63 protein-coding genes and 3 pseudogenes (2 of these 66 cut by a window edge) are annotated in these 56882 nt (G+C 44.5%); 10 read left to right on the top strand and 56 right to left on the bottom strand.

Annotated features, from left to right (window positions below):
* Positions 1-736 carry the 5' portion of an amidase domain-containing protein gene (locus QGT46_RS05855; protein ID WP_270431759.1) on the bottom strand. Its footprint begins 470 nt before the window's first position, so 736 of the gene's 1206 nt are visible here — the first part of the coding sequence; it begins with the start codon at positions 734-736; its stop codon lies off the left edge, out of view.
* 230 nt (positions 737-966) lie between these two features.
* On the bottom strand, positions 967-1461 hold the full coding sequence (locus tag QGT46_RS05860) for a YqeG family HAD IIIA-type phosphatase (RefSeq protein WP_024727808.1): 495 nt from the start codon (positions 1459-1461) through the stop codon (positions 967-969).
* 146 nt (positions 1462-1607) lie between these two features.
* Here QGT46_RS05860 and QGT46_RS05865 point away from each other — a divergent pair, with 146 nt between their 5' ends.
* Positions 1608-3149: a nitrite/sulfite reductase gene (locus QGT46_RS05865; protein ID WP_270431761.1), complete on the top strand. Its 1542-nt coding sequence runs from the start codon at positions 1608-1610 to the stop codon at positions 3147-3149.
* Positions 3150-3242: 93 nt separating this feature from the next.
* On the opposite strand, the gene QGT46_RS05870 is transcribed toward QGT46_RS05865, so the two are convergent.
* From QGT46_RS05870 to QGT46_RS05905, 8 genes are all read right to left on the bottom strand, one after another.
* Entirely contained in the window at positions 3243-4232 is a 990-nt protein-coding gene (locus QGT46_RS05870) for an ABC transporter substrate-binding protein (RefSeq protein WP_301589954.1), read from the bottom strand.
* 102 nt (positions 4233-4334) lie between these two features.
* Positions 4335-4760: a hypothetical protein gene (locus QGT46_RS05875; protein WP_235824551.1), complete on the bottom strand. Its 426-nt coding sequence runs from the start codon at positions 4758-4760 to the stop codon at positions 4335-4337.
* A 68-nt stretch (positions 4761-4828) separates the two neighbouring features.
* On the bottom strand, positions 4829-5836 hold the full coding sequence (locus tag QGT46_RS05880; protein ID WP_301589957.1) for a TRAP transporter substrate-binding protein: 1008 nt from the start codon (positions 5834-5836) through the stop codon (positions 4829-4831).
* A gap of 13 nt (positions 5837-5849) precedes the next feature.
* Entirely contained in the window at positions 5850-7139 is a 1290-nt protein-coding gene (locus QGT46_RS05885) for a TRAP transporter large permease (RefSeq protein WP_148459771.1), read from the bottom strand.
* Between the two features lie 2 nt (positions 7140-7141).
* A complete protein-coding gene (locus QGT46_RS05890; RefSeq protein ID WP_034549458.1) occupies positions 7142-7627 on the bottom strand; it encodes a TRAP transporter small permease in 486 nt (161 codons plus the stop codon).
* A 324-nt stretch (positions 7628-7951) separates the two neighbouring features.
* Positions 7952-8719: a type I 3-dehydroquinate dehydratase gene (gene aroD / locus QGT46_RS05895; RefSeq protein WP_024727815.1), complete on the bottom strand. Its 768-nt coding sequence runs from the start codon at positions 8717-8719 to the stop codon at positions 7952-7954.
* A 13-nt stretch (positions 8720-8732) separates the two neighbouring features.
* The gene (locus tag QGT46_RS05900) at positions 8733-9905 is read right to left on the bottom strand and encodes an MFS transporter (RefSeq protein WP_024727816.1); all 1173 of its coding nucleotides are present in this window, start codon (positions 9903-9905) and stop codon (positions 8733-8735) included.
* Positions 9906-9936: 31 nt separating this feature from the next.
* The gene (locus QGT46_RS05905) at positions 9937-10812 is read right to left on the bottom strand and encodes a shikimate dehydrogenase (protein ID WP_006567234.1); all 876 of its coding nucleotides are present in this window, start codon (positions 10810-10812) and stop codon (positions 9937-9939) included.
* A 205-nt stretch (positions 10813-11017) separates the two neighbouring features.
* Between QGT46_RS05905 and QGT46_RS05910 the strand changes: the two genes are divergently transcribed.
* Positions 11018-11908 carry a LysR family transcriptional regulator gene (locus QGT46_RS05910; RefSeq protein WP_024727817.1) on the top strand — a complete coding sequence of 297 codons (891 nt, stop codon included), beginning with the start codon at positions 11018-11020 and terminating at the stop codon, positions 11906-11908.
* A 126-nt stretch (positions 11909-12034) separates the two neighbouring features.
* Positions 12035-14032 carry an NAD(P)/FAD-dependent oxidoreductase gene (locus tag QGT46_RS05915; protein ID WP_024727818.1) on the top strand — a complete coding sequence of 666 codons (1998 nt, stop codon included), beginning with the start codon at positions 12035-12037 and terminating at the stop codon, positions 14030-14032.
* Positions 14033-14067: 35 nt separating this feature from the next.
* Here QGT46_RS05915 and QGT46_RS05920 read toward each other — a convergent pair whose 3' ends face one another.
* The 9 genes from QGT46_RS05920 to QGT46_RS05960 form a co-directional block, all read right to left on the bottom strand.
* On the bottom strand, positions 14068-14247 hold the full coding sequence (locus QGT46_RS05920) for a hypothetical protein (RefSeq protein WP_024727819.1): 180 nt from the start codon (positions 14245-14247) through the stop codon (positions 14068-14070).
* A gap of 147 nt (positions 14248-14394) precedes the next feature.
* Positions 14395-15018, bottom strand: coding sequence for an RNA polymerase sporulation sigma factor SigK (gene sigK / locus QGT46_RS05925; RefSeq protein WP_024727820.1), 624 nt, complete (start codon positions 15016-15018; stop codon positions 14395-14397).
* A 385-nt stretch (positions 15019-15403) separates the two neighbouring features.
* A complete protein-coding gene (locus tag QGT46_RS05930) occupies positions 15404-16162 on the bottom strand; it encodes a M15 family metallopeptidase (protein WP_301589964.1) in 759 nt (252 codons plus the stop codon).
* A gap of 95 nt (positions 16163-16257) precedes the next feature.
* A complete protein-coding gene (locus tag QGT46_RS05935) occupies positions 16258-17001 on the bottom strand; it encodes a hypothetical protein (protein WP_024727822.1) in 744 nt (247 codons plus the stop codon).
* Positions 16991-18409 (bottom strand): sensor histidine kinase, encoded by a 1419-nt coding sequence (locus QGT46_RS05940; RefSeq protein WP_148459774.1) that lies wholly within the window; start codon positions 18407-18409, stop codon positions 16991-16993. Before QGT46_RS05940 ends, QGT46_RS05935 begins: the two co-directional genes overlap by 11 nt.
* A 2-nt stretch (positions 18410-18411) precedes the next feature.
* A complete protein-coding gene (locus QGT46_RS05945) occupies positions 18412-19065 on the bottom strand; it encodes a response regulator transcription factor (RefSeq protein WP_148459775.1) in 654 nt (217 codons plus the stop codon).
* A gap of 85 nt (positions 19066-19150) precedes the next feature.
* On the bottom strand, positions 19151-19759 hold the full coding sequence (locus QGT46_RS05950; RefSeq protein ID WP_148459776.1) for an NUDIX hydrolase: 609 nt from the start codon (positions 19757-19759) through the stop codon (positions 19151-19153).
* Positions 19760-19852: 93 nt separating this feature from the next.
* The gene (locus tag QGT46_RS05955; protein ID WP_148459777.1) at positions 19853-20617 is read right to left on the bottom strand and encodes a nucleoside phosphorylase; all 765 of its coding nucleotides are present in this window, start codon (positions 20615-20617) and stop codon (positions 19853-19855) included.
* A 6-nt stretch (positions 20618-20623) separates the two neighbouring features.
* Positions 20624-21208 (bottom strand): TetR/AcrR family transcriptional regulator, encoded by a 585-nt coding sequence (locus QGT46_RS05960; protein ID WP_024727826.1) that lies wholly within the window; start codon positions 21206-21208, stop codon positions 20624-20626.
* A 338-nt stretch (positions 21209-21546) separates the two neighbouring features.
* On the opposite strand from QGT46_RS05960, the gene QGT46_RS05965 reads away from it, so the two are divergent.
* Together QGT46_RS05965 and QGT46_RS05970 are read left to right on the top strand one after the other, a co-directional pair.
* Positions 21547-21894, top strand: a complete 348-nt coding sequence (locus tag QGT46_RS05965; RefSeq protein WP_024727827.1) for a phasin family protein — start codon at positions 21547-21549, stop codon at positions 21892-21894.
* Positions 21884-23464, top strand: coding sequence for an ABC1 kinase family protein (locus QGT46_RS05970; RefSeq protein WP_148459778.1), 1581 nt, complete (start codon positions 21884-21886; stop codon positions 23462-23464). The genes QGT46_RS05965 and QGT46_RS05970 overlap by 11 nt, the downstream gene beginning before the upstream one ends.
* Positions 23465-23484: 20 nt before the next feature.
* Here the strand turns inward: QGT46_RS05970 and QGT46_RS05975 are convergent, their stop codons facing one another.
* The 10 genes from QGT46_RS05975 to mtaB form a co-directional block, all read right to left on the bottom strand.
* A complete protein-coding gene (locus tag QGT46_RS05975; RefSeq protein WP_148459779.1) occupies positions 23485-24123 on the bottom strand; it encodes a GyrI-like domain-containing protein in 639 nt (212 codons plus the stop codon).
* A gap of 113 nt (positions 24124-24236) precedes the next feature.
* The gene (locus QGT46_RS05980) at positions 24237-25463 is read right to left on the bottom strand and encodes a peptidase U32 family protein (RefSeq protein WP_148459780.1); all 1227 of its coding nucleotides are present in this window, start codon (positions 25461-25463) and stop codon (positions 24237-24239) included.
* A 1-nt stretch (position 25464) separates the two neighbouring features.
* Positions 25465-26112 (bottom strand): O-methyltransferase, encoded by a 648-nt coding sequence (locus tag QGT46_RS05985; protein ID WP_024727829.1) that lies wholly within the window; start codon positions 26110-26112, stop codon positions 25465-25467.
* On the bottom strand, positions 26109-26510 hold the full coding sequence (locus tag QGT46_RS05990; RefSeq protein WP_024727830.1) for a hypothetical protein: 402 nt from the start codon (positions 26508-26510) through the stop codon (positions 26109-26111). The genes QGT46_RS05985 and QGT46_RS05990 overlap by 4 nt, the downstream gene beginning before the upstream one ends.
* Before the next feature lie 33 nt (positions 26511-26543).
* Positions 26544-28478, bottom strand: coding sequence for a ribonuclease J (locus QGT46_RS05995; RefSeq protein ID WP_024727831.1), 1935 nt, complete (start codon positions 28476-28478; stop codon positions 26544-26546).
* An 18-nt stretch (positions 28479-28496) separates the two neighbouring features.
* Positions 28497-28946 carry a Fur family transcriptional regulator gene (locus tag QGT46_RS06000; RefSeq protein ID WP_148459781.1) on the bottom strand — a complete coding sequence of 150 codons (450 nt, stop codon included), beginning with the start codon at positions 28944-28946 and terminating at the stop codon, positions 28497-28499.
* Between the two features lie 26 nt (positions 28947-28972).
* Positions 28973-29239, bottom strand: coding sequence for a DUF1292 domain-containing protein (locus QGT46_RS06005; protein ID WP_024727833.1), 267 nt, complete (start codon positions 29237-29239; stop codon positions 28973-28975).
* A 16-nt stretch (positions 29240-29255) separates the two neighbouring features.
* Positions 29256-29672: a Holliday junction resolvase RuvX gene (gene ruvX / locus QGT46_RS06010; protein WP_024727834.1), complete on the bottom strand. Its 417-nt coding sequence runs from the start codon at positions 29670-29672 to the stop codon at positions 29256-29258.
* A gap of 5 nt (positions 29673-29677) precedes the next feature.
* On the bottom strand, positions 29678-29932 hold the full coding sequence (locus QGT46_RS06015; RefSeq protein ID WP_024727835.1) for an IreB family regulatory phosphoprotein: 255 nt from the start codon (positions 29930-29932) through the stop codon (positions 29678-29680).
* 68 nt (positions 29933-30000) lie between these two features.
* Complete coding sequence (gene mtaB / locus QGT46_RS06020; RefSeq protein ID WP_024727836.1) at positions 30001-31320, bottom strand: tRNA (N(6)-L-threonylcarbamoyladenosine(37)-C(2))-methylthiotransferase MtaB; 1320 nt, start codon at positions 31318-31320, stop codon at positions 30001-30003.
* Positions 31321-31397: 77 nt separating this feature from the next.
* Between mtaB and QGT46_RS06025 the strand changes: the two genes are divergently transcribed.
* Positions 31398-31640 carry a hypothetical protein gene (locus QGT46_RS06025; RefSeq protein WP_024727837.1) on the top strand — a complete coding sequence of 81 codons (243 nt, stop codon included), beginning with the start codon at positions 31398-31400 and terminating at the stop codon, positions 31638-31640.
* A gap of 8 nt (positions 31641-31648) precedes the next feature.
* On the opposite strand, the gene thiI is transcribed toward QGT46_RS06025, so the two are convergent.
* The 7 genes from thiI to QGT46_RS06060 all read right to left on the bottom strand — a co-directional run bounded on the left by thiI (position 31649) and on the right by QGT46_RS06060 (position 37592).
* A complete protein-coding gene (gene thiI, locus QGT46_RS06030) occupies positions 31649-32827 on the bottom strand; it encodes a tRNA uracil 4-sulfurtransferase ThiI (RefSeq protein WP_148459782.1) in 1179 nt (392 codons plus the stop codon).
* Between the two features lie 12 nt (positions 32828-32839).
* Positions 32840-33982 carry a cysteine desulfurase family protein gene (locus QGT46_RS06035; protein ID WP_148459783.1) on the bottom strand — a complete coding sequence of 381 codons (1143 nt, stop codon included), beginning with the start codon at positions 33980-33982 and terminating at the stop codon, positions 32840-32842.
* 1 nt (position 33983) lies between these two features.
* Positions 33984-34724, bottom strand: a complete 741-nt coding sequence (locus tag QGT46_RS06040; protein ID WP_148459784.1) for a 16S rRNA (uracil(1498)-N(3))-methyltransferase — start codon at positions 34722-34724, stop codon at positions 33984-33986.
* Entirely contained in the window at positions 34724-35689 is a 966-nt protein-coding gene (gene prmA / locus QGT46_RS06045; protein ID WP_024727841.1) for a 50S ribosomal protein L11 methyltransferase, read from the bottom strand. Before prmA ends, QGT46_RS06040 begins: the two co-directional genes overlap by 1 nt.
* A 69-nt stretch (positions 35690-35758) precedes the next feature.
* Entirely contained in the window at positions 35759-36409 is a 651-nt protein-coding gene (locus QGT46_RS06050) for an HAD family hydrolase (protein WP_148459785.1), read from the bottom strand.
* 10 nt (positions 36410-36419) lie between these two features.
* A complete protein-coding gene (locus QGT46_RS06055) occupies positions 36420-36776 on the bottom strand; it encodes a TrkA C-terminal domain-containing protein (protein WP_301590020.1) in 357 nt (118 codons plus the stop codon).
* A 6-nt stretch (positions 36777-36782) separates the two neighbouring features.
* Positions 36783-37592: a cation:proton antiporter gene (locus QGT46_RS06060; RefSeq protein ID WP_301589985.1), complete on the bottom strand. Its 810-nt coding sequence runs from the start codon at positions 37590-37592 to the stop codon at positions 36783-36785.
* Between the two features lie 554 nt (positions 37593-38146).
* Between QGT46_RS06060 and QGT46_RS17480 the strand changes: the two genes are divergently transcribed.
* Positions 38147-38326 (top strand): DUF3990 domain-containing protein, encoded by a 180-nt coding sequence (locus QGT46_RS17480; protein WP_420360574.1) that lies wholly within the window; start codon positions 38147-38149, stop codon positions 38324-38326.
* Positions 38319-38795 carry a hypothetical protein gene (locus tag QGT46_RS06070; protein ID WP_148459786.1) on the top strand — a complete coding sequence of 159 codons (477 nt, stop codon included), beginning with the start codon at positions 38319-38321 and terminating at the stop codon, positions 38793-38795. The genes QGT46_RS17480 and QGT46_RS06070 overlap by 8 nt, the downstream gene beginning before the upstream one ends.
* Here QGT46_RS06070 and QGT46_RS06075 read toward each other — a convergent pair.
* The 6 genes and pseudogenes from QGT46_RS06075 to QGT46_RS17485 all read right to left on the bottom strand — a co-directional run.
* Entirely contained in the window at positions 38768-39637 is an 870-nt protein-coding gene (locus QGT46_RS06075; RefSeq protein ID WP_270431789.1) for an AraC family transcriptional regulator, read from the bottom strand. The two genes, QGT46_RS06070 and QGT46_RS06075, sit on opposite strands and share 28 nt — an antisense overlap.
* Before the next feature lie 76 nt (positions 39638-39713).
* Complete coding sequence (locus QGT46_RS06080) at positions 39714-39968, bottom strand: histidine phosphatase family protein (RefSeq protein WP_268876105.1); 255 nt, start codon at positions 39966-39968, stop codon at positions 39714-39716.
* A complete protein-coding gene (locus QGT46_RS06085) occupies positions 39943-40404 on the bottom strand; it encodes a histidine phosphatase family protein (RefSeq protein WP_301589988.1) in 462 nt (153 codons plus the stop codon). The genes QGT46_RS06080 and QGT46_RS06085 overlap by 26 nt, the downstream gene beginning before the upstream one ends.
* 67 nt (positions 40405-40471) lie before the next feature.
* Positions 40472-41115, bottom strand: a pseudogene (locus QGT46_RS17240) (sulfite reductase subunit C); the annotation flags it as partial.
* A gap of 1 nt (position 41116) precedes the next feature.
* Positions 41117-41230 (bottom strand): annotated as a pseudogene (locus QGT46_RS17245) (anaerobic sulfite reductase subunit AsrB); the annotation flags it as partial.
* A gap of 34 nt (positions 41231-41264) precedes the next feature.
* A pseudogene (locus QGT46_RS17485) lies at positions 41265-41749 on the bottom strand (4Fe-4S dicluster domain-containing protein); the annotation flags it as partial.
* A 214-nt stretch (positions 41750-41963) separates the two neighbouring features.
* Between QGT46_RS17485 and QGT46_RS06105 the strand changes: the two are divergent.
* Positions 41964-42782 (top strand): Cof-type HAD-IIB family hydrolase, encoded by an 819-nt coding sequence (locus tag QGT46_RS06105; protein WP_148459788.1) that lies wholly within the window; start codon positions 41964-41966, stop codon positions 42780-42782.
* Between the two features lie 105 nt (positions 42783-42887).
* Here QGT46_RS06105 and dnaJ read toward each other — a convergent pair whose 3' ends face one another.
* The 8 genes from dnaJ to QGT46_RS06145 all read right to left on the bottom strand — a co-directional run bounded on the left by dnaJ (position 42888) and on the right by QGT46_RS06145 (position 51445).
* Positions 42888-44036 (bottom strand): molecular chaperone DnaJ, encoded by a 1149-nt coding sequence (gene dnaJ / locus QGT46_RS06110; protein ID WP_024727849.1) that lies wholly within the window; start codon positions 44034-44036, stop codon positions 42888-42890.
* A 22-nt stretch (positions 44037-44058) separates the two neighbouring features.
* Positions 44059-45918 (bottom strand): molecular chaperone DnaK, encoded by a 1860-nt coding sequence (dnaK, locus tag QGT46_RS06115; protein ID WP_024727850.1) that lies wholly within the window; start codon positions 45916-45918, stop codon positions 44059-44061.
* 73 nt (positions 45919-45991) lie between these two features.
* Positions 45992-46567 (bottom strand): nucleotide exchange factor GrpE, encoded by a 576-nt coding sequence (grpE, locus tag QGT46_RS06120; protein WP_024727851.1) that lies wholly within the window; start codon positions 46565-46567, stop codon positions 45992-45994.
* Between the two features lie 15 nt (positions 46568-46582).
* Positions 46583-47611 carry a heat-inducible transcriptional repressor HrcA gene (gene hrcA, locus QGT46_RS06125; protein ID WP_024727852.1) on the bottom strand — a complete coding sequence of 343 codons (1029 nt, stop codon included), beginning with the start codon at positions 47609-47611 and terminating at the stop codon, positions 46583-46585.
* 184 nt (positions 47612-47795) lie between these two features.
* Positions 47796-49529, bottom strand: coding sequence for a molecular chaperone DnaK (dnaK, locus tag QGT46_RS06130; protein ID WP_024727853.1), 1734 nt, complete (start codon positions 49527-49529; stop codon positions 47796-47798).
* 25 nt (positions 49530-49554) lie between these two features.
* Positions 49555-50172: a J domain-containing protein gene (locus tag QGT46_RS06135; RefSeq protein ID WP_301589993.1), complete on the bottom strand. Its 618-nt coding sequence runs from the start codon at positions 50170-50172 to the stop codon at positions 49555-49557.
* Position 50173: 1 nt separating this feature from the next.
* A complete protein-coding gene (locus QGT46_RS06140) occupies positions 50174-51010 on the bottom strand; it encodes a DUF5685 family protein (protein WP_024727854.1) in 837 nt (278 codons plus the stop codon).
* A 12-nt stretch (positions 51011-51022) separates the two neighbouring features.
* Complete coding sequence (locus QGT46_RS06145; protein ID WP_330655760.1) at positions 51023-51445, bottom strand: hypothetical protein; 423 nt, start codon at positions 51443-51445, stop codon at positions 51023-51025.
* Positions 51446-51591: 146 nt separating this feature from the next.
* Here QGT46_RS06145 and QGT46_RS06150 point away from each other — a divergent pair, with 146 nt between their 5' ends.
* Positions 51592-51882: a hypothetical protein gene (locus tag QGT46_RS06150; RefSeq protein WP_270431801.1), complete on the top strand. Its 291-nt coding sequence runs from the start codon at positions 51592-51594 to the stop codon at positions 51880-51882.
* Positions 51883-51931: 49 nt separating this feature from the next.
* Here the strand turns inward: QGT46_RS06150 and QGT46_RS06155 are convergent, their stop codons facing one another.
* The 6 genes from QGT46_RS06155 to QGT46_RS06180 form a co-directional block, all read right to left on the bottom strand.
* Complete coding sequence (locus QGT46_RS06155) at positions 51932-52249, bottom strand: TfoX/Sxy family protein (RefSeq protein WP_301589997.1); 318 nt, start codon at positions 52247-52249, stop codon at positions 51932-51934.
* 76 nt (positions 52250-52325) lie between these two features.
* Positions 52326-53558 carry a tyrosine--tRNA ligase gene (gene tyrS, locus QGT46_RS06160; protein WP_148459791.1) on the bottom strand — a complete coding sequence of 411 codons (1233 nt, stop codon included), beginning with the start codon at positions 53556-53558 and terminating at the stop codon, positions 52326-52328.
* 62 nt (positions 53559-53620) lie between these two features.
* The gene (locus QGT46_RS06165) at positions 53621-55069 is read right to left on the bottom strand and encodes an aminoacyl-histidine dipeptidase (RefSeq protein WP_148459792.1); all 1449 of its coding nucleotides are present in this window, start codon (positions 55067-55069) and stop codon (positions 53621-53623) included.
* Positions 55070-55071: 2 nt separating this feature from the next.
* A complete protein-coding gene (locus QGT46_RS06170; RefSeq protein WP_148459793.1) occupies positions 55072-56436 on the bottom strand; it encodes a PFL family protein in 1365 nt (454 codons plus the stop codon).
* A 12-nt stretch (positions 56437-56448) separates the two neighbouring features.
* Positions 56449-56721, bottom strand: a complete 273-nt coding sequence (locus QGT46_RS06175) for an ACT domain-containing protein (RefSeq protein WP_006567296.1) — start codon at positions 56719-56721, stop codon at positions 56449-56451.
* Between the two features lie 26 nt (positions 56722-56747).
* Positions 56748-56882, bottom strand: partial view of an MBL fold metallo-hydrolase gene (locus tag QGT46_RS06180; protein ID WP_024727861.1) — the 3' end only. It continues 645 nt past the right edge of the window; only the last 135 of its 780 coding nucleotides appear in the window; its start codon lies off the right edge, out of view — the gene reads right to left on this strand; it ends in the stop codon at positions 56748-56750.

Genomic DNA, 56882 nt, shown 5'->3' on the forward strand with positions numbered 1-56882 from the left:
AAAATGGATAATTTGGATTAGGCTTTAAAGCGTACTTTAATGCATATGCTTTAGCCTTATTTCTATCATAACTACTAAATTTATATTTTTTCTTTGCTGCACTAGTATCAGTCATTTCATAACTTTGAATGTTATTAGATTGTTCCTGCTCTAATTTATTAACATAAGATTTGGCAACCTTAATTATATCTTTTTGCTTTTTCTCTAGAGCGGCTTTATCGGTTTGCTTATCTTTCATCGTTTTGAGTGCTTGTTTAAAGTCTCCTTCTACATTATCATTCTGTATAAACCACTCTCCATTTATTTTTTCTAAATAAATCAAATGTTCATGTAGTTCCTCTGATTCTGTGTCCTTTGAACAATTATAATGGATTTTAATATCTTCAGTTAATGATACTTTTGCCTTGCTTTCATTAATTAAAATCTTATTATAAGTAAGTTCAGAATTAAATTTTTCAAAACACAGATCTGAATTCTGAACCTTACGATACTTTATTAAAGTATCTAAATCAAAATACTCTAAATTTTCATCAGAATTAAAATATGATTTTAATTTGGAATCCATCTTTAAATGGGCTAAAGCTTTATTCTTATCCATAAAAAAATTATTCAAGACTTTTTTAATTTGAACATTATCAGTTGATTCTTTTTCAACAAATTCATTGGCAAATGTATTCTGCAAAGCAAATAGAATAAAGCCTAAAACTATACAACATATGCTTATTATTTTTTTCATACCTCTTCCTCCTTCTTTACTAATCTGATAGTTATATACTAAATAATAATCCGTAGAACCATCTATGTCAACAGTTATGACTACTTATACCATAATGTTATTAATTCCTAATATAATTTTAATATTTGCTTGATATAAACATTTTCTTTATTACAAAAACAAAAAATAGTATGCTGATTCCACTACAATCAGCATACTATCCTCGATAAAAATCATGTAATAATTTTTACTCAACTTTTCTTATAAAAATGCAGAACGATCCTCTCAAGATACCGTTTCAATACGATTTGTATCTCCTCTTTTGGATTCATGGGCTTTACAAGGATACTGTAAACATTGGCCCTATTGGCCCCGTAGACATCCGTAAACAGCTGGTCTCCCACAAACAGTGTATTAGACCGGTCTGTTCCCATCAGCTTCATGCCCTTCTCATAACTTCCCACCATAGGCTTGTTCGCTTTATAAATATAGTAGGTTCCTTCCACTGCTTCGCAGAACTTTTTCACTCTGGGTTCCTTGTTATTGGACATAAAACAAAAATCAAAGCCGATGTCTTTCAGTTCCCTGAAAAAACGGACTGCCCGGTCATCTGCGGGTGCATTGTGAGGCACCAGGGTATTATCTACATCAAATAAAATCCCCCGGTATCCTCTGTCATAATATGCTTTAAAGTCAATGGAATAAGTACTGTCCATATATTCATTCGGGTAAAATTTCTCAAACATCTTCTGTGTATCCATCCTTTATTTTTCTTTTGTCCTATTCTAGCATATAACTGAAAAAAAGCCAAACTTCCCTGAATGTGGACGTGCATTTTAAGAAATGCTATAATAAAATAAGAAAACTGTTAAATATGGCAAAGGAGAATAACATGGATCAGGAATTAAAAAAAGAATTTCAGGCTGACCTGGCCGAATTTCATTTAATGACCAGAAAGTTTTATCAAAAAGAAATCAGCGTTAAAGAATATAAAGGTTTTTCAGGAGGATTTGGAAGCTACGCACAGAGGGGCGGCGGTTCCAGTATGCTGAGACTTCGGTTTACCGGGGGAGAAATCACGAAAGATAAACTCCAGTTTATTGCGGACAGTGTTGAAAAATATAAGATAGACAAACTCCATCTGACCACCTGTCAAACCGTACAGGTACACAATCTAAATGATGTTACCGTATCTTCCCTCATCGAGGAAGCGTTTGAGCATGATATTATCACCAGAGGCGGCGGCGGTGATTTTCCCAGAAATGTCATGGTTTCTCCTCTCTCCGGAGTAGAAAAAGAAGAATACTTTGACGTGCTTCCATATGCCAGAGAGGCCGCCGATTATCTTCTGACTTTCATCAAACGGGTGAAAATGCCCAGAAAGCTGAAAGTCTGTTTCTCTAATTCTCCAAAGAATATAACACACGCCACTTTCCGTGATCTTGGATTTGTTGCCCGCAAGGATCACACCTTCGACGTTTACAGCGCCGGCGGCCTTGGCAACAACCCTAAAATGGGCGTACTCGTAGACGAAGGGACAGACCCATCAAAAGTACTGTACTATATCAAAGCTATGATTCTGACATTTATACAGCACGGCAACTATGAAAACCGCGGGAAAGCCAGAACACGGTATATGCAGGATACTTTGGGCCAGGAAGGCTACCGGGCTGCTTTTCTTGAAAACCTCAGCAAGGCAATGGCTGAAGATTCTCTTGACCTCAATGTACAGGAAGTTCCTGTGACAAAAGAAGGCTGCGGCTTCCTTGAGGAAAACTTCCGGATTACCGCACAGAAACAGGACGGTCTTTACAGTGTTTTATATCATCCGTTTGGAGGGAATATCCCGCCGGAGCTGATCGCACCGATCAATGAAGCTGTACAGAAGATGGACCAGGTGGTCCTGAGAATCTCCCCAGACGAAAGCCTTTATTTCATCAACTGTAACAAAGAGGAAGCCCTGGAACTCCTGGAACTTACCAAAGACAGTGCATCCAACCTGTTTGAGACATCTGTCGCCTGTATTGGCAGCGGGATCTGTCAGATAGGTCTCAGAGACTCTCAAAAGCTCTATAAAGCTGTCATGGATAAGATCCGCCCCTTAGATTTTTCGAACGGTGTGCTCCCGCAGATCCATATTTCCGGCTGTCCATCCTCCTGTGGAACTCACCAGATTGGGACACTTGGCTTCCGCGGAGCCACAAAGGTTATTGATAAAAAACCTCTTGCAGCCTTCCAGCTGTATATCGGCGGAGAGGAAACACAGGGCAATGCACAGTTCGGGGAGGACGCCGGAACCATTCTGGAAACAGATATTCCGGACTTCTTAATAGAAATTGGACAGGCAGTACAGAAAGAACACAAATTATATTCCGACTGGATAAAAGAAAATCCAGATGCTCTAAAAGCTATCATCCAAAAATATACAAAATAAAAAAACACCCCATTGGCATCAATGTTTTTAACATTTTCCAATGGGGTGCTTTTTTATTTTTATCTTCTCTTAATTGTATTCCCTTATAATTATTTATTTGCTCTCTTCCACTGCCGAATGAAAAGTATCAGGATATACAATCGACAGAATATACTCATAGGCTTCGCTCCACCGGCTGTTTGGCTTATACTGATACAGTTCTTTCGGAAGAATAACAAGGTGCTTCTGCTTCACAGCCTTCAAATCCTCCCATCCGGATTCCTTTTCCAAAGTATTATGAAGCTTCTTCAGGGCAAGCTTTCTGTCTCCCATGGTTGTGACAAAAATATAATCAGGATCGCTCTTTGATATCGCCTCCAGTGAAGGAGTCTTATTTTCCGCAAGATTTTTATTGTTCGCAGCTGCATTCTCTACTCCGATGTCCTGCAGGATATTGCAGACTACATTTTCCTCTGTCTTTACCTTGATGTCTGCAGAATAAGCTCTGAGCACCAGTGCAGTCGTTTTCCTGCCTTTTGGTACTTGCTTCAGCAGGTAATCCGCTTCCTCCCTTGCTTTCTCTCCATACTCCTCATAATTATCCTCTTCTCCGGTTACTTCCGTCATTTGTTTTAAAACGTTCAGGTAATCGTCCAGAGTATTCATCCTGACAATATAATATGGAATTTTTTCTTTCTTTAAAGTCTCAGCTGTATCCATCTGCTCCTCAATGTTTCCTGAAATCAGAACCAAATCCGGCTTCAGGGAAAGAACAGCATCCAGATCCGGATATTTGACAGAACCAACATTTTTAATCTTTTTTTTGTTAAGATTTTCGTGAACTACCTCTTCTTCCAGCACATCTGCAGTAGCTCCGCATAATTCTCCTCCGGAGAGCAGCCATACATCCGACAGGGAAGCCGATAACGCTACTACTTTTTCCGGTTCTTTTTTTATCTCTACTTTTCGCCCGGTGGAATCTTTTATCACTGTATATGACTCTTCTTTTATCTGTTTTTTGTCCTTGTCATGGTTTCCCCTGCACGAGGCCAGAAACAAGACACACAGCAGAAGTAATACAGTCGCTCCGCACTTTTTATTCATAATCTGGTATATATTCCCCCTCACCAGTATTTGCCAATGATCTTGCTGACAATATTTTCTTTTATTATATAGTATAACTCCAGCAGGTGCAAGTTTATTGCCTTAAAGCGCTTCTCTTTCAGGTGGCATTCCGCGGTCCCCACGGTCTCCCAGTCCGCTGAAATGCCACAGCGTCAAATTTTTTGGCTCCTTTGTCTCCAGATATCTGTCTTTCAGAGCTTCGATCAATAGTAACGGATCTACAATGCCTCCTCCGGCTCCGCAAACTGCCAGAGTATCTCCGTCATCTATTAATTCTACAGCTACCAGAAGGTAATATTCCATAACGAACATTACAGCGAGAAAGATCTGGAATGTGGCTGTACAGGTGCGACCGATAACAATCAGTGCAATTCCTTTCACTGCAAATTTAGATGCCTTGGAAACTCCCACAAAACCTTTTATTTTTTCTCCGCTTTCTGTCTTTACTCTCGGCTGCGGTGCAAAGTTCAGCTGCGGGTGAAAGTTCATCCAAATATTGTGTATCACTCAGAACCTTTCCTGTAAAATAAAGAACAGGCTCTTTTATTGCTTTCCAATAAAAGAGCCTGCTGATCTTACTTCTGATTCAAATATGCATTAAAAATATCTTTTGATACATTTTCCTTAATGCTTTTATATATGTCGGAAGCCGCTTTCCTTACGTCCTCCTGAGTTTTCTTATCCAGCGTCACAATCTTCGTACCACTGTCTTTTATGACCTTCATCCGTTCCTCGATCCGTTCATCCGAAGCTTTCCTTGCATATTCCTTTGCCGTCTCTGCCGCCTCCTCAATAATCTTCTGCTGATCTTTCGGAAGGTCTTTATAAAATTCATCACTTACAATCAGAGAAATATAATGGGGCAGATGATTTGTTTCTACCACGTAATCCTGCTGTTCATAAAGTTTGCTTGATACAATGACCTCATATGGGTTTTCCTGTGCGTCTATCGTCTTCTGCTGCAGGCCGATGTATACCTCACTGAACGTCATCGGCGTCGGATTTGCTTTCAGTGCCTTCCAGAAATCCATATGGTAGCTGTTTTCCATGGTACGGATTTTCTGTCCTTTAAAGTCATCAATCGACTTCACCTCTTTGTTGGTAGACATGACACGAAATCCCTGGTCCGCATAACCCAGCAGCTTAAATCCGCCTTTTTCATAGACCTTTTCCATCTTCTTATAAAATACAGGATTGTCTACGGCAGCTCTTGCCTCTTCAATCGTAGTAAAGGCACTTGGCAAATCAAAGACAGCGGTATCCGGCATAAAAGTAACCTGAGGTGCCGTATTTTGCACAACAAAAGGAATATCACCGTCAGAACAGCTCTCCAGCAGTTCCCTGTCTCCCCCCAGCGTACTGTTTGGATATACCTCAATCTTCATTTTCCCTTTACTCAATCTGTTTACTTCATCTGCAAACTTCTGAGAATATAGCTGCGTCACGGTATCTTCCGGGCTGGAAGTTCCAAGAGGCCACGCATACCGCTGCACACCGTCATCACTTTTCTTCTTGCATCCGCTAAGAGCCAAGACAGAGACGACACATAAAGCTGCAATACCAAATCTTATCAATCTTTTCATCTGTATCCCCCTCCTATAACAGCGCCAGGCTGATCTGCGGTATAAATGTAATAAGTAACAAAGCCACAAGGAAACAAAGGATCAGCGGCATTGCCTTCTTTGTGATATCCACTACCGGGATCTGAGTCAGGGATGAAGCCACGAACAAATTGACTCCGATGGGCGGAGTTACAAAACCGATCGCCAGATTGACCACCATCATCACACCGAAATGAATTGGATTCATTCCAACGCCCACTGCAATCGGCATCAGAATCGGTGTCAGAATCAAAATAGCCGGTGTCGTATCCATAACCATACCCACAAGCAGTAAGAAGACGTTGATTACCAGCAGAATGACAATTCCATTGTGGAATGTTCCGAGAATCCACTCGCTGACTGTCTGAGGAACCTGCATCAGCGTCAGGACTCTTGAAAATGCCACGGATGCTGCCAGTATAAATAAAATAGGCGCATAGGTATGGATTCCCTCGATCATAACTCCCCATAAGTCTTTTACATGGATACTCTTGTAGACAAATAAGCTTACGAATACAGAATAAAAAACAGAAATCACCGCTGCTTCTGTAGGGGAAGCCACACCAGTATAAATACAGCCAAGGATAATGACCGGACTGAGCAGTGCAAAAAAACTGTCTTTCAGCACAGTAAGCAGGCCTTTGTCACGAAGTGCCTGTACTTCTTTCCGGATCTTTTCTTTATCCTCACCATGTTTCCTGCAGTAAAAAACAGCATATACCATCAGCAGCAGACCGATAGAAATCCCGGGAAGAATCCCGGCGATAAACAGATCACTGACAGACTGTCCGGATGCCATTCCGTACATAATAAAAGGAATACTTGGAGGGATAATGACACCCAATCCTCCTGAAACCGTAACGATTGCTGTCGCAAATTTTTTATCATAACCGAGCTTAATTAAAATCGGGATCGTCATACTGCCCACTGCTGCCACCGTCGCCGGTGCTGAACCTGAAATTGCTCCATAAAAAAGACACGTAACGATAACTGCACATGGCATTCCCGCTGTAAATTTTCCAATAAAATATACAAATACATCAAAAATCTTTTTTGAAATTCCGCCCTTTGCCATCACCATGCCTGATAAAACAAACATCGGCACCGCCAGCAGCGGAAAACTGTCGATTCCTCCCAGCATGGAACGGATGACAAACTGGCCGCTTGCCGTAAAAGAAGAGTCAAAGATTCCCGGAAGTACCGACACAATACCGAGTCCAATGGAAATCGGTATCGCGATGATCAAACACAAAAAGAAAATAATAAATACTGATAACGCTGACATACCTACACCTCCTGATCCTTTCCAACTGCGATTTTAAACTCAATCAGCCATCTCTGTAAAATACGAATTGTCACCAGCAGAAAACTTACCAGCGGTGCTGCCTGTATGTAGTACATTGGTATATGGCATGCAGGGCTAACTTGTCCGCTTTCAAATGCACTTTTTAAATACAGGATAGAGTATGGGATCAGATACAGGAACAATGCAAGTTCAATGGTATGGTTCACCACTTTAAAGATGGCCCTTCCCCTTTTAGGAAACATTGCCACAAACTGCTCAATTTTAATGGAGATACACTTTTTTGTGCAGTAGCTGACACTGATAAAGCCTGACCAGATAAACAGGTATCTTGTGATCTCCTCCGACCAGGAAAGGGATGCTCCCAGAACATAACGCGCCAAAACCTGTATGCCCATGATCAGGACCATCCCCATCAGGAAAACTCCCATTAAAAACTCTTCTAAATTTTCATCTAACCACTTTAGCATCTTAATACCTCTCTTTTGTAAGCGGAGATCTGCTGTCCCCAGCATGATTCTATCTATTTGAACATGATTCCCCGCTGTAATTATTACAGCATCCAAAAGTTAATTTTTTAACAACCAATCCACTATATTATACATGGTAATAATTCATTCCACAAATAGATTTTTCAAATAGAATTAATAATTTTTATCTATCAATATTGCAGATTTTCTCAGAGTTCAATGATCCTGCCGCCTCAAATCATCTATGGTCCGCAGAAGTAAAAAGCAGATAACCTGGGGTCAGATTATCTGCTTTTATCTTACTGTCATTTTGATTTTATAATTCTACAGTCCCTGATTTGCGTGGAGGAACTGAAGCATATCATTTAATTCATTGACTGCTGCCTGACCCGGAGCAGACGCTTTTTTCGCTGCGCCGAATGTAAGCGCCGAACCGAACACTTCTCCGCAGAGACGGCTGATCAGTCCCGTTCCTGCCATAGACATAGTGATGATCGGACGGTCTGCATGATCTGTATACATTTCCTCCGTCGCTGCAAGGAGTGTAAGTACATCTCTCCTGCAGGTCGGCATGACAGCGATTTTAGGAATATCAGCTCCTAATTCCTGCATTTTCACGAGTCTGCTGACAATTTCTTCTTTTGAAGGAGTTTTGTCAAAATCATGGTTGGAAGCCACGACCTTTACGCCGCATTCATGCGCAGCCGCCACGATATCTTTTACGATATCATCTCCCGTAAATACCTCCACATCTACAAGATCTACATATCCGCTTCTCGCTGCATTTTTATTCAGTTCTGCATACGGACCTGGCTCAATGGCTTTTTCTCCGCCCTCTTTGGATGTACGAAAGGTAAAGAGAATCGGTGTATCTGAAAGAGCTTCTCTCAAATCTTTTAACACATCTTCTACTTTGGCAAAATCGAAGACTCCCTCAAACCAGTCCACGCGCCATTCCACAACATCTACCGGGATCTCCCGGAAAGACTTTGCCTCGGCGATGATCTCTTCCTTTGTCACGCCCACAATCGGCACACAAATCTTAGGAACACCTGTTCCAATCTCTACATTTTTAACTTTTACTGGATTCATTTTCTACTCCTTATTAAGCTTTCTCTTCCATTGCCTTGTATCTCACATTGACAAACAGAGCCAATAATACTCCGACAACAGTGATTCCAATGTTCATTAATAAAATGTCTGCTTTATCCATTGTACCAGCCAGAGAAAGGATTGTATAGTTAGATAAGCTGGACGCAATCATAACTATACTCGTGATAGTTCCTTTGATTTTCGGAAACAGATCGTTCGCTGTCGCTGTCACAAGCTGAAGTACAACGGCTCCCGCGGAATATCCGACAACTGCTGATCCGATGTAGCAGATAGAAGGAGTTCTCAGCAGATAAACAAGCGCAATCATAATCGCTGCGATCAGAGGATATACGAATAAGAATCTTACCCCTTTTATCTTATTAACTAAAACAGTTGTAACAACGATAGCTACGAGAGATCCCGTACTGTAGTATGTCTGCATCACAGAAGGATCACCAATCTTTGCATATTCCTTCGCGAAATCCTGAGCACAGTTCAGCCAGAGCTGGAATGTTGCTGTTCCTGTAAATCCGATGATAATCAGCGCAATACTCTCCAATGAGAAGTTTGCATGTTTGATATCCTGGATCAGAGAAGATTTTGCCCCGCCTGCTGTCTCCATCTTCGGAAGAGGTGCGAATAAAACAAGCACGCCGATGATGGCAATGGCAACACCGCATACGTATAATAATACATTTAAGGAAAGGTTTGCTCCAACGATAGCACCGATCATAAACGGCATTAACAGCTGTGAACAGGAGATTGAAAACTTGGTGAGCATCGTTGCCATACTGGATCTTGGAGCCAGAATTTCAACACAAGCCGGGATCACACCGGTATCCAGGAATGAGTTTGCGATTCCTCCTAATACAGCTGCTATGTATGCAACCGTCATATTTGGTGACATAGCAAGGCCTAAGAAAAAGATCGCATAGGAGCCTGCGCCGATGATGGATGCCACTTTTCTTCCCAGCTTATCAGAAAGAGGTCCTGCAAATGGAAGGGCGATCAAACGTCCAAGCCCCAGCGCTGCCGCTACCATTGTTACCAGCCCGATGTCAGAAGCTCCCCACTGCTTTACCAAAGTTTCTTTTACTGCTACCTGGCCTAATACAGAACATCCGATACCATGGATGAAATAATTTAAGTATAAAATAAACGCACTGGGATAATATTTTTTGTTCATAATTGATTCCTCTCAAATTTCCTCTCTAGATTTAGTCGTATTTAATATCCAACACTTCTTTCATGTGGTCGATCGGCATATGTTTTCCGGTCCACAGGTGGAATGCCGCGTCTCCCTGGAACAGCATCATACCAAGACCGTTCATTGTCTTGCAGCCGGCTTCTTTTGCCATCTTTAAAAGTGCAGTCTCTCTCGGTGCATATATAGTGTCGGTGACGATCAGGTCCGGACGCAGGAATGACGCGTCAGGTATCACTGACTGGCCTTCAAGAGGCTTCATTCCAACACCGGTTGCCTGTGCAAACAGATAGCTGTCTGCAATCTCTTCTTTTAATTTATCTTTATCATCAAGATCATAAAGATTTACGATACAGTCTGTGTTTGCACGGATCTTCTCAACGGTTTTCTCTGCATTCTCCCAGAATTTATCTTTGATATTGAAGATTGACATTTCTTTGACACCGTCCAGAGCCGCCTGAATTTCGATCGCCGTTGCAGCTCCGCCTGCTCCTGTGATTGTCATTTTTTTGCCGATCACATCGATGTCATTGTCTTTCAGTGACTGCATGTAGCCGATTCCGTCGGTAATATGTCCTGTCAAAACTCCGTCTTCATTGACGATCGTGTTGACTGCTCCTGCCATCTCTGCTGCCGGTGAAAGCTTATCTAAGTACTTGCCTACAACTGTCTTGTTCGGCATAGACACGTTGGAACCCTTCAGTTTCAGGGCACGCAGTCCTTTTACCGCATCCTCTAATGTGTCATTGTCAACTTCAAACGCCAAGTATGCATAATCAAGTCCTAATGTGGCAAATGCTTCATTGTGCATTGCCGGTGAACTGGAATGTCTGATCGGATATGCCATCAGCCCGATCAATTCTGTATGTCCTGTGATTCTCTCTGCCATGTGTCATTCTCCTTTTCTACTTACCCTGTTGTTTCTTCACCCAAAAGTTAATTTTTTAACAACCTTACAAAAACTATTATACACGGATCTTATTGATACTTCTAATACATCTTTTAATACTTTTTAATAGATTTTTGCTATCATTTATGTTATGCTTCCTTATATAAATAGCCATTGCACTTTCCCAAGAAACGAGGTACTCTCTATGAATTTAAACCAGCTTTCTTATTTTCAAAAAATCGCAACCCTGCAGCATTATCATCAGGCAGCCAGAGAATTGAATGTATCCCAGCCCAGTCTAAGCCGCTCCATCGCCAATTTAGAAGAGGAACTGGGGCTTCCTCTCTTCCGGAAAAATGGAAGAAATATCGAGCTGACTAAGTACGGAAAGATATTTTTAGAGCATGTCAATAAAATACTCGAAGAAGTGAAGATTGCTGAGGATAAAATGAAGGCTCTGGCCAACTCCAAGGGAGGCCACATCGACCTGGCCTACGTGTTTCCACTTGCCAAATCGTATATTCCCCACCTCGTGCGCAGTTTCTTAAATTCGGAAGGTTCCAGCAATATCACCTTTTCCATGACGCAGGAAATCACTAACAAAATGCTCCGTGATCTGAAGTCTGAAAAATATGACGTCATCTTCGGCTCTTACGTATCCAATGAGCCTGAGATCGAATTCGTCCCGGTCATCAATCAGGAGATGGTTGTCATCACGCCGCTGGAGCACCCCTTGAAGCATAAAAAAGAAGTTCTGCTGGAAGATCTTCTGTCCTACCCTGTCATAGGATATGACCGCACTTCCGGCCTGGGCCAGTTTACAACTTCCATCTACCGGCAAAACCGGATGGAACCTGAGATCGCATTTGAAACCTCCGATGAAAATGCCATTGCCGCTCTCGTAGCCGAGAACTTCGGCATCGGCTTCGTGGCCCATGTGGAATCTCTGAGGGAATATGACGTGGAGATCCTTCACTTAAGCAACGTGAAACCTTATCACACTGTCTACATGGCGTACCTGAAGAACAACATTATGATCCCTGCTGTAGAGAAATTTATTGTCTTCGTAAAAAAAACGATAGACAAAAACTATTGATTTCAAAAAAAATATCAATTTGTTAAATAATTATCTTTGCTTTATAATGAACTTATCATTACAGATCACCCAAATGCAATGATAACAACCCTAATTAGAAATCGATAATCTTTTGGAGGGTACACAATGAAGTGCAATTATAAAAATATTTTCAGTCCGTTGACAATCAAAAACATGACGATGAAAAACCGCATCATGATGACACCGATGGGAACCAACTATGGAGAACAGACCGGAGAGATGAGTTTTCTCCATATCAATTATTACGAACAGAGGGCAAAAGGCGGTGTCGGTCTTATTATGGTGGAAAATGCCAGCGTAGATTCCCCTCTCGGTTCAAACGGTACAACTCAGATCAGGATCGACCACGACAATTACATGCCGCGTTTCTTTAAACTCTGTGAGACTGTCCATTCCCACGGTGCATGTATCGGACTTCAGTTAAATCATGCAGGTGCGTCCGCTCAGTCTAAACGTACTAATATACAGCCGGTATCCGCATCAAATATTCCATCCAAAGAAGGCGGAGAAATTCCCCGTCCGCTTACAAAAGATGAGATTTATGCAATTGTTAAAAAATATGGAGAGGCAGCTGCGCGCGCACAGGCTTCAGGATTTGACTGCATTGAGATCCATGCGGGACACTCCTACCTGATCAGTCAGTTCTTATCTCCTACGACTAACGTCAGAACTGATGAATTTGGAGGTTCTCCGGAAAACAGAGCCAGATTTGCAAGGCTGGTATTAGAAGAAGTCAGAAAACAGGTTGGACCGATGTTCCCAATCTTCGTCCGTCTAAGTGCCGACGAGTTTATGGAACATGGAAATACCCTGGATGATACTTTGAACTACCTCCAGTATTTCCAGGAAGAAGTCGATGTTTTCGACGTGTCTGCCGGATTAAACGGTTCCATCCAGTACCAGATCGACGCCAACTACTTAGAAGACGGCTGGAGATCTTATATGGCAAAGGCTGTCAGGGAAAAATACGGAAAACCATGTGTGACTATGGGTAATATTCGTGATCCACGTGTTGCTGACGATATTCTTGCCCGCGGAGACGCTGACATCATCGGTATGGGACGCGGTCTCATCGCAGATCCATGCTGGGTGAAAAAGGTTGCCACAGGGCACGAAGATGAATTAAGGAAATGCATTTCCTGCAACATCGGATGCGCAGGAAACCGAATCGGTGTCAACCGCCCGATCCGCTGTACGATTAATCCTACGGTAAACGACGGTGCTGATTATAAAAAGCACAAGATCAATAAACCATGCAACGTTGTCGTTATCGGAGGCGGTACTGCCGGCCTGGAAGCTGCATGTACGGCTGCGGAAGTTGGCTGCACGACATTCTTATTAGAAAAGGAAGATCATCTGGGAGGACTTTCCGTGGAAATCTCCAAGATTCCTGACAAGAAACGTCTGGCTGATTTCCCTCACTATCTTCAAGTAAGGGCATCCAGGTTAAACAACTTGTTTATCTTTAAAGGACAGGAAGCCACACTGCCGATGATCAAGGCTCTGCACCCGAATATCATCGTCAATGCCACAGGATCCAATCCTCTGCTTCCGCCGATCAAAGGTCTTCACGACCATATCGACAAGGAAGGCTCCAAGGTTGCCTCTATTTCCGGCATGATCAATCATCTGGCTGACTATCCGGAAGACTGCACAGGCAAGAAGGTCGCTGTCATCGGAGGCGGTGCCGTGGGACTGGATGTTGTAGAATATTTTGCACCAAAAGGCGCAGAGGTGAGCATCGTAGAGATGATGCCTGCCATCGGTAAAGATTTAGACCCTGTTTCTAAATCCGGTGTTAATGCACTGATGAAAAAGTATAAGGTCAACCAGATGCCGAACACTGCTCTCTGCGAAGTCAAGGCCGATTCCTTCCTCGTAAAAGCAGACGGTGAAGAAAAAGACCTGCCATTTGACTATGGATTCGTCTGTCTCGGAATGCGTGCCAACGCTCCGATCCTAGAGGAGATCCGTGAGGTATATGCGGATACCAACGTAGAAATTATCAATATCGGTGACAGCGTCCGTGCAAGACGTATCATCGACGGTGTTCAGGAAGGACATAACATTTTAAGAGTACTTTCCGACATGGAATACTTATAAATAATATTCCCCAAACTCTTTTCATAACATATTCCTTAATAGAAAGAAAGGGAACCGTCATCATTGGTTCCCTTTCTTATTGTCTCTTCAATATCTTCCTTACGGACAAGTTCAAATAAATCTTTTGGCTGGAACCTGGAAGCAAAGGTTTCCCACATGAGATCCATCGCCTCCTGAAGCCTTGAACGATGCAGTTTTGCAATTTCTATCCTCATTTATTTCCTCCCCGGCTTTGGCTGGTCCTGTTTATTGATTCTGTTTTTTTCAATTATATTTGTTTCTCCGGCTTCTATCAACCGAAGTTTACTTACAGAAAATAGAAACTGCCGGAATCTAATTTACAATTCCGGCAGATATCCTGATTATAGTTTTAATCTTCTTTTTATCTTCTCAACAGCTTTTTTTTCAATACGGCTCACATAAGATCTCGATATATGAAGTTCTTTTGCCACCTCTTTCTGAGTCATTGGTTTTTTGCCATATAATCCGTATCTCATGATCAGAGTTGTTTTCTCCCTGGACGGTTCCATCTCATCCACCATTTTATACAAATCTCTGATTTTTTCCTTCAGGTCCAGTTCATCTACGATATCGTTTTCATCCGCCCCCAGTACATCCAAAAGATTAATTTCATTCCCCTCTTTGTCAATCCCAATTGGCTCATATAACGAAGTGTCCTTTGCACTCTTTCTCTCCTGCCTCAGCATCATGAGCAGTTCATTTTCAATGCATCGGGAAGCATAGGTCACCAGCCGGTGCCCTTTCTCCAAGTTATAGGTATTGATCGCTTTAATCAGCCCAATCGTTCCCACGGATATCAGATCGTCCTTATCCCTGTCAAAGTTATTATATTTTTTAACAATATGTGCAACCAGACGGAGATTGTGTTCTACTAATATATTCCTGGCCTCCATGTCCCCCAGGCGGCTTTTCTTCAAGTAATATTGTTCCTCTTCCTGTGACAGCGGTTCTAAAAATGCCTGCAAGTAAAGCAACCTCCAAGCCTTTTTAACATTGTATGCCTTCCTCTGTCCAATAGTGCTTTTCCCTCTAAAAGATATTTCACCGGCTGTAAGGGTTCTCTCAAATGTGTTAAACTTACAATATAAATTGTTTTATTTAGGAGGTCTGCTATGAACGATTTATATCATATTGATGAGAATTCAAAATGGGAAATGGTTTTGGGGAATATACAAAATATGATCCAATATCTTGATCAGGAATCCATGCATAACCAGATCGATCTTGTGGCAAGCGGTCCTGCTGTCTGTGAACTTCAGGATGCCGTCTCAGAAAAGATGGGAGCATATGAAATTGCTCTTTATAAACTTCACATGGGAATTTTTAATCTGTCTTCTTCCAAGATATTTTTTACATTCCTCCAGAAACATATTTTATATATTCTTCCAAACACATATTTTTCTTTTTCATTTCCCTTGCGGCTTTCTTTCCCACATACCGGTAATGCCACGGTTCATATCCGATTTTTGTAATATTTGTTTTATTCTTTGGATATCTGAGAGTAAATCCGTATTTCCAGCTGTTTTCCATAAGCCACTGCTGTTCTTTCCTCTTTTCCTGAGTCTCATCAAGCACCGGATAATCAACTGCCACGATATCCACAGCCAGTCCTGTCTGATGCTCACTCCGACCCGGAAGCGCAACCCATCTGGATGCCTTCTCCCTGGCCTCAGCCTCCGTACATCCCTGATTCAAATACTTATTGATATCACGCTCCAGAAGATACGTCTGGCGCTCTTCTGTCCGGTATGCAGAACAGACGGAGGGATAAAGTCCTCTTTTTCTGGCCGCATCCATCATTCTCTGCAAATCCGGCAGTATCCTCCGGTCCACCTGACATCCGTTGTTTAATGTAGTCAGGTCAGGCCGAAAACCATCCGGCACATAATTTTCATGATTTATTAATATTAAGTTCCAGGGAATATTAACTGTCTGTTCTTTTTGTCTTGGCCTTACAAATCTGCTGATTGGTATTGTATTTTTTACCGGCTGCTGCGTAGACGTACAGTACTGTATCACAAGAACCGTCAGGATCCAAGCGCCTATGATCTCTAATACAAGCAGGACAAAATACTTATGTCTCCTCTGTATATATTGTTTCTTTCTCATTGGTCCGTCACCCTTCTTTCCAGAGAATATTATCTCTGGTATTATCATACCCGGACCTTGTATCACAATTCATTCAAAATTCCATCGAAGTTGTATCATCTGCTGACACTATTTTCATCTCCATAATTTACTTCAGGGTGAATATAAAATTCCCCTTCTTCCGCAAATTTTTTGCTGAAGAATATAAATGAATAGCACACATTTTCACTGCCTGACTTGTATCTTACAAAATGACTGGTTTTTATTACTGCAATTTTGTTTGTTTCTCTCAATCCAAGGTACCGGTCCCAAATCCCTATGATCTTTTCAGCATCCACAGCCTTGATTCCAGTTCCTTTTACACTGTCGAGGCTTAAGATTTTATGTGAAGAATCATCAATGACCAGTGACAAACTTTGATCCGCTGACTGTATAGATACAGTTTGGACTCTGAGACGTCTTGCATAATTTTTTGTATCCAGATAAGTCGTGGTAGTTTCATAAAACATCATTGTATTTTTATTCAGGTCAAGCTTTGGAAACATTCCCATCTCTTTCAATTTTTTTAATTCATTGATACAAACCTTTTTGAGTTCTTCTACCTCTGCCGATCCCCACTCATAAGACTGGTTCGTCACGGCAATTTCCTCCATTGAGTTATCGGCTTCCACAATGAGTGCTAATTTTTCGGCTATGGTTAAGGTATCTGTCCGGATTTCCGATGCATCTTCCACCTTGTCCAGTTCCACCCGGCCCCTCATTTTCTTATCCTGATATCCCGATATCAGGGACGGCCATAAAATACAGGAGACTGCCAAGGCCGCTGAGAAAAGGCAGATCAAAACATTCTTAAATTTCATCGAACCTCTCCTTTCTGAGCCGAACTGTGACTGCCGTTCCTCTTTCCAGCCGACTCTCAAATTTCATCGTTCCGCCGTGCAGTTCCACGATCCGGCGGCAAAGAGAAAGTCCAAGACCCGCTCCGCCTTCTTTTCTGGCTCTGGACTTATCTGCCATATAGAATGCTTCCGTTATCCTGTTAACATCTTCTTTTGCCATTCCTCTTCCGTTGTCTTTTATCGCCAGAATATAACCGTTTTCATCTGATCTCCCTTCAAAGCGAATCAGTCCGTCCGCATCCACTGCCTTCCTGGCATTATCCATAAGATTCACACAGAGACTCTGAAGCAGATCCGGTTCTCCCCATATGATCCCCTCCTCAAAAGAAGTTTCAAGCTGAATACCTGATGTTTCCAAAAGAGGCCCTGTAAGATGAATGACTTTATCAGACAGCTCTGCTGCCGAGACTGGTCTCATGGAAATCTTCTGCTTGTCAAGAACGATCAGATCCATCAGCTTTAAAGATAAAGCTTCCAGACGCTTTCCCTCCTCAAAAATATAATTTGCCGCCTGAAACCTCTGCTCCTCACTGAGTCCTCTGGACCGCAGGGTATCTGCGTATCCTATGATAGAAGTCATAGGCGTTTTCAATTCATGTGCAAAGCTTCCCATAAACATCTCCTGGCGCAGTGCGGAGTCTTCAAGTTCATAGATCTTTTGTTCCAGCTGCTCTGCCATTGTATTAAAATCTCCGGCGAGAAAACCTATCTCATCCTCGGACACCACTTCCGAGCGGATCTTTAAATCGCCCGCAGCGAAGTTTCTGACCGCCCGGGAAAGTATTCTCAAAGGCCGGGTCAGCCATCTGGACAGACAAAAAACAGCAATTCCCAAAGTTACGACCAGAATAATGGATATCTTCTGATACAGCTTCATCTGATTTTCTTTTAATTCATAAATCGAGGTAATATCTCTTACATTTTCCAGGTAAAATACTTCTTCATCCACGGTGAAGCGGCAGGCCGACTGCAGATAATACCTGCCGTCCTGTTTGAGAATGGAGTATCCGGTATGTTTTTCGTCCAGAGCCTTCATTACCTGATCCGGTACACGAAAACTCAGATCAGAAAACAGCTCCCGGAAGGAACTGTCACAAATCCGAAATTTTCTTTCCTTTCCCGGAGATGAGAGACTGATAGATCCGGCCAGCTTTTTAACCGTGTTTCTCGGTGAACCGCTGTCCGGAGGAGATACGGCAATGGAAGCCCCCAAAGTTGCCCGGAAAATATTATTTTCCTGATATGACATCCCTACGGTCTGGCGCAGAGAAGACTGAAAAGAAGACTGGATCAAAAAATACCCGCCAACGCTGAATGTGAGCATAGTAAGTGAAATAATGCTTAAAAATACTTTCCAGGAAAACTTCATTGCTAATCCTCCAGGCGGTAGCCCACCTTATAGACCGTTTTTATTTTCTGTTCCCATCCGATTTTTTTTCTCAGACGCTGCACGTGCAGATCGACTGTCCTGCTGTCTCCCATGTATCCGCTGCCCCAGATCTTCTCATAAATAAAGTCCCTGAATAGGGCAATGTTTTTATTCTGTATCAAAAGCAGGAGCAGCTCGTATTCTTTGACTGTCAAATTTACGGGCTGCCCCTGTTTTTTTACGATCCTGGCTGACATATCAATCTCCAGATCTCCTGCCTTCAGACGGCTTTCTGTCTTCTGACAGCGCCTGAGAACTGTCTCTACCCTTGCCAGCAGTTCTGCAATCTCAAATGGCTTGGTCAGATAATCGTCTGCCCCTGCCTTCAGTCCCTTTACTTTATCTTCTGTATTGGCCTTGGCCGTAAGAAATATGACCGGGATCTCAAGAGGCCTGATGTAGTCCATCAGCTCATAGCCGTCTATCTCCGGCAGCATGATATCCAGAAGAATCAGATCAAATCTCTCCAGTTCCAGCCGGTCGGCCGCCTCAGCCCCGTCAAAAGCACAGACACAGCAGTATCCCGCTGCCGCAAGATTCATCTGGATTAAATTTGATATGGCCGGCTCATCCTCGACGATTAAAATACGGTTCATATTCCTCTCCTCAGCTTTCCATTTATATGTTGAAAAATATAACAGATCCTTGTATCCTTTTTGTATCCTCGGCTGCAAATGTCCATTATAAATTCAGAAAATCAAACGGCTCCTTATTCTGTAAAAAGTGCATGAGCATATAGGCACACATGATGGCCACATGTTCCTCCTTCAGTATCCTTTTCACTTCTTCCCTGTCTGCAAGCACAATTTCAATCTCTTCAGAGTCCTCCTGCCCTTTTTTGCTCGGTGTGCCGCTTGCATACCCATAAATCGTTGCACAGGACTCATCCGTCATGCCGACAGACATAAAGCCCGGCTTTTCAAACATCAAATCGGCATCGATTAATTCCAGGGAAAGCCCTGTTTCCTCCTTTAATTCCCTGATTCCTGCCTCCCGGTAGTCTTCTCCTTCTTCCACCAGACCTGCCGGAAATTCGTATATATAATCATCGATCGAATATCGGTACTGCCTGACCAGCACGACCCTGTCTCGTTTTTCACCGTAGAGGCTGTATACAATAATGCCGTCCGGATCATTGCGCTTTGTCTTTAATTTCAGCCGTTCCATATTTTTAACCCTGGAAGCGATATAGTAATTCAACGGTTTTCCAACCCGGTTCGTTCCTTTTAAATGATACAGATTCAGATGTGGATTATCTGTCAGTCTGCTGACTTCACTAATTTTTTTCATGCCGAATGCTCCTTTTCTAATGATGCATCTTTTTGTTCTGTCTGTTTATATATATATTATATCGGATATACGGTTCCCGGGAAAGCCTTTATATTACAGGGAGGCGGCACATTCAAACGCAAGTTCCATGTATTTATTAAAACTTTTGATACCGTACTCCGCCAGATCTCTTTGTTCCCATCTGTCTGCATCGAGATTATCCGCACCATATAAAAACTGGACAAACGGAATCTTACGAAACTGCGTGACTGCCAAAGCCGCAGAACATTCCATCTCAACCGCAAGGCATCCCTGTTCTCTGCGCTCTTTCACTGTACTCCTTGTTTCCCTGTAAATCGCATCCGTGGTCCATGTCTTGCCGGTCACATAAGACATTCCGCATTTCTTTAAACTATTCTTTAATATATTTACAGACGATGTCTCCGCATGGATTTCCTCACTGGCCGGCATATAGTGATAGCTGGTTCCCTCATCTCTTACCGCAGAAACAGGGACAATTATTTTATCCTGGACAGCGGACTGGTTCAGGACCCCGCAGCATCCGAACATTACTATTTTTTTCGCTCCCAGTGCTATGATTTCTTCTAAACCGGCCGCACAGGCAGGTGCACCTACTCTGGATAAAAAAAACGCGATGCTCTTCCCGGCATAATGCATTTCATAGACTGGGAGATTCCCGTTTGCGCTGCACAATTCTGCAATCTTCTTTCCGTCATTTAACTCAGCCAGCCGGTCGATCATGTCCACTGAAAAAGTGGTGATGCATACCTCCGGAAAATCCGTTTTTTCTTTTATAACATCCCCGGGATTTATCAACGCCGTTTTTGTATTGTCGCAGCGGTCAAATATAGTCGCCATATCTTTTTATTCCTTTCTCACTAATAAATTTCGGATTTCCTTCATCATTCTTTCCGGCACTTCTCTGTTAACCGGCATAAGTCTGCTGTACATTCTCACTCCCTGATAGGAAAAAATGATCAGGTCAAACACCGCAGATATATCGACAGGATAGAATTCCTTCCGGTCAATGCCATATTGAAGAAAGCTCTTCCATGTATGACAGGAAGTTAAATACTGACGGTACAAGGCATTCTCCCCGGCGGCATTTTCCTTCATGCTGAAATATTCATAAATCGCAGTGCTCAAAGAGCCTTCACTGTCGATCATTTCCTCCTGATAGCGTTTTAAAATATCGTCCAGAATGTGAACCGCAGAAAGTCCCAGCTTCATTTTCGAATGAAACTCCTCATTCTGAGAGTCCATCATTTCATCCACGATTTCTTTAAAAATCTGTTTTGTGCTCTCATAGTGTCCATACAAGCCTCCCCGGCTTAACCCCGTGATCTCACAGATATCTTTCATTGTAACTTCTTTAAAACCCTTCTCTGCAAACAAAAGACAGGCTTTCTCCCTGATCAATCTCCTCGTCGCTTCACCTCTTTTATTCACGGAACGCCTCCTTTCCGACATATATGTCTATAAATAAACTATACGACATATATGTCGGAAAATCAATGGTATACATCCATGTACCAAAGAAAAGTACCCATTAGACAAAAGAACTCTCCCAAAATAGCTTCTTTTGTTCAAGTAACACTTGTCCGGCAGGTATTACGTCCATTTTCTACATGATTGGAGAGAGGCATTCTAAGAGCCGAACGGAAATCATACGGAAAATGTCGCTCGGGTGGACGCGCTCCGCGCGATAAGGTATACTTAGCGATAAGGTATACTTATTATATAGTTTGGAGTGTGTTTATTGTTTTATTGTAGAAAGGATGGTTTTTATGGATATTGGAGAAGGTATGAAGAAGATCCTGCTGGCCGGCATCGGTGCTATGGCTGCCACGGCGGACTCTGCCAAAGATATCGTCGAGGACCTTGTAAAAAAAGGTGAACTCACTGTAGAACAGGGCAAGGTTGTAAATGAAGAGCTTAAACATAAAACAAAAGAAAAACTGAAAGATCATGTGACTGTAAATATTGTAAAAGACTATGGAGACTTGATCGATGCCGTGGATGATATGTCCGCAGAAGATTTGGACCGTTTAATGGAAAAGATCAATTTGAAAAAGCAGGCAGATGCCGAGATTCGGGAGGATGCCCCAGAGGAATCAAAAGAAGATGAGCAGTGATGTCTCTAACCGGCGGCTTTTAGATATTCTCACGGTGTTAAAAAGGCATCATCTCTCAAGAGGGATGACCCCTCAAAAGCTGAAAGAGATTCTGGAAGATCTGGGGCCTACGTATGTCAAGCTGGGCCAGATTATGTCCATGCGCTCTGATGTGCTTCCTGAAGCATACTGTACAGAATTAAAAAAACTCAGGACCGAAGTAAAACCGCTGGACTTTTCTCTGGTGAAACAGGTGGCCGAACAGGAACTCTGCCGTCCCCTGGAATCTGTATTTTCTGAGATCCGTCCGGCTCCGCTAGGTTCTGCTTCCATCGCACAGGTTCACTTAGCGGCGCTCGCAGGCGGCGGACGAGTTGTCATCAAAGTCCAGCGGCCTCATATCCGGGAAACCATGGAAAATGATATTCATTTTCTAAAAAAAGCCGCCAAAATCATGAAAATTGCCATGGGAACCGGTGACCTGATCGATTTTAATACGATACTGGATGAACTTTGGAAAACCTCTCAGGAAGAGATGGATTTTATAAGAGAAGCGGACAATCTGGTGCGGTTTTATGAAAACCAAAAAGACATTGCCTATGTCACCTGCCCGCAGGTGCTCACTGAGTTTACCACACCCCGTCTGCTTACTATGACCTATATCGACGGTATCCAGATCGATCATATCCATGCACTCCGCAAGGCCGGATATGACATGACGGAGATCGGCGAGAAAGCTGCAGAAAACTACTGTAAACAGATCCTGGAGGATGGTTTTTTCCACGCCGACCCGCATCCGGGAAATCTGTGGATTGCGGGAGGGAAGATTGCCTGGCTGGATCTTGGCATGACAGGACATCTGTCTGAACACTATAAACAGCTCCTCAGAAAAGCCATCTCAGCCCTGTTAATGCACGACATCTATACGCTGAAAAATGTCCTCCTCACCCTGGGAGAGCCAAAAGACCGCATTAATCATGCCAGGCTCTATACGGACGTGGATGATATCGTCAGCCGTTATATGACTTTGGACTTCGGCGAGATGCGCCTGGGAGATTTGATTGAGAAGCTCCTGGATCTTGTAAAAAAGCATAAAATCGCCATCAGCCCGGATATCACGCTCCTCGGCAGGAGCATGATTACCATGGAAGGCACATTGGCCGCCTGCTCCCCCGAAGTCAATATGCTCTCGATCCTTTCTGTGCATATGTCATCCATGATCTATGATGACCTTGACTGGAAAAAAGAACTGTTCCGCCGGGGTCGGACAGCCTATGCGTCTCTTGATAAATCCATGGAAATCCCGTCCCAGCTTTCCGACCTGTTAAATATCGCAAAAAACGGGCAGACAAAATTAAATTTAGAGCTCACAGATGCAGATGACCTGGTGAAAATGTTTCACCGTTCCGCCGGTTATCTTGTACTTGGGATCATCTCTTCCTCTCTCTTTGTTGGAGCAAGTCTTCTCTGTATGACGGAGATGAAACCATTATTTTTTGGTATCCCCTGGATCAGCTTTATTGGATTTGTTCTATCCGGGCTGATGATTGTATACTTGCTGTACCGTATTTTATTTCGCCCAAAACCCTGAAAATGCGGTGTGCCCGGTGGCTAGGCTTTATCTTTCAAAGCATATCTGAGGATCGTCTTCTTATTCTTTGAATCGGCCTGCCTGGCTCCTGCCACATAAATTTCCCGGTGCCAGTGATTCCGCCTTTCATATCCCTTCTCTTTGACAAACTTATCCATCTTCGCAAAGGATTCCGGTTCATCGTCAAATGGCCCCTTATGCATCATCTGGACACACAACCCTACCTCCTGAGAGAAAAACTCCACCTCTTTGAGCAGCTGATGAGGCTTCTTTCGGGCTACTGCATCATATGCTTCTTTAAACATCTCCTCTGTGATCACGTCCGGCTGCTTCAGCATAATCCGGTAAACAAAGCGGTCTTTATCCAAAGGATGCTCCGGATCAGAGGTCGTCCAGATTCCTTCCAGCGGATAGACTGCATAGTCCTCATACTGACTGTCGATCTTCTTAACGCAACCTTCTGAGCAGGCTTTTTTATATCCATTCTTGATTTGAAATGCAAGTGAATATAAAACACCGACTCTCTCTGAAAAATCTTCTTTGTTAGGATCACCTTCCCCGCAGATCATAATATAGCTCTGTCCGGGTATCTCGATCAGAGACGGCTCCTGTTTTGCGCTGTAAATCTCCTTCTCCTGTTTTCTCCATTCATATTTCATAAGAAATTTCATCTCCCTTCCTACAATAAATGATACCACTCTGAACTTGTCATCCCATGTCATGTTAAAAAAACATCGGCATAAAAATATTGCCGATGTTTTGAAACTTAACTTTATTCTTCTTTTCGTCTGAGCAGATATCCTTCTGGAATTTCTTCCCCGAAATCCACATAGATCATCTGCCTTGGATGCGGCGCACTCTCCATGGAAACGCCGTCCTCATCCTCGATCGCTTTTACGGTCACCTGGAGGTTTTCTCCTCCCGGTATCATTACCTCGATGGTCTCACCTACGAGAAACTTGTTTTTCTGTTCCAGCAGTGCATACCCTCTTTCATTGTGTCCCTGCACGATGCCGATATAGGTATATTCCTTCACATAAGTATTACTGTCATAAATCTGAGAATGTTCATCTGTCTTCCCATAATAAAATCCCGTTGTAAACTGCCGGTAAGTGCACTTGGAAATCTCCTGCCTGTAATAATCCATATTGGCAAAATATTTCTCCGGTGACTCCTTGTAATCGTCAATAGCCTTTCGGTAAGTTCTCGCAACCGCCGCCACATAGAGGGCAGTCTTCATCCTTCCCTCAATCTTCAGGCTGTCGATTTCTGCGCCGATCAGGTCATCCATGTGTTCGATCATGCAGAGGTCCTTGGAATTAAAAATATAAGTCCCCCGTTCATTTTCATACACCGGCAGATATTCGCCCGGCCTGGTCTCCTCTACCACAGAATACTTCCATCTGCACGGATGGGTACACGCACCTTTGTTGGCATTCTGTCCGGTAAAATAATTGCTTAAAAGACAGCGCCCCGAGTGGGATATACACATAGCCCCGTGGACAAATGCCTCAATCTCAAGATCATCCGGGATGTGCTCCCTGATCTCTTTGATTTCCCGAAGAGACAGCTCTCTGGCAGCCACCACACGGGATGCGCCCTGTTCATGCCAAAATTTATAAGTGGCATAGTTGGTGCTGTTGGCCTGGGTACTGATGTGGCGTTCAATCTCCGGACATTCCTCCCTGGCGATCATGAAAACACCGGGATCGGAAATGATCAGTCCGTCCGGCTTTATGCTTTTCAGCTCCCTGAAGTATTCCCGGATACCGCCGAGGTCTCCGTTATGAGCCACAATGTTGGCTGTTATATAAACTCTGACTCCGTGCTCATGGGCAAAACGGATTCCTTCCTTTACATCGTCCATAGAGAAATTTTTGGCTTTTGCTCTCAGCCCGTACATTTCTCCTCCGATATAAACCGCATCCGCTCCATAGAGTACAGCTACTTTCAGTACTTCCAAATTGCTTGCTGGTATAAGCAGTTCTGTTTTTCTCATGTTACTCTCCTGTTTTCATACTCACTGCCACCCCGTCTCCCACAGGAAGCACGGATGTCTCCAGCAGAGGGTGGTTTTTCAGTGTATATAGGTACTCCCTCATCCGCTTGTGAATAGTCCGGTCCCTGCGCTCAACCGCATACCTGGATCTTACGATATCCCCATCCTGGAGCACATTGTCGGAAACCAAAATGCCTCCCTCAGGAAGCAGCCGTAAAATATGTTCAAAAAAACGGATATACTGGCCTTTAGCCGCATCCATAAAGATAAAATCAAAGGTTCCGGATAGCTCTTTGAGGATCTGGACAGCATCCCCTTTCAAGAGAGTCACTGCGTCCTGTACCCCCGCTTCGGCAAAGTTTGCCTCGGCTTTCAGTATCCTTCCTTCATTCCGTTCAATGGTTACAACAGTCCCGCCCTCCGGTTGAAACTTGTGCATATAAAGAGATGAAAATCCCACAGCCGTTCCGACCTCCAAAATTTTCATCGGTTGCTTCATCAGCACTAATAATTTCAGAAACTCTTTTGTCTCAGGCTTCACGATCGGCACATGATTCTTTTTGGCTTCACGCTCAATCCTTTCAAGAAAAGCGTCCTCCTCCCTGATCAATGAACGGAGATAATCTGTTACATTTTCATCTACAATCATTTTTTCTCCTTTTCACGGATATCCCCGCACAGCACTGCCATGATCTCATCAATACCCTGAGACTGTGACAGACTGTACTTGCCGGGAACAAACTCCGTTTCTTTATATTTTGAGAAAAATTTTCTTACTTTAAATCTGTTTTTACCGATGATCAGATGCTTCTCATAAAGCTGATCGGCCACCTTTCCGGTCCCGTCTCCTTTGGAGATTACCACCTGAATCTTTCTGGTGCTGGAAGCATCGTATGCCTCGTTTGAGAAAGCATGATAGGCAAAAGAATACATGCCGAAAAATAATCCAACGATCAGACCTATGATCAGTATCTGATGGATCACCTTCCAAAAAAGCCGGAACAGGTCATCTCTATTGTTTTTTCTCTCTTCATCCTTTGTCATCATCTGCCTTTGCACTTTCCTTCCCCACGTAAAGCTTTATACTTCTGTAATGATCGGAAGGATCATCGGATCCCTCTTCGTCTTCTTCCAGATATAATTGCTCAGCGTGTCCCGGATACAGGACTTTAACTTGCCCCAATCGGTAATGTTTTTTGTGAGACAGCTTTCCACCGCATCTTCCACAACCTGTCTGGCTCCTTCCATGAGGCTTTCAGATTCTCTCACGTAGACAAAACCGCGGGATACGATATCCGGACCTGCCAAAATGCTGTTTCCGTGTTTTTCCAAAGTCACAGTAACAATGATCAGGCCATTTTGTGACAGCTGTCTTCTGTCGTTCAGTACAATATTTCCTACGTCTCCGATGCCCAGTCCATCTACAAGGATTCCCTGGGCAGGGACTTTACCGGTAACTTTCCCGGATTTTTTGTTTATCTCCAGGACGTCTCCTTCTTCCATAACAAAAACATTTTCTTTCGGAATCCCCATCTCCAAAGCCAACTCACTGTGCCGCACCAGATGACGGTATTCTCCATGCACCGGTATTGCATACTGCGGCTTCGTCAGTGCATAGATCAGGCGGAGTTCTTCTCTGCACGCATGACCGGATACATGGGTATCCTGGAATACGACTTTAGCGCCTTTCATCGCCAGTTCGTTCATAATATTGGAGACATTTTTTTCATTTCCCGGAATCGGACTGGAGCTGAATACGATCGTATCTGTAGGTTTGATAGAAACCTTACGGTGCGTATTGTTTGCCATCCTTGACAAGGCTGCCATAGTCTCGCCCTGGCTTCCCGTGGTAATCATAACGATCTGATCGTCCGGTACATTTCTCATCTGATCTGTCTCAATCAGAGTATTCTTAGGGATTTTGATATATCCCAGCTCTGAAGCAGTCGCAATGATATTTACCATGCTCCGGCCTTCTACCGCTACCTTCCTTCCATGCTTATGAGCGGAATTAATGATCTGCTGCACACGGTCAACGTTGGAAGCAAATGTGGCTACGATAATCCTTCCGTTTGGATGAGCCGCAAATAAGCTGTCCAGTGTCTTGCCTACATTCTTTTCAGACTGTGTGTAGCCTGGGCGCTCTGCATTTGTACTGTCCGCCATAAGCGCAAGGACACCCTCTCTTCCGAGTTCTGCAAATCTTGCCAGGTCGATCGCCTCTCCGAAAAGCGGAGTATGATCGATCTTAAAGTCACCGGTATGGATGATCAGCCCTGCCGGAGTGTGGATGGCAAGAGCTGCCGCATCCGCGATACTGTGGTTGGTCTTAATAAATTCTACCGTAAAGACTCCCAGTTTTATCACGTCGCCGTGTTTTACGACTGTCTTTTTCACCTGCTTTAACAGTCCATGCTCTTTTAACTTATTATCGATCAGTCCCATCGTAAGTTTTGTTGCATAGACCGGAATGTTGAGCTGTTTTTCAATATAAGGGATCGCTCCGATATGGTCCTCATGTCCGTGGGTAATGACCAGTCCCTTGATTTTCTTTGCATTTTCCTTTAAATAGGTCACATCCGGGATGACTAAATCAATTCCGAGCATCTCGTCATCCGGGAAAGCCACACCGCAGTCAACGATCAAAATGTTGTTATTATATTCAAAGGCTGTTATATTCATACCGATCTGACCGAGGCCGCCGAGAGGAATGATCTTTACCGTTCCCGTATTCCTTCTCTGAGCCGTTCTCGGACGTCCCTGTGCTTTTGATGCGGCTGTCTGTGTCTTCGTCTGAGTCTTCTTCGGCGCTGCTTTCGCTTTCGCAGGCGCCGTCTTCTTCGGTGCCGTCTCTTTCTTTTGCGGCTTTGCCCTGACCGCGAGTTCCTTCGACTCATTCGGTATCACTGCCGGAGTTTTCGGCTGACTGTACTTTTTCGGCCAAAAGTTTTTTGACTGCTTCTTTTGCTGCTGTCCTTCTGTCTTGTTACCTACACTTGTGTTGTCTGATTTCAAAATAATTCCTCCATTTTATTACTTCCGGTTATTTTGACAATCACGACAATATCCGTACATCTTTAATTCATGATCATGGACGATGAATCCGGTCGTTTTCTCGACCTGTTTTTCCAATTCATCTAATAAATCATCGTCGAACTTTAAAACTTTTCCGCAATTCACGCATATCAAATGATGATGGTGGTGCTCATTTTTATCTTCTTTTCCGATTTCATAGCGAACATATCCATCATCTAAATTCAATTTATCAATTAATCCTAATTCACAAAGTAACTGTATGGTACGATAAATTGTCGCAATCCCGATTTCGGGAATGTCTACTCTAACCAATTCATAGATTTCTTCCGCGGTCAGGTGCTGGTCCGGTTTTGATGAAAGTGCCTTTAATACAGTTTTTCTCTGATTCGTCACTTTTAAACCCTTGCTCTTTAAAATTTTTATAAAAGATTCTTCGTTATAGCCCATCAAACCACCTCAAAATCCTGCTGCATTTATACTGTCAAATCAAAATCCTCGATTAATTCATTGAATATCTTGGATATGATCTCAAGTTCTTCTTCATCTTCTACGATCTCATAGGAGACATAGTCATCCTCCAGTGAGATTTCTTTCATAATCAAAACTGTCCCGTCTTTATCCACGGAATCCGCAACGAGCAGGTAGTTTGTCCCTGCCAGTGTCGTCTGTTCCAGCACCATAAATTCAATCTCCCGGCCCTGGTCATCTAAAAAGAGAATTCTGCTCTCTTTGTCTTTCATTTTATCAATCCTTTCTTTACAGAGAATCCAGATACCCCTGTAAAATCATCGATGCAGCAACCTGATCAATGACCTTTTTCCGATTTTCCCTCCGGACGCCGCTTTCCATCAATACTTTATTGGACGCAACAGTAGAAAGGCGCTCGTCCCATAAGATCACATCCAGTCCGGTTCTGCGCACTAAACTATCGCGGAAAGCTTCCGTTGCCATTCCGCGTTCTCCGATCGTATTATTCATATTCTTCGGATATCCGAGGACGATCTTTTCAACCTTATATTCGGCCGCGATCTCCTCGATCCTTGCATAAGTCTTTCTTAACTTATTTTCATCTTTTCTCGTAATGGTTTCAAACGGCTGCGCTGTGATCCCCAGCTCATCGCTCAGGGCAACGCCCACTGTCTTTGTCCCATAATCAAGCCCAAGTATTCTCATAATCCCTACTTCAGCCTTGTATCAATATAATTTACAAACAGGGCCTCGATAATCTCGTCCCTCTCTACTTTATTGATCATGCTTCGTGCATTCTTATGGCTGGTAATGTAGGTGGGATCCCCTGACATAATGTAGCCTACCATCTGGTTCACCGGGTTATATCCTTTTTCCTCCAGTGCTTCATAGACATGCTCTAATATTCTGTGCACGTCCAGTTCATCTTTCACCACGGAAAAATGCTGTGTCTGATTCTTATCCATATTCTCACGTCCTTTTTCGTATCTTTTTTTTATTCTAATATATATCCAAAAAAATAGCAATGGATTTTCTACACATTTCCTGCCACATATCCATCACCGCTGATACCGGTGAGTTCAACTTCCACAATCTGATTTTCCAGAGGTTCTTCACTTTCCACCGCCACTTTGACGTATTCTTTTGTGTGTCCCACATAGAAATTTCCGGAGCTGTTTCTTAATTTTTCTTCGATCAGAACTTTTCTTCGTGTCCCGATCTGCCTGCGTTCAAACGCATTTTTATGTTCCTCGTTCATGGCGATCAGGACTGCGCTCCTTCTGGCTTTTTCCTGATCATTTACCTGGTGTTCCATGACGGCGGCCCTGGTGCCTGCTCTCTTTGAATATTTGAAAACATGCATTTCATACAGGTCGATTTCTTCCAGAAACTTTCTCGTTGCCTCGAATTCTTCTTCGGTCTCCCCCGGAAATCCTACGATGATATCCGTTGTCAGTGCGGGATCTTCGTAAGCTTTTCTCAGGATCTCTGCTTTTTCTCTTATCTCGTCCGTCGTATATTTCCGGTTCATCCGTTTCAGGGTAGCATCGCATCCGCTCTGAAGGGACAGATGAAAATGTGGACAGAACTGCTCTATATTTTTAAGCCTTTTTACAAAATCTTCTGTGATGATCCCCGGTTCCAGAGAACCTAAACGGATTCGATCCACTCCCTCGATCTTTCCTATTTCTTCGAGCAGATCAATCAGTCCTTTGTCCCCGTCAAGATCCGTCCCGTAGGAACACACATGAATCCCTGTGATGACAAATTCCCTGCATCCATTTTCTGCAAGGCCTCTGATCTCAGAGAGTACATCTTTCGTATCCCGGCTCCGGACTCTTCCTCTGGCATAGGGAATAATACAGTAAGAGCAGAACTGGTTGCATCCGTCCTGAACCTTGATATACGCTCTCGTGTGTTCATTTAAATGTCTCACATGCAGCGCTTCGTATTCGCTTCCCGAGGACAAATCCAAAACCTCAGCGTCCCGGCGGTGGCCTTCCAGGTAATTTTCGAGGATCGGGATCAAATCTTTCTTTTTATTATTCCCAATAATCAGATCGATCAGCGGATCTTTTTTCAATTCATCCTTCCCCACCTGGGCATAGCATCCCACGGCGGCCACCACGGTATCCGGATTCAGCTTCTTTGCCCGGTGCAGCATCTGCCTGGACTTCCGCTCTGCTATATTCGTCACAGAACATGTATTGACGATATAAATATCCGCACCCTCTTTGGGGCTGACGATCTCAGCCCCTGCATCCGTGAGCATGTCAAACATAGCATCGGATTCATATTGATTGACCTTGCATCCCAAAGTCACGACTGCGGCTTTCACATTATTTAAACTCATGGAGTGTTTCTTTTCCTTTCGTTGTTATTGACAATTCAAATGTTAGCTTGTACACTATCGTCATTGGAGGATGAATCATGTGCGAAGTACAATTAATGCTGAATTCCATAAAAAAGGTCAACGACTTTATCAATATTATCAAAGAATATGACGGCGGCTTTTACATAATCTTGGGTTCCTACCTTTTGGACGCCGCAAGTGTCATGGACCTGTTCAGCCTAAACTTAAATGAACCAATTCTTCTGGCCTTTCAGATTCCCGAAAAAAGGGATGAGATTCTTCAAAGGCTGGAACCCTTTCTCTGTTCTTCCCCTCAGTAACCCATTCTTTATTTTACAACGATCACTTCTGTAGTTTCGATCGCTTTTTCCATCAGTTCATCTATGACATCAGAAAGATTTTCTTCTGATTTCTCAATTTTCTTTAAGTTTCCTTTGGTCACAGGATGTTTTGCCACAAAGATCGTACAGCAGTCCTCAAACGGCTGGATTGAAGTCTCAAAGGTGTCAATCCTCTCTGCGATATTTACGATTTCCTGTTTGTCCATTCCGATCAGCGGACGGAACACAGGCATATGACACACGTCGTTTGTGATCGCCAGGTTATGGATTGTCTGGCTGGCAACCTGACCGATACTCTCGCCGGTGATCAGCGCCAGTGCGTCATTTTCCTTTGCAAAGTGTTCTGCGATCTTCATCATATAACGGCGCATGATAATCGTAAGCTGGTCATGCGGACATTTCTCGTAGATAGCAAGCTGGATATCCGTAAAGTTTACCACATGAAGATGGATCGGCCCTGCATACTTTGAAACAATCTTTGCCAAATCCACGACCTTCTGTTTTGCCCGCTCGCTCGTATACGGAGGTGCATGGAAGTAAGTCGCATCAATGCGCACCCCTCTTTTGGCAATCATGTATCCTGCCACAGGACTGTCGATCCCCCCTGATAAAAGCAGCATGGCTTTTCCGTTTGTTCCCACCGGCATGCCTCCCGGTCCGGGGATCTCCACAGAATAAATATAGATCTGCTGTCTAACCTCAATGTTTACGAGTACGTCCGGACAGTGCACATCTACCTTTAATTCCGGCCACGCATCCAAAAGCTTTTCTCCCACCAGACAGTTGATGTCCATAGAATTCATCGGAAATTCCTTATCTCCCCGTCTTGCATTGACCTTAAAGGTGAAATCTTTCTTTCCATACTGGCTGTCGATGTAACGTACTGCAGCATCCGTCAGATGTTCCACATCCTTTGTATGCTCGATCACCATCGGACAAATGCCCGTGATCCCGAAGACAGTCTTTAACGCTTCCACGGCTTCCTCATAGTCAAAATCCTCCTGTCCTTCCACAAAGACGCGCCCGGACTCTTTTCTCACTTTAAATTCTCCCACCGGCTTCATGGCATACTTGATCTGTCTGACCAGTGCATCCTCAAACATGTAGCGGTTTTTCCCTTTAATGCCGATCTCGGCATATTTTATTAAAAAAGCTTGTACTTTCATCTTTTCTCCTTTTTATCTTCTTACGAATTTCCTCAGCATCGGAACTAATTCCTCCAGCGCCGCTATGACCTGATCCACTTCTTCCTTTGTGTTATAGACAGAAAAACTGAACCTTAGTGTCCCGTCCCGGTACTCAGGGCTGAGTCCGATGGCTGACAGAGTACCGCTTACATGCGGGCGGTTGGAAGAACATGCCGATCCGGAAGAAACATAGATTTCCCGGTCTTCAAGTGCGTGCAGCAGCACCTCACTTCTGATGTTTTTAAAACTGATGCTTGCCACGTGGGGCGCATCACCGGAATTGTCTTTAATCTCGGGAATCTCCGTGATCCGGCTTCTGAAATACTCTCTGACTTCTCCGATCTTCTGTGCATTTTCTTTCAGATGCCCTGCCATGATCCCGCAGGCCTCTGAAAGTCCCGCAATCCCTGGAACATTTTCGGTACCCGAACGCATTCCTTTCTGCTGTCCTCCGCCTAAGATCATCGGCTGTATTTTTGTCTTCTCTTTCACATACAAAAAGCCGACACCTTTTGGAGCATGGATTTTGTGGCCGCTCATGGACATCAGATCAATTCCTGCCTTTTTCGGTATCACCGGAACTTTTCCGTATCCCTGGATTGCGTCTACGTGGAAGACTGTCTCCGGATTTTTCTTCTCTATGATGCTTCCAATCTCTTCTATGGGTTCCACCGCGCCGATCTCATTGTTGATCAGCATACAGGAGACAAGGATCGTATCCTCTCTGATACTGTCTTCAAGCTGTTTTAAATCGACAATCCCTTTTTCATCCACGTTCAGATAGGTGACTTCAAATCCTTCATTTTCTAAAAAGAACATCGGTTCATACACAGAGGCATGTTCAATCTTCGTGGTGATGATGTGTTTTCCCCGCCTTTTGTTGGCCATTGCCGTTCCAAGGATCGCAAAATTATTGGACTCCGTGCCTCCGGATGTAAAAATGATCTCTTTTTCCTTTGCCTTCAGCGTCCCTGCGATGATCTGCCGGGCCTTTTTCACAATATTTTCCGCCTCGATCCCTTTTGTGTGCTTGGCAGAGGGATTTCCATAGGATACTTCCATCGCCTCATTCATGACCTTCAGAACCTCCGGAAATACTTTTGTCGTTGCCGCATTATCTAAATATACCACCATGTTATTCCTCCAACTCAAACATTAAAACCGACAGCATGGCCATGCCGGCGGTTTCCGTTCTTAAAATTCTTCTGCCGAGGCTTAAAACCCTGCCTCCCGCTTCCTTCAGGCGTTCGATCTCCGAAGGTTCAAATCCTCCCTCCGGTCCGATAAAAATACCGATCGAATCCTTGCCTTTTGTCTTCCTGATCAGCTTTCTTGAGTATTCCATGCCCTCAGCCGCTTCATACGGCACGAGGAGCGCAGATAAACCTTCCGCTCTTTTTACGGCTTCCTCAAACGTGAGCACCCGGCTGACTTCCGGGATCACGCCTCTCTTTGACTGTTTTGCCGCACCAAGTGCTATGGCATTCCACCGTTCCAGCTTCTTTTTCGCCTTTTTGTCATCCAGCTTCACAACGCAGCGCTTCATTTTTACCGGCACGATCTCACTGGCTCCAAGTTCTACCGCCTTTTGAATGACCAGCTCCATCTTGTCCCCTTTGGGCAGGCCCTGAAATAGGATGATTCTTTCACAAAGTTCCGACTCCACCCCGTGGATATCAAGGATTCTGGCCGAAATCCCGCGGTTTCCTTCCAGATCTTCCAGCTCACACTCATATTCCAGTCCCCGGCGGTTGGAGAGCAGCACATGCTCTCCCTTTTTCATCCTGAGCACATTTTTTATATGATTGACGTCTTCCCCTGCAATCCTGATCAGGTTTCCGTCCACCTGGCTTTCTTCTATAAAAAAACGATACATTATTCTTTCCTTTTCTTCGCTGTGACTGAGACCCACTCTTTGAGCTTTCTTGTTTTTACCGCCTCAAAACCATATCTCTCCAGCTTATCGAGCACTTCCTGTTCCTTCGTATCGATAATACCGGAGATTACGAATGCACCGTCTTCCTTCAGGAACAAATCTGCGATCTCAATCAGCGGAAGTATCACATCTGCCAGTATATTGGCGGCTACCAGATCATACCGGTGCTCTCCCAAAGACCGTGCAAAGTCCATATCATCCAGTACATTCCCGCCGTATACTTCATACTGGTCCCTGTCAATATGGTTCACTTCCATATTTTCTTCTGCCGCTGTTACGGCTCTCGGATCAATATCTGTCATGACCGTTTTCCCGGCTCCCAATTTCAGGGCAATGACAGAAAGGATGCCGCTTCCGCAGCCCACATCCAGCATAACGGTATCCGGACGGATTTCCTCTTTCAGCCCTGCTATGCAAAGTCTGGTCGTTTCATGGGAACCTGTGCCAAAGGCAGTGCCGGGATCTATTTCTATCACCACATCTCCCTCTCTTTGATCAGGAAGCTCCTCCCAGGTAGGCTTGATAATGATCGTATCATCCAGTCTCAGCGGCTTGAAAAACTGTTTCCAGTTGTTAATCCAGTCTTCTTCCTTCGTAAAGCCATATTCGATCGTGCCGTCTCCGATGTCCATGAAACTCTTTACCCTGTTGAGCATCTCCTCAATTCTGATGGTCACGTCTTCCAGATTTTCGGATTCATCAAAGTAACAGTGGAGCAGGGCCCTGCCGTCATCCGGTTCCTGGTGGTCCGGCAATACCTCGATGAACATCTCCCGAATCTCTTCTTCCGTCAGAGGCACCCGGTCCTCCACTTCCACGCCGCACGCCCCAAGTTCTGTTAGTTCATAACTCAGCATATCCTCCGCTCCTGTCACGGTGCTGATCGTAATCCTGTTCCATCCCATGAAATCTGCTCCTTTAAACTTCTTATCCGTTTCACTATACCAGTTAATTAGTGTATCACAGAAACAGGCTCAGAACAAGAAGTCGCGCATGGTTTTTGTAACTCCGGGGTACTTTCTTAATTCTTCCTCCTTTTCCTTTGGACAAATCACTGCGATATCCCTGCACCCCGCTTCATAGGCACTTCTGATCCCTGACAGGGAATCTTCATAAATACGGATACGTGCCATATCCACTCCAATAAGATCCGCCGCCTTTTTAAACATGGCGATTTTATTTTTATAAGTCCCGTCATCGTAGACGATCTCAGACGGCTCAAACCAGCGGTCCAGCCGGAAAGATTCGATAAAGAAATCTATATTTTCTTTGATGGAGGCACTGGCAATGGTAAAAGGAATCTTTTGCGCCTTCAAATAATCGAAATATGTCTCTGCTCCTGGCACCAGATGAAAATGCTCTTTATCCTCTCTGCAGAATTTCCGGTAATATTCTTCCTTCATGCGGGAATATCTGGTCAGTTCCTCCTCACTTGCTTTTCCATCCATCATATATTGAATGTTTACTATGTTCGGAGTTCCGTTCAGCTTTGTGTGCAGCTCTTCATCCGTGATATCTCTTCCCCGCAGTAGTCTGGAAATCTCTCCCCATGCCAGCACATGCTTATCATCATCAAAAAACAGTGTCCCGTTAAAGTCAAAAATTACACCTTCATATGTCTCCATTTTCTATCTCCTATTCGTCGTAAATCACCAGTATGTCGTCTTTGTAAATCTTCGTCTCACCGTTTGGAATAATGTCCTGATCTTTTCTTCTGATCATCGCCACGAGGATATGCTCCTTTAAATCCAGCTCTTTAATTTTTTTGTCTCTCCATGGATGATCTTCCTCAATCGTGATTTCCCTGAGAGAAATCTCATTTACGGCTTCAAATGACGGAACATTCACCGCGATATCATCGCCGGCCATCATCACTGTATCTCCCTTTGGAATGATGATGTCGTCCTCCCGCCGGATTACCATAGCCAGAGAGCCCTCCGGCAGGGTGACATCCTTAAGCTTCTGATTCTCCCAGTGGTGTCCGGATGAGATATGAAGCTACATCAGTGACAGACCAAAAACAATATAAAACACATTGCTCTGCATATACACTCCGCCGGCTGAGGCAAAGATTGCAAACACGATGGACGATGCTCCTCTTAATCCTGCAAATGAGACAAATATCTTTTCACGGAATTTCAGATATCTTCCCGTCAATATAAAAACCATTGCCGGCCTTGCTGCCAGTGTGAGAAACAGAATGATCACAAGAGTTGCCGGAAGTGATGAAACCATCTGAGACGGATAGGACAGCAGTCCTATGAGAAAGAATGTTGCTATCTGAGCAAGAATGGTTACATTATCGAAAAAGCGGACGACATTGGCCTTGTTTTTCGTCTTTGCATTTCCCATAAGGATGCCTGTCAGATAAACCGACAGAAATCCATTTCCTCCAAGGATTCCAGCCAGAGCATACGAGGTCAGAGCCGCTGCCAGTACAAAAACCGCATCAAATCCATCGGTACAAAACCTAAACTTCCGGATAATCTTTGGTCCGGCAATCCCCACTGCCGCGCCAATGCCAACACCCAAAGTAGAAAGTACTGCCGCTCTCCCGGCAGCGGGTCTCGCATGTTCCCAGTTTGTGGAATACCCTCCGTAAAACATGATAAAGATCAGCGCAGCGGTACAAATATTCTCTGCTGCCTGAAAATCACTGAATTCTATTTTAAAGATGCCCTCAGATCCGAACACCATACCCAGGAACATAAAGATTAAAAGGCTTGGCACCCCGATTTTATCCGAAATTTTGTTGGAAAAGATGCAGAGCAGTAAAACGACAGCACAGAGCAGCAGGTATAATTCCATAGAAACCTCTCCAGTCATGAGAATACAGTTTAATAAGTGGTAGTTTTTATTGTAACAAACCCTTCCATTCTGTCAAGAACAGAGCTTTCCATCACATTCTCCACATAAATTCTGTTCGATATTTCGGAATTCATTTAAAATTATTGACATCTAGAAAGTTTATTCCTATGTTATAATTATTATAAGCACAAAGTGGGCAAGCTCAAATGATTTCCTTACGCATCTGTGTACAGCCCGCGGAGCATTTTTATTTCAAGGGAAGGTCGTAGAACTTTTCTACTGAAATAAATAGAATTTCTATTTACTATAGATTAAATAGAAAAAATGGAGGAGATAAAATGTCAGACCAAATTTTATCTCATGGAAGTAATACTTTTGTTGAATATCCAGAAGTACGCAGGACAAAGTATTGTAAAGTTTTTTCATAGGGATTTTATTGTACAAGAAGCTCCACACAAGCTAATCGTTGGGCAACTCGGATAAACGGAAAAGGTATAATAAATCACTATATTTATAGAGAAAATCTTAATCTAAAAATTCTAAAATTTAACCAAATGACTGATGACACAATTTGGAACTTTGTAAATGATTTTTTATCAGGAGATATCAGCAGAAAAGTGTTTTGGGAATATGCAAGGTTCAAACATCCAACGAATCAAATTAGTTTTCACACATTGAGCGCTTTAAACTATCTTGAATTTAAAATAAGTGAAGAGGTGACTGAAAATGACTGACATAAAAGATAATTTATTTTTTGTTTGCACTTTAATCGAATCCATTGCACGAAAAACAAAAAATCACCGCAAAACAGTTGTGGAAAAACTCGGAACAGAAGGTTTAAAGCATCATCTAAAATATGCGGATGTCAATCATAGCCTTCCACTTGAACAAGTAACAATGGAAGTCCTTGAGGCTTATCAAATTTCTGCTGGAAACTTTGACACAATTACCCACTGTAAATATAAACTTCCCTCTGTCACCTCCATTGGGAGACTATACCAAAGACTTATCTTTAATGTACATCAAGAACATGAGGCATGGGAAGATGTTATAAAGAAAGTATTTTCCTCCTTTATCAGCGATGAAATATCAAATTTTAATTCAAGTATCTTTCCATCAATCTATATAGACATTTTAAAGCCCTGGTCAACTGCCAGGGCTTATTATATGATTCCTTATTTAATTGCAGCCAGTTCTATATAGCCTCTTGTCCCAATCGGTTCCAGCTGAATCCTCGGGTTACTCTCATCCCACTGGCATCCAATGACAGACGGATCGTATTTCTTCATCGCATTCCACACTTCTTCAATGGCCTGACAGTAGTTTTCTTCTTCAAATGGTTCGCTCTGGAACATTAAATACCTGGCAGCCGGCAGCTCTATCACATCAAATCCTTCCGGTACCTCACCGTCATAATCTTTGGATACCTCCACACCCTGGACATATTCTGATGTATCCGGCTCCCGGTAGGCAGGCGGCAGCCAGAGGCAGACAGGTTCTCCGCTGATAGATTTGATACTTAATAAAAGTCCCCATACGTCACATCCTACTTCCTCACAGTATGCAAAATAGTCTGAGGCTTCTTTTCCTCTCTTGATGATCACCTTTCGTTCCGGCTTCTCCATCACTTGAATGAATACATTTCTCAAATTTTCCATGATTGGTCTCCTTTCAATCTCCCTGAATTTCACGCCGTACGGGGTAAAAAGATATAACGGTACAGGATTCATGGCATATTCACGGGGATTGCATCCGAATTCACGCTGAAACGCACGCTGATACCCATCCACACTGTCAAATCCCATCTCAAAAGCCACGTCCGCTATTTTACAGGTACTGTCTCTCAGCTTTAACGCTGATTTAGACAGACGGAGCCGCCGGATATAATCAGCTGGTGTAGTTCCCGCATGCCGTGTAAACAGCCGATAGGAATGCCATGGAGAATACAGCGACACTCTCGCCAAGTCGGCCAGAGTAATATTTTCCGCCAAATGTTCTTCTATGAATTCCTGCATGCGCTGGACTGCCAAAATCTGTTCCCTCATATCTTTCACCTCCTTTATACCTGTCATTATAGATGGATCAAAAGAAAAACTCTCGACTATTTTTGCCTATCTGAATTTACTGTTCCAAATAGGTTGTATCCCCAATACTTTGAACATTAAATCTCCCATCCTTATATATAATTTTAGTGACGCTGGAATTTTCAAGATGTCCGGGTACTTTTTGCTCTGTCATATCAGAGAGCATAGTAATGATCGCCATTCCATGGGAGACAACCAGGACGTTTCCCCCGCCCTTTTTCTCCGTATCCTTTGCAATGTTTCTGAGCGCCTTTTGCATCCGGGTCTTAACATCCCAGATTCCTTGAGACATCCTCCATCATTTTTGAAAATTTCTCACCTTCATAGGTTCCGAAGCAGACTTCTCTGAGACCTTGTTGTTCCCTCAGGGAAAGTTCAGGTTGGCCCAGTCCCTTCAGAATAATTCCTGCGGTCTGCCGGGTTCTTCCCAGGTCGCTGGAATAAGTATAGTCAAACTTGATCCCTCTCTTTTTAAAACCACGGGCCAGCTTTTTTGTCACCTTTATTCCTTCGTCAGTTAGTGGAGCATCAGCCCATCCCTGGGCGCGCTTTGCTTCATTCAGCATAGTCTTCCCGTGCCTGACCACATAGATTACTGTATCTTTCCCTGTTTTCTCTGCCGCTTTTTCCTGTCTTTTATCTGGCACCTCTGTCTTTCTGGCGCATCCTCCCATAAGAAAAATACAGAACAATATGATAAAAATCGATATGATTTGTTTCAGCTTCATGGCAGTCCCTCCTCAGTCTTTTTGTTATATCATAACATGTGAACATGAGAAGTTAAACAACACCCGGCTATTCCGTCTCACTCCAGAAAATATCCTCAGCCACCAGACATTCCGGATTCAGTTCTACGCCTTCCAGCATGATTTCCTTAAACTTCTTATAACCGGCCCGGTCGATCAGATGGCCTCCGTGCAGGTACTCCGGCTTATAGTCCATGACCCAGGCAGAAAATTTCTGCCAGTTGCCCAGGACTCCCAAAATCACTTCTTCCGTGGCCCAGTTAAGAAACATCTTTCCGGCTCTCGGAATCTGGCGTCCTGTTCTTCCTCCCAGGATCACCCGGTAAAACTTCGTCGGTTATCATTGATCTTGATATGGTAATGGCTCGGAAAAATGATCGGTTCGATCTTCCTGGCCAGTTCAAATGTATTGAAATTACCGCATACACAGTGGTAATTTCCGATACATGCGGTAATGTTCCTGGCTCCGATGGTCGGATAGCCTGCCTTTGGCTCCCACGGCTCCGGCTCATGGGCCACCGTATCCATGCTGGCCCCGCAGAGAGTTCCGTTCACCTCTTTGATATACCGCTCCAAGCAGGCATTGACTGCCGGGATATTTTCATATTTAATGCCCGGAATATCAAAGGTCTGGCGTGTTCCGAAATGGAAGTTGCCGTCGCCCCAGGTTCTTTGGACTGGCTGAAACAATTCAGCCGCACTTTCCGATGGCACAGGACATCTTTCTCTCAAAACTCATCCACATTTTCTCCGGGTCCGCACCGCAGTTTAACAGCTCCAGCCCTGTAAATTTCATCATCGGAGGAGGTGACCAGCAGATGTTTGCCCGTAAACTCTTCAGTGGAAACTGTCGATGAAATTGATATCAGCTCCGGACAGCGGTGGGCGCACCTGCCGCATCCGACACACATGTGACGTTTTCCAAAGCGTGCCTTATAATCATGAAATTTATGGAGAATCTTATAGCGCATCCGCTCATAATAAAAATTCGTGTTTCCTCCGCTGCCCGCATATATTTCATCCTGTATATGCTGTGCATTGATGTTGCACGGCCTGGCAAAGATCAGAACGGGTTTTGCCGGATTTCTGCCCGGTTTATACTCATCCTCCGTGTAATAGGATGGGCATGACAACCTCCTTCACAGGATAGTCGGATTTTTCTTTCCAGACAATCTCTTCAAATTTTTTTCACCTCATCATAGCATATGATATCCGTGTAAGAATAACGCCCCTGTTTCAGAAAACGCTTCGGAGCATAGACACGGTAGTCTCTTCACCGCGCCTCCAATGCCCGGTCAGCCTGGGCATTGTCAAGTGAATATTCCATCTTCTTGTCCCTCCATTTCTTATTCCGGTGCTCTGCCTTAAAATTTTCATGTTTCATTACTCTCATTATACTGCCGTACTATAATTATGAATAATTATAGTTTGTTATCACAATATAATAATTTATTATCCATATATGCAGACATACTTCCTTAATGCTATAATTAACATGTATATTTGATAACTTTTTCTATACAGAAAGGACACTGCATCAGATGAAATATAAACTAATCGCCCTGGATTTAGACGGTACCTTAAACACCGATGATAAGACAATCACCCCGAAAACCCGGGATGCCCTCCTTAAAGCACAGCAGCAGGGACTTATCATAGCTCTCTGCTCCGCACGCCCGGTTCCGGGACTTTATAAAGATATGAAAACACTGGAGCTGGAAAAACACCATGGAATACTGATCGCCTATAACGGCGGTAAAATACTGCGGGCCGAGGATAAAGAGATTCTTCACCAGCAGATTTTTCCCCGCGGTCTGGCCATAGAAGTTTTAAAACATTTGGAACATTATCCGGTCACCCCGATCATAGACGACGGAGAACGTTTTTATGTAACCGATGAGAACGGATATATGGTCCGGCACGAATGCCGAAACAATCAAATGGAATGTACAGAAGTCCCATCATTGACAGACTGTCTCAATTTTGACCTGGTGAAAATTTTAATGTCTGTACGGCCCGAAGAACTTTGGGATATGCTTCCACAGGTCAGCAAGCCCTTTGAAGATACTCTGGTCTTCGTAAGAACTGCGCCTTTTTACATAGAAGCCATGCCAAAGGGACTCAATAAGGCTGAGGGACTGCGCCGGACATGTGAACTGCTTCATATCTCCCCTGAGGAAGTCATCTCCTTTGGGGATGCAGAAAACGACCTGGAGATGATCAAATTTTCCGGCCGGGGCGTTGCCATGGGAAATGCCTGCGATGCTCTGAAAGAGGCCGCTGATGAGGTGACTCTGACAAATAATGAAGATGGAATTGCACATAGTCTGGAACGTCTTTTAACTGCTGGTGGCTGCTAATACTCCTTCTGCCTTTATCCACTGTCTGTTGAATATGAATTCTGCTGATTATGGGCATGAAAAAACAGGATTATGATGAATATAAGAACATCATAATCCTGTTTTTTATTTTTTATGTTTCCCGAAAAATCCTTTATGTTCTTCTTTCTTCGGCACTTCCCCCATGGATTCCTGGAACTTTTTAAGGGCATTCTTCTGCTCTTCGTTCAGATGTTCCGGCACCTGTACAACAAGGGTCACATAGTGGTCGCCCCGGACATTCTTGTTCCGGAGAGTCGGAACACCTTTTCCTTTCAGACGCACACGGGTGTCCGTCTGGGTTCCTGCCTTAATCGTATAGTCATAAGGACCGTCTACCGTATTGATCTTGATGGTTGCGCCCAGAGCTGCCTGGGTAAAGGAAATCGGCTCCGTGGAAATAATATCGTATTCCTGTCTCTGGAATTTCGGATGCCGGTCCACGGAAACAACCACGAGGAGATCTCCCCTCGGTCCTCCGTTTGTTCCGGGCTCCCCTTTTCCGCGGATTCTGATGCTCTGTCCGTTGTTGATGCCGGCCGGCACTGTGACCTCGATCGTCTTTCTCTGGCTCACATAGCCGCTTCCGTGGCAATCCGGACATTTTTCCTTGATGACCTGGCCGGTTCCGTGACAGTCCGGACATGTCTGGACATTTCTCACCGTGCCGAACATAGACTGCTGGGTATATACTACCTGGCCTTTACCGCCGCACTTCGGACATGTCTCCGGATGGGTGCCGGCTTTGGCACCGCTTCCATGACAGGAAGCACACTCCTCTTTCAGAGAAATTTCCAGCTTCTTCGTTGTTCCAAAAACTGCCTCCTCAAAGGTCACATGAATCCTTGCACGCACATGGGCACCCTGAGTCGGAGTATTGGCCGCACGCTGGCTTCTGCCTCCGCCGCCGAACATACCGCCGAAGATATCTCCGAAAATATCTCCCATATCCCCGCCGAAATCAAAACCGCCAAACCCTCCTCCGTTGAATCCTCCGGGTCCGCCCTGCTCAAAGGCAGCATGACCAAACTGGTCATACTGCGCTTTCTTTTCAGGATCACTTAAAACTTCATAGGCCTCGGAAGCTTCTTTAAACTTTGCCTCGGCTACTTTATCTCCCGGGTTCGTATCTGGATGATACTGTTTCGCAAGTTTACGGTAGGCTTTCTTTATTTCTGATTCTGAAGCACTGCGGGATACCCCCAGCACTTCATAGTAATCTCGTTTATCTGCCATAATCGTCTACCTTCTTTTTCTCTTATACTTCTTTGTAATCTCCATCTACGACATCGTCTGCTGCACCTGCTGCTCCGGCAGTGTCTCCTGCAGTATCCTGAGCTCCCTGGGCATTGGCTGCAGCAGCTTCATACATCTTGGTGAATAATCCCTGTGCACTGTTCATGAGCTGATCTTTTTTATTCTTAATATCTTCTACCTGAGCTTCTGTAAGTTCAGCGTCTTTTGTCTGCTCTAACAAGTCTTTCAATGCTTTCAGGTCTTCCTCAACTTTGACTTTCTCTGTTGCATCTACTTTGTCGCCTGCTTCTTCCAGGGCTTTTTCTGTCTGGAATACCATAGAATCAGCTTCGTTTCTAGTATCGATCGCTTCTTTTCTCTTCTTATCCTGGTTTTCAAATTCTGCTGCTTCTTTTACTGCCTTTTCGATATCTTCATCAGACATATTGGATCCGCCTGTGATCGTGATGTGCTGTTCTGCACCGGTTCCGAGGTCTTTTGCGGATACTTTTACGATACCGTTGGCATCGATATCAAAGGTTACTTCGATCTGAGGCACACCTCTTCTCGCAGGTGCGATGCCGTCCAGACGGAATCTTCCCAGGGATTTGTTATCTTTTGCAAACTGGCGCTCACCCTGTACAACATTGATGTCTACGGCTGTCTGATTATCTTCTGCTGTAGAGAAGATCTGGCTCTTCTTTGTCGGGATCGTTGTATTTCTCTCGATCAATCTGGTTGCCACGCCTCCCATAGTCTCGATAGATAAAGACAATGGTGTTACGTCCAGAAGAAGGATGTCGCCTGCACCTGCGTCTCCGGCTAATTTACCTCCCTGAATAGAAGCACCGATGGCAACACATTCATCCGGGTTGATTCCCTTAAACGGCTCTTTGCCTGTGAGCTGTTTTACTTTATCCTGTACAGCAGGGATTCTTGTGGAACCTCCTACAAGGAGAACCTTGCTCAGTTCGGAAGCTGCGATTCCTGCGTCTTTTAATGCTGTGTTGACAGGAGTTGCTGTTCTCTCTACGAGGGACAATGTCAGCTCATCAAACTTCGCTCTTGTAAGATTCATATCAAAATGTTTCGGTCCTTCGTTTGTCGCTGTGATAAACGGAAGATTGATGTTTGTGGTTGTTGCAGAAGAAAGTTCTTTTTTCGCTTTCTCGGCAGCTTCTTTCAGTCTCTGCATTGCCATCTTATCTCCGGATAAGTCAACACCTTCCTGTTTTTTGAACTCGTCTAACATGTAGTTTGTGATCACATTGTCGAAATCATCTCCGCCCAGTTTATTGTCACCGGCTGTTGAGAGAACTTCGATGACGCCGTCTCCGATCTCGATGATGGATACATCGAAGGTACCTCCTCCGAGGTCATAAACCATGATCTTCTGTTCATTTTCATTGTCCAGTCCATAAGATAAAGCCGCTGCGGTAGGCTCGTTGATGATACGTTTTACATCGAGTCCTGCAATCTTACCTGCATCTTTTGTTGCCTGTCTCTGAGCATCGTTAAAGTAAGCCGGTACTGTGATGACAGCTTCTGTTACTTTTTCTCCAAGATAGTTTTCTGCATCCGCTTTCAGCTTCTGAAGTACCATTGCTGAAATTTCCTGCGGTGTATAGTTCTTGTCATCAATCTTTACTTTGTAATCTGTTCCCATGTGGCGTTTGATAGAAGAAATTGTCTTCTCTGCGTTTGTCACTGCCTGGCGTTTTGCAGGTTCTCCGACGATACGCTCATCTGTCTTTGTGAATGCCACGACAGACGGTGTTGTCCTCACACCTTCTGCATTTGTGATAACGGTTGGTTTTCCGCCTTCCATAACTGCTACACAGCTGTTTGTTGTTCCTAAGTCAATACCAATAATTTTACCCATGATAAATTTCCTCCTAAAATAAATCTTTCTATATTTCCAATGCTTTCGCTTGATTTCCTCAAGTGTCTTACATTTAGTTCGCTACTTTTACCATACTGTGCCGAAGTACGCTTTCTTTATACATATATCCTTTTTGAAGCTCTTCGACCACAACATTTTCTCCGGCTTCTTCGTCTTCCACGTGCATCACCGCATTGTGGAGATTGGCGTCAAACTCTTTTCCCTCGGCATCCATGGCCTTCACTCCCAATTCATCGAGAGTTCCCATAAGCTGCTTATAAATCTGTTCGATGCCCTGAACAAACGGAGAATCTTTTTCTTCTTCCGCCACGGCTGAAAGCCCCCGCTCAAAATTATCAACGACCGGAAGAAGTTTTTCTAAAACTCCCATGGCTCCCATGTCATATCTCTGAACAAACTCTTTGGCCGTCCTCTTTCTGACATTTTCAAACTCTGCCATAAGGCGCTGATACTTATCGGTCAGCTCTTCGATCTGCTGGTCTTTCTCTTTTACCAGATCGTCTGCCTTCTGCTTTTTCGATGCTTTCTTGTCTGCCTTCTTTGTATCTTTTGCTTTTTCTGTTTCTTTCTCTTCTGTCACTGTATTTTCTTTCATTTCCTCTTCCTGAACTTTTTTCTCTTCTTCCATAATGCACCTTCCCTCCTATGTTTTTTTCTTGAACAGATCGTTGATCTCATCCGTCAGATTCTGGAGTGTCTTCACAACCCTCTTGTAATCCATCCGTTTCGGACCAATGATCCCGATCGTTCCGGTTCCGCCTTCCTCCAGTTCATAAGTGGCTGTCACGATGCTGCAGTCGCTCATGTTCTTGACCGGAGCTTCATCTCCGATATAAACCTGGATTCCGTGGTGGTCATCACTTTCCAATGTGTCGCCCACCAGCTTGTTCAGCGCCTTCTTTTCCACTAAAGCATCCAACAGCTCAGTAGCTGTCTCCGGCGAGCCAAGCTCAGGATACTTCAAGATATTGGAAGCACCTCCCGTATAGATCTCCAGCTGATCCGCGTTGTGGATAACGACTGCGATCTCCTCCAGAATCCTTTCCAGGATCTGGCTGTGGATTCCGGCCTGATCCTTCATCGTCTGGATCAGCTCCAGGTTGATTTCCTTCAGGGTCAGCCCCTGGAGAAAGGAGTTTAATAATACGTTCAGTTTCAGGACTTCGTCATTTGCCAGTGGTTTTTCCACGTCGATGATCTGGTTCTTTACGACATTGCCGTCTGCCACGATGACCGCCAGCAGACTGTACTCATCCACCTGGGAAAGCTGCACAAACTTGAGCTTTGTATTTTTGTACTGAGGGGCAGATACCATCGTCGCATAATTCGTACTGGATGCCAGGACATTGGCAACCTGCTTCAGCATCACTTCCATCTTGTCAACTTTCTTGACAAGCTCCAGCCGTTCTTCTTCGTCCGACTCTCTGTCCTGCATCAGCTGGTCCACATAAAAACGATATCCCAGATCCGAAGGTATCCGCCCGGCCGACGTGTGCGGCTGCAGAATGAAACCCAGATCCTCAAGATCCGCCATTTCATTGCGGATCGTAGCGGAACTCAGGTTTAGTCCCTCCATCTTGGAAATCGTCCTGGAACCAACGGGTTCCCCGGTCTCCAGATAATTTGCTATAATCGCTTTTAGTATTAGTCTTTTACGATCATTTAAATCCATGGTATCTTTCCTTTCATTATTAGCACTCAACTCAAACGAGTGCTAATATCTATAACATAAGTTATCACTTTTAAAAATCATTGTCAACCCCTCCTATTATATTTTTTCGTTAAAAAAATAGTAGGAACCTGTTTTTCTGAACATTGTTCCTACTATATCCAATCTTTATCATATTATTTTAATCTTACGGCAAAACCGAAAAAAGTTCTTCTTTCGCTGCATTCAGTTCACCGGCCTGTTCCCTCGTAATCTTTTCAAGCTTCACATGTTTGAGTGCTTTCTTTAAATTTGCTGCTGCATCTTTGATGGCTTTCTTCTTTTCTTTTTCGATCTCTTTCTTGTGCTCTGCAAGATACTGCTCCGCTCTGACAAGCGTCTCTTCCGCCTCATGGTAGGACTGAACCGCTTCTTTGTGTTCCTTATCAAACGCTGCATTTTCCTTTGCATTACGGATCGCCTGTTTGATTTCTTCCTCGGACATATTGGAACTTGAAGTGATTACAACGCTCTGTTCCTTTCCGGTCCCCAGGTCTTTTGCCGATACCTTTAAGATACCGTTGACATCAATATCGAAGGTCACTTCGATCTGAGGCACCCCTCTCACAGCCCGTTTGATCCCCTTGAGCCGGAAATTGCCGATGACCTTGTTTTCATTGGCCATCATACGTTCTCCCTGGAGAACCTTGATATCCACGGCTGTCTGGAAATTGGCGCCTGTAGTAAAAATCTGGCTGTGACGGGTAGGAATTGTCGAATTGCGCTCTATGATCCTGGTAGCCATACCTCCCATCGTCTCGATGGATAAGGAAAGCGGTGTTACATCCATGAGCAGCACTTCATTGGTTCCGGCCTCTCCTGCAAGTTTCCCTCCCTGGATGGCAGCTCCCAGTGCGACACACTCGTCGGGATTTAAGGACTGGTCCGGACGCTTTCCGGTAATCTCTGCCACCTTCCGCTGTACCGCCGGGATCCTCGTAGACCCTCCGACCATCAGCACCCTGTCGATCTCTCCTGCAGACAGTCCCGCATCCTTCAGCGCGTTTCTCACCGGTTCTTCGGTTTTTGATACAAGGCTGTAAGTCAGCTCATCAAACTTTGTCCTCGTAAGCTGGATATCCATGTGGTGTGTCTCACCCCGTTCCACGACGATGAACGGCAGGTTGATATTTGTCTCAGACATGCTGGAAAGTTCGATCTTGGCTTTCTCTGCCGCTTCCCTGATCCGCTGCATTGCCTGGACATCTTTTTTCAAATCAATTCCATCTGTCTTTTTAAAAGTTTCAACCAGATACGCTGCCACTGCCTCGTCAAAATCATCACCTCCCAGGTGATTGTTTCCTGAAGTTGCCAGCACCTCAATCACACCGTCTTCGATCTGAATGACAGATACATCGAAAGTACCGCCTCCCAGGTCATAGACTATGATTTTTTGCTCCGTTCCGTTGTCCAGCCCGTAGGCCAGTGCTGCTGCAGTAGGTTCGTTTATGATACGCTTTACATCAAGACCTGCGATCCTTCCCGCATCCTTGGTGGCCTGTCTCTGGGCGTCATTAAAATATGCAGGCACGGTGATCACTGCCTCTGTCACTTCCGTTCCCAGATAGCTCTTGGCATCTTCCTTTAATTTCATCAGGATCTGGGCGGAAATCTCCTGTGGGAGATAATTCTTTCCGTCGACTTTTACCCTGTAATCCGTTCCCATATGCCGTTTAATGGATGACACTGTCCGCTCCGGGTTTGCCGCAGACTGCCTTTTGGCCGCATCTCCAATCAGTCTCTCCCCATTTTTGGTCATGGCCATGACCGACGGCGTTGTCCTTGAACCTTCCGCATTATGTATGACAACGGCTTTTCCGCCTTCCATCACGGCAATACAGCTGTTGGTCGTCCCTAAATCAATCCCTATGATCTTACCCATAAGTCCTCCTGTTTATGTTCCATTGTTAATAAGGCCTGCAGCAGCAGTTGATGAGCATATTCAGCATACAAAGCTGCATGCAGCAGCTGCTTCCCATACTGCTTCTTCCGTACCCGGACCCCATATTCTGATACCAGTTTCCGCTCTGCTGCATCTGCTGGAGGAGCATCCGGTATTCCATGTTCGAAGGGTCCATCTGTACGGCCGTCTGCGCATGCTCCAGCGCGGTTACATTGTTGCCGATGCCCATGTTTGCCACAGCACTGAAATAAAACCACTGTGCATTTCTCTCTGAGATACCTCCGAGCACCTGAAGCGCCTCCCGGTAATGTCCTGCCCGCAGGTAATTATAGGCGGCCGTCATTTCTGCCGAACCGGTTCCGGCATTGCCGTATCCCCCATAGGAGGACTGCTCTCCCTGATATGGATTTCCATATGGGTTTCCGCCGGATGCGCCGTACTTTCTAAAGTCCATAACCTTTTTGTAGGCCTCCTGGACTTCTTTAAACTTCTGCTCTGCATATTCCGGCTGGTTTAAGTTAGCATCCGGATGATATTTCTTGCTCAGCCTCCGGTATGCTTTTTTTATTTCCTCATCAGTCGCATCCTGGGATACGCCTAAGATTGTATATGCTTCATCCATCTCACTCTTCCTCACTGCCTTTTCTTTTGTTCTTTGCGATCTCAAATTTCGTCCATGCTCCAGAATAAATGATATTCCTGAGAATTTCAATATCCTTTAAGATCGGCAGGCGTTCAAACACAGCGGCACACTCCGTCATCATCATAGTCAGGACCGTCTCTGCTCTCTGATCAAACTCTTCGCTTTTCGCATAAAAACTCCATGGATTGTACCGTTCGTTCTTCAGATCATCGGATAAATCTTCGTAGGCATCCATCAGATAGATGAACTTTCCAAGAAAGAATCCCATCGTTCTCAGATCATCAGACCACTCATCCTCCCTGAAGACAAAAATCTCTCCGAGCATCTTTCCCGTGAGGCCTGCCACACGATCCAGCTGATCCGTGTTCTCCCCTTCACAGACAGAAAGCTTCTTTATATAATCTCTGACAGCCCGGCTCTGTCTCGGATATCTCCGGGCGATCTCCATACATGGTTTCCTGATGCCATCTGCCAGCAGAAGGCTTTTAAGCTTCTTATCGTCCTGCCAGTCATCCAGCAGATTATAATAAGTAAGAAGCATTCCCATATCCGCCGCATAGTCGCTCAACTGATTGCACATAACCTTCTGCCTTTTCGTTGGGTGGAGTCCGCAGAAGTGCTTACCGGAGTGAAGCTTCGGCTCATAAAGCCCGTTTAATAAAATGGCAAGAAACGTCATGTCAAAGCTCAGCGTCAGCTGACCTTTTTTTCCGTAATGCTTGTAAAGCCGCCGGCACAGCCCGCAGTAATAAGCACGGTACCGCTCATAATCTTTGATCTTCATCTCAGGCTTATTGACAGTCAAATATCCAAACATGCAAGCCTCCTTTTACGATCTCGCCTGGAATTCTTTCCGGCATTTCGGACAGGTGATCACGATATTCCCCTTGCCCTTCGGTACCCTGATATCCTGACCGCAGCCCGGACACCGGAAAAACTTGTGCGTTTTGCGCTGTTCAAAATGAAGTTTCTTCCTCCTGAAAAAACCGGTAATCTTGCTGGTCCTCCTGAGAAATGCCGCATTTTCAGCCGATCTTTTGGCAATGTTCCTGGAAAAAATCCGGAAATAGGAATAAATCAGCAAAACAACCCCTAAATAATATAAAAGAAACGCTTTCTTTATAAATATAGGAAGAAACATCCCCGCCAAAGCCACGATCAGCAAAAATTTCGAAAGAGAATCTGTACCGTAACGCCCTCTTAAAAAACTCTGAATCTTATCTCTCATCATCTCACCTTTCTTTACGTTCAAATGTAATCATGAAACACTGGAAAATGTCATAGGTAACATTATAGCATTTTCATTTGCCGGAAAACATAAAGAAACTATAAAATATCTGAACTTTTTGTGTCATAGAAAAATACATGCCTCATATAATGAAGAAAGGAGATGATGAGATGACAGATTTAACAAGGCTTCGCATGGAGCAGGAAAAACTGAAATTAAATCAAAAATACGCCTCCCATTCCGATCCGTTTCACACAGAACCGGAAGAGAGCGCCAGCTACTGGTCTTTTCTGAAGCTGCGCACGATTTTTTCTATCATTCTGCTGCTGTTTGTCCTCTCCCTTTCTAAAACAGCCGGTTCCAGAGATGCCCAGAAAATCAGGTCCGTCATTCAGCACATCGACCAGAGAGACCCTTATACCCAAAAAGCTCTCAATGAAATCCAAAAAAATTTCCATTAACCCTCAAACAGCCGCTTCCTCTTATTCGTTGGAAGCGGCTGTTTGCAGATTATTTTTTCTTTGGTTTGGGCTCCGGAAGTTCCTCAAATGAAGCCCGAAGAAAACGGTGAAGCAAGTCCCGATCTTCCGGATCTTCGATGAGAAAATAAGGTTTTGCCCCGTCATAGGGCGGTTCTTTCGGACACGCAGGCAGAATCTCTTCCCCGGCTTTCGTGATCTTGACAAAAAATTGATTATCACAGATGACACCTATAAATTTCCCGTCCAGATAAATACCGTATTCTCCGAACATTTTTCTGTAAGAGACATCTCCGGCACCCTCTGCCTGACCGCATACATATTCTACAAATTCAACACTTGAAGCCATATCTTCACCTCCTGTCATCATACTTAGAATAGCAAAAGGAACAGGACAGCTGCATGTCCTGTTCCAAATCTTCCTGTTAATTTCCTTCTTTAACCTGACAGAACTTTTTCTTTCCCTTTTTCAGGAGCAGACGTTCTTTGTCATCAAAATCTGCCGAAGTAAACACCTGTTTAAAGTCCGTCACTTTCTCCCCGTTGACGGATACGCCGCCCTGGATCACGGTCCTTCTGGCATCAGATCTTGTAGAGCAAAGTTTCGTATCTACCAGCAGAGTCAGTATATCGAGTCCTTCTTCAAGCCGTGCCTTGGAATACTCATGCACCGGCGCATCCTCACTGGCCGCACCCTGCACAAACAAGGCTTTTGCTCCGGCCTGTGCCTTCTTCGCCTCTTCCTCGCCGTGGACGATCTTCGTCACTTCATATGCCAGCACTTCTTTTGCTTTATTGATCTCGGCATCCTGAAGCGCTCCCAGCCTTCTCACCTCTTCCATCGGAAGGAAGGTTAAGAGTCCGAGACACTCTTCTACTTTCACATCTTCGATGTTTCTCCAGTACTGATAAAATTCATACGGAGAAGTCTTTTCAGGGTCCAGCCAGACGGCTCCCGCCATCGTTTTGCCCATCTTCACACCGTCGCTTCTGGTAAGCAGGGTAAGCGTCAGCCCAAACGCATTTTTCTGCTCCTTGCGGCGGATCAGATCCGCGCCCGCAAGAATATTGCTCCACTGGTCATTTCCACCCATTTCCAGGGTACATCCATATCTGCGGTTCAGCTCCAGGAAATCATATGCCTGCATGAGCATATAGTTGAATTCAAAAAATGTAAGTCCTTTCTCCATACGCTGTTTATAGCACTCGGCAGTCAGCATTTTGTTGACAGAAAAATGTACTCCGATCTCTCTTAAAAAATCTACATAGTTTAAGTCCAAAAGCCAGTCTGCATTATTTTCAAGGATTGCCTTGTCGTTGTCAAACGAGATAAACCGGGACAGCTGCTCCTTAAATCGCATGGCATTGTGTTCAATGGTTTCTTTTGTCATGATATTTCGCATGTCGGACTTGCCGGAAGGGTCACCGATCATAGTCGTGCCGCCCCCTAAAAGGGCAATCGGTCTGTGCCCTGCTCTCTGCATATGCATCATGGCCATGACCGTAAGGAAATGCCCTGCGGTAAGGCTGTCTGCGGTAGCGTCAAACCCGATATAGAACGTTACCTTTTCCTTTCCAAGCAGATCGCGCAGCTCCTCGTGGGTCGTCTGAGCGATAAAGCCTCTTTCCTGCAAAATATCGTATACATTTTCACTCATTGGTCTACTCCTTTATCTAAATTGTTCATTTTCAATTTCAGCCGTGTAATGAATTCTGACTTTTACGGAAACTCTTCGATGATCTTTAACAGCAGTTCCCATGTCCTCTTGACGGAAGGCACAGAAAGCCTCTCACCAGTCGTATGAATATCAAATATATCCGGCCCGAAAGACACGATGTCCAGCCCCTCGATCTTGGATGCAAAAATGCCGCACTCCAGTCCTGCATGGATCATCTCTACTTTCATTTCCTTTCCGTACATCTGCCGGTAAGCCTTCAAAAATACGTCTCTTAATACCGAGTCCTTCTTATATTCCCATGCCGGATAATCGTTGACCCGCTCATAACTGCCGTTAAGCTTCCGGGCCAGAGACTCAAGGCGGCCTGACAGCTCCTCTTTATAAAGAGGCACCGAACTACGCACGCCGAAAGAAAAAGATATTTCATCTCCGTCCATCTTAAGAATCCCCAGGTTTAAAGAGCTTTCCACCAGACCTTCGATGTCTTGACTCATTGTGTGTATGCCGTTTGGTGTATGGGTAAGAAAATAAAACACTGCGTCCTGAGTATCCCTGGTAAGACAGTCCCTCTTTTGGGGATCAGAGAATTCAAGTCTCACCACCATGCCGTCATCGGTATCACGAAACTGCTCTTTAAAGCTTTTAATCAGTCTTTTTGCCGCCTCTTCCAGTGCCTCTCGGTCTTCACAGATCAATTCCACATAACACTCGTTGGGAATAGCATTATCTTTCTGTTCCGAAGCCCCGTAGATTCGGTTTATATGAATCCCTTTCACGCCGCAGAGCAGCCGTCCCATCAGGATATGGGCATTCCCCCGGTTTTTATCGATCTCGGTTCCCGAGTGTCCTCCCAGGAGGCCGGTTATGGAAACCGTGCACATTCTGCCCGTTATCTGCTCATATTTAAGAGGAAGGGAGACCTTGACTGTCGTTCCCCCTGCACATCCCGCAAGCAGAATTCCTTCTTCCTCCGAATCGATATTCAGAAGATACCTGCCTTCAAGAACCGAGGTGTCAAGGGCCGTGGCTCCCTCCATGCCCACCTCTTCTTCTGTAGTGAACACCACTTCCAGAGGTGGATGTTTCATTGAATCATCGTCCAGGAGCGCCAGGCAGTAAGCCACCGCAATACCGTCATCTCCTCCCAGCGTCGTTCCTTTTGCAGAGACAAAATCTCCGTCGGTCTGAAGTTCAAGCGCGTCTTTTGCAAAATCCACCGGACTGTCAGGGTCCTTCTGGCACACCATATCCAGATGCCCCTGAAGGATCAGGGCCGGCTTATGGGCACAAGAAGGAGAGGCCTCCTTTTTGATAATCACATTATAGTGGTCGTCCTGTATCACAAAAAGGCCTCTCTTTTTCGCAAAGTCCACGCAGAAATCACTCACGGCCTTACAGTTGTAAGAGCCATGAGGAATCGTTGTCAGGATCTCAAAATATTCAAATACTTTTTTTGGTTCTAAATGATCTAATACCCCAAAAGTCTTCACCTCTAATTTTTAAAACTGTGGATTGGCGCAGGAATTCTTCCGCCGCGGTTAATAAAATCATCACATGAAAATTCATTGACTGGCATGACCGGAGCGTATCCCAAAAGACCTCCGAATTCCACCTGGTCTCCCACATCTTTTCCGATGGCCGGGATAATCCGGACTGCGGTAGTCTTCTGGTTGATCATTCCGAGAGCCATCTCATCAGCGATGAGTCCCGCGATCGTCGCCGCCTTTGTCTTTCCTGGGATTGCGATCATGTCAAGACCCACGGAGCAGACACAGGTCATAGCCTCTAATTTTTCCAGAGTCAGGGCGCCTGCGTTGACCGCATCGATCATCCTCTGGTCCTCGCTGACCGGAATAAATGCTCCGCTTAAACCTCCCACGTAAGAAGATGCCATGACGCCGCCCTTCTTTACCTGGTCATTCAGCATGGCAAGAGCCGCCGTGGTTCCCGGTGCACCTGTGTACTCAAGGCCGATCTCCTCTAAGATCTCTCCAACGCTGTCGCCCACTGCCGGGGTCGGCGCGAGGGAAAGGTCGATGATGCCGAACGGGATTCCAAGGCGTTTGGATGCTTCCTTGGCAACCAGCTGTCCCACACGTGTGATCTTAAACGCAGTCTTCTTGATGGTCTCACAGAGAACTTCAAAATTCTCCCCGTGTACCAGTTCGATGGCACGTTTCACAACACCGGGTCCGCTGACTCCCACATTGATGACAGAATCTGTCTCGGTCACGCCGTGGAAGGCGCCTGCCATAAAGGGATTGTCATCCGGAGCGTTGCAGAATACGACAAACTTTCCGCATCCTAAACAGTCATTGTCTTTTGTCAGTTCGGCAGTCTCTTTGATCATCTCCCCGATGAGCTTTACGGCGTCCATGTTGATGCCTGTCTTTGTACTTCCAACATTGACAGAAGAGCAGACAAAATCTGTTTGTGCCATAGCTTTCGGTATAGAACGGATCAGCAGTTCATCCGCTTTCGTCATGCCTTTGCTCACCAGTGCGGAATATCCTCCGAGGAAATTGACTCCCACCTGCTTTGCCGCCTTGTCAAGCACCTTTGCAAGCTCTACGAAATCATCCGAAGTTTTACAGACATTCCCCGCCACCAGTGCGATCGGAGTGATGGAAATCCTTTTGTTTACGATTGGAATTCCAAACTCCTTTTCAATATCCTTCCCGGTTTTCACAAGATCTTTCGCCACCGTGGTAATTTTCGCATAAATATTTTCTTTTACTTCAGAGAGCGTGGAACCGACACAGTCCAGCAGGCTGATCCCGATGGTGATGGTTCTGACGTCCAGATTCATCTCTGAGATCATCTTATTTGTTTCGATTACTTCATTAATATTTATCATTTCAGACCCCCGTTAAATCCTGTGCATTACATTAAAAATCTTTTCGTTCTGTGCCTGAATGACAACGCCTAACTCTTCTCCGATCTGTTTGAGTTCTTCTGAGAATATTGTGATATCTTTTGTCGCCTCGGAAGAATCCACAACCATCATCATGTTGAAAAATCCCCCTGTGATGGTCTGGGAGATATCCAGAATATTCACATGATTGTTGGCCAGATAGGTGCAGACCTTTGCGATAATTCCAACATTGTCTTTCCCTACCACTGTAATTACTGTCTTATCCATTTTAAATCCTCCTAAAAATATGTATCTTAACTGACTTTTGTGATGGATGAAATGCTGTCTCTCTTTGCCACCTCCATCAGGAAATCCGGCTTTGTAAGCGCGACCTTTACGGTCTCATAGGCCAGCTCTGCAAAGTTGTTCTCCTTGCTTAAATGTCCCAG

Source organism: Anaerostipes faecis, assembly GCF_910574135.1.
Classification (GTDB): domain Bacteria; phylum Bacillota; class Clostridia; order Lachnospirales; family Lachnospiraceae; genus Anaerostipes; species Anaerostipes hominis.

What these genes read in the sequence shown, in the direction of transcription:
- QGT46_RS05860 (WP_024727808.1), bottom strand. Translation starts at nt 1,461, where the DNA reads ATGTTTGAGAAATTTTACCCGAATGAATATATGGACAGTACTTATTCC.
- QGT46_RS05865 (WP_270431761.1), top strand. Translation starts at nt 1,608, where the DNA reads ATGGATCAGGAATTAAAAAAAGAATTTCAGGCTGACCTGGCCGAATTT.
- QGT46_RS05870 (WP_301589954.1), bottom strand. Translation starts at nt 4,232, where the DNA reads ATGAATAAAAAGTGCGGAGCGACTGTATTACTTCTGCTGTGTGTCTTG.
- QGT46_RS05880 (WP_301589957.1), bottom strand. Translation starts at nt 5,836, where the DNA reads ATGAAAAGATTGATAAGATTTGGTATTGCAGCTTTATGTGTCGTCTCT.
- QGT46_RS05885 (WP_148459771.1), bottom strand. Translation starts at nt 7,139, where the DNA reads ATGTCAGCGTTATCAGTATTTATTATTTTCTTTTTGTGTTTGATCATC.
- QGT46_RS05890 (WP_034549458.1), bottom strand. Translation starts at nt 7,627, where the DNA reads ATGCTAAAGTGGTTAGATGAAAATTTAGAAGAGTTTTTAATGGGAGTT.
- aroD (WP_024727815.1), bottom strand. Translation starts at nt 8,719, where the DNA reads ATGAATCCAGTAAAAGTTAAAAATGTAGAGATTGGAACAGGTGTTCCT.
- QGT46_RS05900 (WP_024727816.1), bottom strand. Translation starts at nt 9,905, where the DNA reads ATGAACAAAAAATATTATCCCAGTGCGTTTATTTTATACTTAAATTAT.
- QGT46_RS05905 (WP_006567234.1), bottom strand. Translation starts at nt 10,812, where the DNA reads ATGGCAGAGAGAATCACAGGACATACAGAATTGATCGGGCTGATGGCA.
- QGT46_RS05910 (WP_024727817.1), top strand. Translation starts at nt 11,018, where the DNA reads ATGAATTTAAACCAGCTTTCTTATTTTCAAAAAATCGCAACCCTGCAG.
- QGT46_RS05915 (WP_024727818.1), top strand. Translation starts at nt 12,035, where the DNA reads ATGAAGTGCAATTATAAAAATATTTTCAGTCCGTTGACAATCAAAAAC.
- QGT46_RS05920 (WP_024727819.1), bottom strand. Translation starts at nt 14,247, where the DNA reads ATGAGGATAGAAATTGCAAAACTGCATCGTTCAAGGCTTCAGGAGGCG.
- QGT46_RS05930 (WP_301589964.1), bottom strand. Translation starts at nt 16,162, where the DNA reads ATGAGAAAGAAACAATATATACAGAGGAGACATAAGTATTTTGTCCTG.
- QGT46_RS05935 (WP_024727822.1), bottom strand. Translation starts at nt 17,001, where the DNA reads ATGAAATTTAAGAATGTTTTGATCTGCCTTTTCTCAGCGGCCTTGGCA.
- QGT46_RS05940 (WP_148459774.1), bottom strand. Translation starts at nt 18,409, where the DNA reads ATGAAGTTTTCCTGGAAAGTATTTTTAAGCATTATTTCACTTACTATG.
- QGT46_RS05945 (WP_148459775.1), bottom strand. Translation starts at nt 19,065, where the DNA reads ATGAACCGTATTTTAATCGTCGAGGATGAGCCGGCCATATCAAATTTA.
- QGT46_RS05950 (WP_148459776.1), bottom strand. Translation starts at nt 19,759, where the DNA reads ATGAAAAAAATTAGTGAAGTCAGCAGACTGACAGATAATCCACATCTG.
- QGT46_RS05955 (WP_148459777.1), bottom strand. Translation starts at nt 20,617, where the DNA reads ATGGCGACTATATTTGACCGCTGCGACAATACAAAAACGGCGTTGATA.
- QGT46_RS05965 (WP_024727827.1), top strand. Translation starts at nt 21,547, where the DNA reads ATGGATATTGGAGAAGGTATGAAGAAGATCCTGCTGGCCGGCATCGGT.
- QGT46_RS05970 (WP_148459778.1), top strand. Translation starts at nt 21,884, where the DNA reads ATGAGCAGTGATGTCTCTAACCGGCGGCTTTTAGATATTCTCACGGTG.
- QGT46_RS05975 (WP_148459779.1), bottom strand. Translation starts at nt 24,123, where the DNA reads ATGAAATATGAATGGAGAAAACAGGAGAAGGAGATTTACAGCGCAAAA.
- QGT46_RS05980 (WP_148459780.1), bottom strand. Translation starts at nt 25,463, where the DNA reads ATGAGAAAAACAGAACTGCTTATACCAGCAAGCAATTTGGAAGTACTG.
- QGT46_RS05985 (WP_024727829.1), bottom strand. Translation starts at nt 26,112, where the DNA reads ATGATTGTAGATGAAAATGTAACAGATTATCTCCGTTCATTGATCAGG.
- QGT46_RS05990 (WP_024727830.1), bottom strand. Translation starts at nt 26,510, where the DNA reads ATGATGACAAAGGATGAAGAGAGAAAAAACAATAGAGATGACCTGTTC.
- QGT46_RS06000 (WP_148459781.1), bottom strand. Translation starts at nt 28,946, where the DNA reads ATGGGCTATAACGAAGAATCTTTTATAAAAATTTTAAAGAGCAAGGGT.
- QGT46_RS06005 (WP_024727833.1), bottom strand. Translation starts at nt 29,239, where the DNA reads ATGAAAGACAAAGAGAGCAGAATTCTCTTTTTAGATGACCAGGGCCGG.
- ruvX (WP_024727834.1), bottom strand. Translation starts at nt 29,672, where the DNA reads ATGAGAATACTTGGGCTTGATTATGGGACAAAGACAGTGGGCGTTGCC.
- QGT46_RS06015 (WP_024727835.1), bottom strand. Translation starts at nt 29,932, where the DNA reads ATGGATAAGAATCAGACACAGCATTTTTCCGTGGTGAAAGATGAACTG.
- mtaB (WP_024727836.1), bottom strand. Translation starts at nt 31,320, where the DNA reads ATGAGTTTAAATAATGTGAAAGCCGCAGTCGTGACTTTGGGATGCAAG.
- QGT46_RS06025 (WP_024727837.1), top strand. Translation starts at nt 31,398, where the DNA reads ATGTGCGAAGTACAATTAATGCTGAATTCCATAAAAAAGGTCAACGAC.
- thiI (WP_148459782.1), bottom strand. Translation starts at nt 32,827, where the DNA reads ATGAAAGTACAAGCTTTTTTAATAAAATATGCCGAGATCGGCATTAAA.
- QGT46_RS06035 (WP_148459783.1), bottom strand. Translation starts at nt 33,982, where the DNA reads ATGGTGGTATATTTAGATAATGCGGCAACGACAAAAGTATTTCCGGAG.
- QGT46_RS06040 (WP_148459784.1), bottom strand. Translation starts at nt 34,724, where the DNA reads ATGTATCGTTTTTTTATAGAAGAAAGCCAGGTGGACGGAAACCTGATC.
- prmA (WP_024727841.1), bottom strand. Translation starts at nt 35,689, where the DNA reads ATGGGATGGAACAGGATTACGATCAGCACCGTGACAGGAGCGGAGGAT.
- QGT46_RS06050 (WP_148459785.1), bottom strand. Translation starts at nt 36,409, where the DNA reads ATGGAGACATATGAAGGTGTAATTTTTGACTTTAACGGGACACTGTTT.
- QGT46_RS06060 (WP_301589985.1), bottom strand. Translation starts at nt 37,592, where the DNA reads ATGGAATTATACCTGCTGCTCTGTGCTGTCGTTTTACTGCTCTGCATC.
- QGT46_RS17480 (WP_420360574.1), top strand. Translation starts at nt 38,147, where the DNA reads ATGACTGATGACACAATTTGGAACTTTGTAAATGATTTTTTATCAGGA.
- QGT46_RS06070 (WP_148459786.1), top strand. Translation starts at nt 38,319, where the DNA reads ATGACTGACATAAAAGATAATTTATTTTTTGTTTGCACTTTAATCGAA.
- QGT46_RS06075 (WP_270431789.1), bottom strand. Translation starts at nt 39,637, where the DNA reads ATGAGGGAACAGATTTTGGCAGTCCAGCGCATGCAGGAATTCATAGAA.
- QGT46_RS06080 (WP_268876105.1), bottom strand. Translation starts at nt 39,968, where the DNA reads ATGTCTCAAGGAATCTGGGATGTTAAGACCCGGATGCAAAAGGCGCTC.
- QGT46_RS06085 (WP_301589988.1), bottom strand. Translation starts at nt 40,404, where the DNA reads ATGAAGCTGAAACAAATCATATCGATTTTTATCATATTGTTCTGTATT.
- QGT46_RS06105 (WP_148459788.1), top strand. Translation starts at nt 41,964, where the DNA reads ATGAAATATAAACTAATCGCCCTGGATTTAGACGGTACCTTAAACACC.
- dnaJ (WP_024727849.1), bottom strand. Translation starts at nt 44,036, where the DNA reads ATGGCAGATAAACGAGATTACTATGAAGTGCTGGGGGTATCCCGCAGT.
- dnaK (WP_024727850.1), bottom strand. Translation starts at nt 45,918, where the DNA reads ATGGGTAAAATTATTGGTATTGACTTAGGAACAACAAACAGCTGTGTA.
- grpE (WP_024727851.1), bottom strand. Translation starts at nt 46,567, where the DNA reads ATGGAAGAAGAGAAAAAAGTTCAGGAAGAGGAAATGAAAGAAAATACA.
- hrcA (WP_024727852.1), bottom strand. Translation starts at nt 47,611, where the DNA reads ATGGATTTAAATGATCGTAAAAGACTAATACTAAAAGCGATTATAGCA.
- dnaK (WP_024727853.1), bottom strand. Translation starts at nt 49,529, where the DNA reads ATGGGTAAGATCATAGGGATTGATTTAGGGACGACCAACAGCTGTATT.
- QGT46_RS06135 (WP_301589993.1), bottom strand. Translation starts at nt 50,172, where the DNA reads ATGGATGAAGCATATACAATCTTAGGCGTATCCCAGGATGCGACTGAT.
- QGT46_RS06140 (WP_024727854.1), bottom strand. Translation starts at nt 51,010, where the DNA reads ATGTTTGGATATTTGACTGTCAATAAGCCTGAGATGAAGATCAAAGAT.
- QGT46_RS06150 (WP_270431801.1), top strand. Translation starts at nt 51,592, where the DNA reads ATGACAGATTTAACAAGGCTTCGCATGGAGCAGGAAAAACTGAAATTA.
- QGT46_RS06155 (WP_301589997.1), bottom strand. Translation starts at nt 52,249, where the DNA reads ATGGCTTCAAGTGTTGAATTTGTAGAATATGTATGCGGTCAGGCAGAG.
- tyrS (WP_148459791.1), bottom strand. Translation starts at nt 53,558, where the DNA reads ATGAGTGAAAATGTATACGATATTTTGCAGGAAAGAGGCTTTATCGCT.
- QGT46_RS06170 (WP_148459793.1), bottom strand. Translation starts at nt 56,436, where the DNA reads ATGATAAATATTAATGAAGTAATCGAAACAAATAAGATGATCTCAGAG.
- QGT46_RS06175 (WP_006567296.1), bottom strand. Translation starts at nt 56,721, where the DNA reads ATGGATAAGACAGTAATTACAGTGGTAGGGAAAGACAATGTTGGAATT.